51 protein-coding genes and 1 tRNA gene (3 of these 52 only partly in view) are annotated in these 57671 nt (G+C 70.9%); 31 read left to right on the top strand and 21 right to left on the bottom strand.

Going from position 1 to position 57671, the window contains the following annotated elements; genetic code table 11:
• Positions 1-5 carry the beginning of a Cgl0159 family (beta/alpha)8-fold protein gene (locus FLP10_RS08115; RefSeq protein WP_149160409.1) on the bottom strand. 919 nt of this gene lie to the left of the window's left edge, so 5 of the gene's 924 nt are visible here — the first part of the coding sequence; its start codon is at positions 3-5; the stop codon falls past the left edge of the window.
• Positions 1-999, bottom strand: partial view of a 5-dehydro-2-deoxygluconokinase gene (gene iolC / locus FLP10_RS08110; protein ID WP_149160408.1) — the 5' portion only. Its footprint begins 9 nt before the window's first position; the window shows 999 of its 1008 coding nt (coding positions 1-999); the start codon lies at positions 997-999; the stop codon falls past the left edge of the window. Before iolC ends, FLP10_RS08115 begins: the two co-directional genes overlap by 14 nt.
• Before the next feature lie 291 nt (positions 1000-1290).
• Entirely contained in the window at positions 1291-3438 is a 2148-nt protein-coding gene (locus FLP10_RS08105) for a S9 family peptidase (RefSeq protein WP_149160407.1), read from the bottom strand.
• Between the two features lie 215 nt (positions 3439-3653).
• On the opposite strand from FLP10_RS08105, the gene efeU reads away from it, so the two are divergent.
• The 3 genes from efeU (at position 3654) to efeB (ending at position 7190) form a co-directional block, all read left to right on the top strand.
• On the top strand, positions 3654-4568 hold the full coding sequence (efeU, locus tag FLP10_RS08100; RefSeq protein ID WP_149160406.1) for an iron uptake transporter permease EfeU: 915 nt from the start codon (positions 3654-3656) through the stop codon (positions 4566-4568).
• Positions 4565-5776, top strand: a complete 1212-nt coding sequence (gene efeO, locus FLP10_RS08095; RefSeq protein WP_149160405.1) for an iron uptake system protein EfeO — start codon at positions 4565-4567, stop codon at positions 5774-5776. Before efeU ends, efeO begins: the two co-directional genes overlap by 4 nt.
• Positions 5777-5912: 136 nt before the next feature.
• Complete coding sequence (efeB, locus tag FLP10_RS08090) at positions 5913-7190, top strand: iron uptake transporter deferrochelatase/peroxidase subunit (protein ID WP_246150302.1); 1278 nt, start codon at positions 5913-5915, stop codon at positions 7188-7190.
• A gap of 248 nt (positions 7191-7438) precedes the next feature.
• Here the strand turns inward: efeB and FLP10_RS08085 are convergent, their stop codons facing one another.
• From FLP10_RS08085 to FLP10_RS08065, 5 genes are all read right to left on the bottom strand, one after another.
• On the bottom strand, positions 7439-7831 hold the full coding sequence (locus FLP10_RS08085; RefSeq protein WP_149160403.1) for a hypothetical protein: 393 nt from the start codon (positions 7829-7831) through the stop codon (positions 7439-7441).
• Between the two features lie 19 nt (positions 7832-7850).
• Positions 7851-8243: a hypothetical protein gene (locus FLP10_RS08080; RefSeq protein ID WP_149160402.1), complete on the bottom strand. Its 393-nt coding sequence runs from the start codon at positions 8241-8243 to the stop codon at positions 7851-7853.
• Positions 8240-8728, bottom strand: coding sequence for a LysM peptidoglycan-binding domain-containing protein (locus tag FLP10_RS08075; protein WP_149160401.1), 489 nt, complete (start codon positions 8726-8728; stop codon positions 8240-8242). Before FLP10_RS08075 ends, FLP10_RS08080 begins: the two co-directional genes overlap by 4 nt.
• A gap of 29 nt (positions 8729-8757) precedes the next feature.
• Positions 8758-10266 carry a MocR-like pyridoxine biosynthesis transcription factor PdxR gene (pdxR, locus tag FLP10_RS08070; RefSeq protein ID WP_149160400.1) on the bottom strand — a complete coding sequence of 503 codons (1509 nt, stop codon included), beginning with the start codon at positions 10264-10266 and terminating at the stop codon, positions 8758-8760.
• A gap of 73 nt (positions 10267-10339) precedes the next feature.
• Positions 10340-11659, bottom strand: a complete 1320-nt coding sequence (locus tag FLP10_RS08065; RefSeq protein WP_149160399.1) for an MFS transporter — start codon at positions 11657-11659, stop codon at positions 10340-10342.
• A gap of 182 nt (positions 11660-11841) precedes the next feature.
• Here FLP10_RS08065 and FLP10_RS08060 point away from each other — a divergent pair, with 182 nt between their 5' ends.
• From FLP10_RS08060 to FLP10_RS08040, 6 genes are all read left to right on the top strand, one after another.
• Entirely contained in the window at positions 11842-12513 is a 672-nt protein-coding gene (locus tag FLP10_RS08060) for a pyridoxamine 5'-phosphate oxidase family protein (protein ID WP_149160398.1), read from the top strand.
• 282 nt (positions 12514-12795) lie between these two features.
• Entirely contained in the window at positions 12796-12957 is a 162-nt protein-coding gene (locus tag FLP10_RS17390) for a hypothetical protein (protein WP_168209136.1), read from the top strand.
• A gap of 232 nt (positions 12958-13189) precedes the next feature.
• Complete coding sequence (locus FLP10_RS08055; RefSeq protein ID WP_168209135.1) at positions 13190-16219, top strand: helix-turn-helix transcriptional regulator; 3030 nt, start codon at positions 13190-13192, stop codon at positions 16217-16219.
• Positions 16220-16266: 47 nt separating this feature from the next.
• Positions 16267-16719 carry a glutathione peroxidase gene (locus FLP10_RS08050; protein ID WP_149162155.1) on the top strand — a complete coding sequence of 151 codons (453 nt, stop codon included), beginning with the start codon at positions 16267-16269 and terminating at the stop codon, positions 16717-16719.
• Positions 16720-17315: 596 nt separating this feature from the next.
• Positions 17316-17945, top strand: a complete 630-nt coding sequence (locus FLP10_RS08045; RefSeq protein WP_149160396.1) for a TetR/AcrR family transcriptional regulator — start codon at positions 17316-17318, stop codon at positions 17943-17945.
• 130 nt (positions 17946-18075) lie between these two features.
• The gene (locus FLP10_RS08040) at positions 18076-18615 is read left to right on the top strand and encodes a GNAT family N-acetyltransferase (protein WP_149160395.1); all 540 of its coding nucleotides are present in this window, start codon (positions 18076-18078) and stop codon (positions 18613-18615) included.
• Positions 18616-18712: 97 nt separating this feature from the next.
• Here the strand turns inward: FLP10_RS08040 and pepT are convergent, their stop codons facing one another.
• From pepT to FLP10_RS08025, 3 genes are all read right to left on the bottom strand, one after another.
• Positions 18713-20020, bottom strand: coding sequence for a peptidase T (gene pepT / locus FLP10_RS08035; protein WP_149160394.1), 1308 nt, complete (start codon positions 20018-20020; stop codon positions 18713-18715).
• Between the two features lie 81 nt (positions 20021-20101).
• Positions 20102-20917 (bottom strand): hypothetical protein, encoded by an 816-nt coding sequence (locus FLP10_RS08030; RefSeq protein ID WP_149160393.1) that lies wholly within the window; start codon positions 20915-20917, stop codon positions 20102-20104.
• A gap of 296 nt (positions 20918-21213) precedes the next feature.
• A complete protein-coding gene (locus FLP10_RS08025) occupies positions 21214-24030 on the bottom strand; it encodes an immune inhibitor A domain-containing protein (RefSeq protein ID WP_246150299.1) in 2817 nt (938 codons plus the stop codon).
• A 301-nt stretch (positions 24031-24331) separates the two neighbouring features.
• Here FLP10_RS08025 and FLP10_RS08020 point away from each other — a divergent pair, with 301 nt between their 5' ends.
• Entirely contained in the window at positions 24332-25201 is an 870-nt protein-coding gene (locus FLP10_RS08020) for an alpha/beta hydrolase (RefSeq protein WP_149160391.1), read from the top strand.
• Positions 25202-25266: 65 nt separating this feature from the next.
• Entirely contained in the window at positions 25267-25668 is a 402-nt protein-coding gene (locus FLP10_RS08015; protein WP_149160390.1) for a hypothetical protein, read from the top strand.
• A 77-nt stretch (positions 25669-25745) separates the two neighbouring features.
• Here the strand turns inward: FLP10_RS08015 and FLP10_RS08010 are convergent, their stop codons facing one another.
• Both FLP10_RS08010 and nucS read right to left on the bottom strand, forming a co-directional pair.
• Positions 25746-26438: an HAD hydrolase-like protein gene (locus tag FLP10_RS08010; protein WP_246150297.1), complete on the bottom strand. Its 693-nt coding sequence runs from the start codon at positions 26436-26438 to the stop codon at positions 25746-25748.
• Between the two features lie 46 nt (positions 26439-26484).
• Positions 26485-27180, bottom strand: a complete 696-nt coding sequence (nucS, locus tag FLP10_RS08005) for an endonuclease NucS (RefSeq protein WP_149160388.1) — start codon at positions 27178-27180, stop codon at positions 26485-26487.
• Positions 27181-27220: 40 nt separating this feature from the next.
• Here nucS and FLP10_RS08000 point away from each other — a divergent pair, with 40 nt between their 5' ends.
• Positions 27221-27772 carry a dihydrofolate reductase family protein gene (locus FLP10_RS08000; RefSeq protein WP_149160387.1) on the top strand — a complete coding sequence of 184 codons (552 nt, stop codon included), beginning with the start codon at positions 27221-27223 and terminating at the stop codon, positions 27770-27772.
• Positions 27773-27787: 15 nt separating this feature from the next.
• Here the strand turns inward: FLP10_RS08000 and FLP10_RS07995 are convergent, their stop codons facing one another.
• The gene (locus tag FLP10_RS07995; RefSeq protein WP_149160386.1) at positions 27788-28957 is read right to left on the bottom strand and encodes an ROK family protein; all 1170 of its coding nucleotides are present in this window, start codon (positions 28955-28957) and stop codon (positions 27788-27790) included.
• Between the two features lie 250 nt (positions 28958-29207).
• Here FLP10_RS07995 and FLP10_RS07990 point away from each other — a divergent pair, with 250 nt between their 5' ends.
• The 5 genes from FLP10_RS07990 to FLP10_RS07970 all read left to right on the top strand — a co-directional run bounded on the left by FLP10_RS07990 (position 29208) and on the right by FLP10_RS07970 (position 34797).
• Positions 29208-30092, top strand: a complete 885-nt coding sequence (locus FLP10_RS07990) for a carbohydrate ABC transporter permease (RefSeq protein WP_149162154.1) — start codon at positions 29208-29210, stop codon at positions 30090-30092.
• Between the two features lie 9 nt (positions 30093-30101).
• Entirely contained in the window at positions 30102-31067 is a 966-nt protein-coding gene (locus tag FLP10_RS07985) for a carbohydrate ABC transporter permease (protein ID WP_246150295.1), read from the top strand.
• 67 nt (positions 31068-31134) lie between these two features.
• The gene (locus tag FLP10_RS07980; protein ID WP_149160385.1) at positions 31135-32484 is read left to right on the top strand and encodes an ABC transporter substrate-binding protein; all 1350 of its coding nucleotides are present in this window, start codon (positions 31135-31137) and stop codon (positions 32482-32484) included.
• A gap of 13 nt (positions 32485-32497) precedes the next feature.
• On the top strand, positions 32498-34024 hold the full coding sequence (locus FLP10_RS07975; protein ID WP_149160384.1) for a glycoside hydrolase family 36 protein: 1527 nt from the start codon (positions 32498-32500) through the stop codon (positions 34022-34024).
• 14 nt (positions 34025-34038) lie between these two features.
• Positions 34039-34797, top strand: a complete 759-nt coding sequence (locus FLP10_RS07970; RefSeq protein ID WP_149160383.1) for an acyltransferase domain-containing protein — start codon at positions 34039-34041, stop codon at positions 34795-34797.
• Between the two features lie 50 nt (positions 34798-34847).
• Here the strand turns inward: FLP10_RS07970 and FLP10_RS07965 are convergent, their stop codons facing one another.
• Entirely contained in the window at positions 34848-36104 is a 1257-nt protein-coding gene (locus FLP10_RS07965; protein WP_246150293.1) for an MFS transporter, read from the bottom strand.
• 324 nt (positions 36105-36428) lie between these two features.
• Here FLP10_RS07965 and FLP10_RS07960 point away from each other — a divergent pair, with 324 nt between their 5' ends.
• The 7 genes from FLP10_RS07960 (at position 36429) to FLP10_RS07930 (ending at position 44439) form a co-directional block, all read left to right on the top strand.
• Positions 36429-37700, top strand: coding sequence for an ABC transporter substrate-binding protein (locus FLP10_RS07960; protein WP_149160381.1), 1272 nt, complete (start codon positions 36429-36431; stop codon positions 37698-37700).
• 6 nt (positions 37701-37706) lie between these two features.
• Positions 37707-38705 carry a carbohydrate ABC transporter permease gene (locus FLP10_RS07955; RefSeq protein ID WP_149160380.1) on the top strand — a complete coding sequence of 333 codons (999 nt, stop codon included), beginning with the start codon at positions 37707-37709 and terminating at the stop codon, positions 38703-38705.
• Positions 38698-39621: a carbohydrate ABC transporter permease gene (locus FLP10_RS07950; protein WP_149160379.1), complete on the top strand. Its 924-nt coding sequence runs from the start codon at positions 38698-38700 to the stop codon at positions 39619-39621. The genes FLP10_RS07955 and FLP10_RS07950 overlap by 8 nt, the downstream gene beginning before the upstream one ends.
• Before the next feature lie 3 nt (positions 39622-39624).
• Entirely contained in the window at positions 39625-40716 is a 1092-nt protein-coding gene (locus FLP10_RS07945; protein WP_246150291.1) for a LacI family DNA-binding transcriptional regulator, read from the top strand.
• A 115-nt stretch (positions 40717-40831) separates the two neighbouring features.
• On the top strand, positions 40832-42016 hold the full coding sequence (locus FLP10_RS07940) for a Gfo/Idh/MocA family protein (protein ID WP_149160378.1): 1185 nt from the start codon (positions 40832-40834) through the stop codon (positions 42014-42016).
• A 186-nt stretch (positions 42017-42202) separates the two neighbouring features.
• Complete coding sequence (gene tdh, locus FLP10_RS07935; protein WP_149160377.1) at positions 42203-43246, top strand: L-threonine 3-dehydrogenase; 1044 nt, start codon at positions 42203-42205, stop codon at positions 43244-43246.
• Positions 43247-43248: 2 nt separating this feature from the next.
• Positions 43249-44439, top strand: coding sequence for a glycine C-acetyltransferase (locus tag FLP10_RS07930; RefSeq protein ID WP_149160376.1), 1191 nt, complete (start codon positions 43249-43251; stop codon positions 44437-44439).
• 118 nt (positions 44440-44557) lie between these two features.
• On the opposite strand, the gene FLP10_RS07925 is transcribed toward FLP10_RS07930, so the two are convergent.
• The gene (locus tag FLP10_RS07925; RefSeq protein ID WP_149160375.1) at positions 44558-45319 is read right to left on the bottom strand and encodes an SDR family NAD(P)-dependent oxidoreductase; all 762 of its coding nucleotides are present in this window, start codon (positions 45317-45319) and stop codon (positions 44558-44560) included.
• Positions 45320-45538: 219 nt separating this feature from the next.
• On the opposite strand from FLP10_RS07925, the gene FLP10_RS07920 reads away from it, so the two are divergent.
• Together FLP10_RS07920 and FLP10_RS07915 are read left to right on the top strand one after the other, a co-directional pair.
• Positions 45539-46606, top strand: coding sequence for a LacI family DNA-binding transcriptional regulator (locus tag FLP10_RS07920; RefSeq protein ID WP_149160374.1), 1068 nt, complete (start codon positions 45539-45541; stop codon positions 46604-46606).
• A gap of 67 nt (positions 46607-46673) precedes the next feature.
• Positions 46674-46746: transfer RNA gene (locus FLP10_RS07915), tRNA-Gly, on the top strand.
• Positions 46747-46762: 16 nt separating this feature from the next.
• Here the strand turns inward: FLP10_RS07915 and FLP10_RS07910 are convergent.
• Positions 46763-48097, bottom strand: a complete 1335-nt coding sequence (locus FLP10_RS07910) for an MATE family efflux transporter (RefSeq protein WP_246150289.1) — start codon at positions 48095-48097, stop codon at positions 46763-46765.
• 115 nt (positions 48098-48212) lie between these two features.
• On the bottom strand, positions 48213-48584 hold the full coding sequence (locus FLP10_RS07905; protein ID WP_149160372.1) for a YccF domain-containing protein: 372 nt from the start codon (positions 48582-48584) through the stop codon (positions 48213-48215).
• 81 nt (positions 48585-48665) lie between these two features.
• Between FLP10_RS07905 and FLP10_RS07900 the strand changes: the two genes are divergently transcribed.
• From FLP10_RS07900 to FLP10_RS07890, 3 genes are all read left to right on the top strand, one after another.
• Entirely contained in the window at positions 48666-50756 is a 2091-nt protein-coding gene (locus FLP10_RS07900; protein ID WP_149160371.1) for a M13 family metallopeptidase, read from the top strand.
• 95 nt (positions 50757-50851) lie between these two features.
• A complete protein-coding gene (locus FLP10_RS07895) occupies positions 50852-51760 on the top strand; it encodes a serine hydrolase (protein ID WP_149160370.1) in 909 nt (302 codons plus the stop codon).
• 133 nt (positions 51761-51893) lie between these two features.
• Complete coding sequence (locus tag FLP10_RS07890) at positions 51894-52802, top strand: hypothetical protein (RefSeq protein ID WP_149160369.1); 909 nt, start codon at positions 51894-51896, stop codon at positions 52800-52802.
• Between the two features lie 55 nt (positions 52803-52857).
• Here the strand turns inward: FLP10_RS07890 and FLP10_RS07885 are convergent, their stop codons facing one another.
• The gene (locus tag FLP10_RS07885; protein ID WP_149160368.1) at positions 52858-53580 is read right to left on the bottom strand and encodes an esterase/lipase family protein; all 723 of its coding nucleotides are present in this window, start codon (positions 53578-53580) and stop codon (positions 52858-52860) included.
• Between the two features lie 68 nt (positions 53581-53648).
• Here FLP10_RS07885 and FLP10_RS07880 point away from each other — a divergent pair, with 68 nt between their 5' ends.
• On the top strand, positions 53649-54974 hold the full coding sequence (locus FLP10_RS07880; RefSeq protein ID WP_149160367.1) for an alpha-hydroxy-acid oxidizing protein: 1326 nt from the start codon (positions 53649-53651) through the stop codon (positions 54972-54974).
• A gap of 52 nt (positions 54975-55026) precedes the next feature.
• Here the strand turns inward: FLP10_RS07880 and FLP10_RS07875 are convergent, their stop codons facing one another.
• Both FLP10_RS07875 and FLP10_RS07870 read right to left on the bottom strand, forming a co-directional pair.
• Positions 55027-55431, bottom strand: coding sequence for an NUDIX hydrolase (locus tag FLP10_RS07875; protein ID WP_149160366.1), 405 nt, complete (start codon positions 55429-55431; stop codon positions 55027-55029).
• Positions 55432-55453: 22 nt separating this feature from the next.
• Positions 55454-56785, bottom strand: coding sequence for an alpha/beta hydrolase-fold protein (locus FLP10_RS07870; protein WP_149160365.1), 1332 nt, complete (start codon positions 56783-56785; stop codon positions 55454-55456).
• A 384-nt stretch (positions 56786-57169) separates the two neighbouring features.
• On the opposite strand from FLP10_RS07870, the gene FLP10_RS07865 reads away from it, so the two are divergent.
• Positions 57170-57671, top strand: the beginning of a protein-coding gene (locus FLP10_RS07865) for a glycine--tRNA ligase (RefSeq protein WP_149160364.1). It continues 884 nt past the right edge of the window; only the first 502 of its 1386 coding nucleotides appear in the window; the start codon lies at positions 57170-57172; the stop codon falls past the right edge of the window.

Raw genomic sequence — 57671 nt, 5'->3', positions numbered from 1 at the left:
GGCATCGGTCCCCCTGGAGGTGGTCATGGCAGGCGCGGCGGATGCGGCGGCCCGATCGGCGAGGAATGCGTCGACCTCGTCGGTCGACGGCATCTCCGTCGAGCACTCGAGGCGGGTGGCGACGATCGCCCCCGCGGCGTTCGCGAACCGGATGATGCGCTCGAGCGGCCACCCCGCGAGGAGCCCGTGGCAGAGCGCGCCGCCGAAGCCGTCGCCCGCGCCGAGCCCGTTCACCACGTCGACCGGCATCGCGGGGGAGTGCACGGTCTCGTCGCGCGTCGCGGCGAGCACGCCGTCGGGGCCGAGCTTCACGACCGCGAGCTCGATGCCGCGGTCGAGGAGCGCTCGTGCGGCGCGCTCGGGGTCGCGTTCGCCGGTCGCGACCTCGCACTCCTCGAGGTTGCCGACCGTGACGGTGACCTCGTCGAGGGCTCGGTCGACCTCGCGACGGGCCGAGTCGGGCGACGACCAGAACATCGGCCGGTAGTCGAGATCGAGCACGGTGAACCGACGGCGCTCGCGGATCTCCCACGCCCGGTGGTGCGCAGCACGGCTGGGCTCCTCGCTGAGCCCGGTGACCGTCGACCAGTGGATGCGCGCGCCGCGTACGGCCTCGACCGGAACCTCATCGGGTTCGATCTCCAGGTCGGGCGCCTTCGGGCGCCGGTAGAACGTGAGCGGGAAGCGGTCGGGCGGGAACACCTCGCAGAAGGTGAGCGGGGTCTGCTGGTCGACGGATGTCCCGACGAACGCCGCGCTCACGCCGAGCCGCTCGAGCTCGCGCCGCAGGAATCGACCGAACGCATCGTCGCCGGTTCGGGTGAAGATCGCCGAGCGCAGCCCGTGGCGGGCGGCGGCGACCGCGACGTTCGCGGCGCTGCCGCCGAGCGACCGCGTGAACGTCTCCACCTCGTCGAGCGGGCGCTCGAGCTGGAGCGGATAGAGGTCGATGCCGATCCGGCCCATCGTGAGCACGTCCAGCGCAGCTGAGGTGGTCATACGTCGACGTGCACTCCCTCGTCTCGTCGCGTGGGTGCCAGTTTACACAGAATGTCCTTACAAACTATCCCGGGTCTTCCGCACATTCTCACCCACCCACAGCCCCGGGGACGCTCGTTGCCGCTCGCTCTCGCTCCGGGCGACCACACGCGACCCCGCCGACGGGGGCGGGGGACAGGGGACGGGGGACGGGGGACGCGGGCCGGGGGACGAAGGCGGGGAGACGGGGACAGGGGACGGGGGACAGGGGACAGGGGACGAGGGCCGGGGGTCGTCGGCGCGGCGCCCCGCCTACTCCCCGCTCGGGTGCGCCCCCGCACGGTCGATCACCCACGCCAGCGCGAACGCACGTTCGCGCCACGCGGCGTATCGCCCCGAGACACCGCCGTGCCCCGCGGCCATCTCGATCTTGAGCAGCGCGTCGGCGCCACCCTCGCGCAGCCGCGCGACCCACTTCGCCGGCTCGACGTAGAGCACGCGGGTGTCGTTCAGCGACGTGATGGCGAGGATGGGCGGGTAGTGGCTGCCGGCATCGGCGGTGTGCACGTTCTCGTACGGCGAGTAGCTCTTCATGTACGAGTAGACCTCGGCATCGTCGAGCGGGTTTCCCCACTCGTCCCACTCGATGACGGTGAGCGGCAGATCGGGGTCGAGGATCGAGGTGAGCGGGTCGACGAACGGCACCTCGGCGAGGACTCCTGAGAAGAGCCGAGGCGCGAGGTTCGCGACCGCGCCCATGAGCAGCCCCCCGGCCGAGCCGCCCTGGGCGACCAGTCGGTCGGGTGCCGACACGTCGAGTTCGATGAGCCGCTCGGCGCACGCGATGAAGTCGGTGAACGTGTGCTTCTTGCGCAGCTTCTTGCCGTCTTCGTACCAGTGCCGGCCGAGTTCGCCGCCGCCCCGCACGTGCGCGACGGCGTAGACCACGCCGCGGTCGAGCAGCGAGAGCCGCGGGATCGAGAACGACGGGTCGATCGAGTACTCGTACGACCCGTACCCGTACAGCAGGGTCGGCGCGGGCGTGCCCGGCACGACGAGGTCGGTGCGGTACACGAGCGAGATCGGCACGCGCGTGCCGTCGGGCGCGACCGCCCACTCGCGCCGCTGCGTGTACCTGCTCGGGTCGTAGTTGCCGAGCACCGGCTGCTGCTTGCGCACGATGCGCTCACCGGTCGCCACGACGATGTCGATCACGGTCGACGGGGTGGCGAAGCTCGTGTACCCGATTCGCAGGGTCGGCTGCTGCCAATCGGGGTTGGCGCCCACGCCGACGGCGAAGAGTTCCTCGTCGAACGCCAGTTCGTGCAGGGTGTCGTCGGGCGTGGCATCCGCTGGAAGCCCCTGCGGGGGCACCTTGGCGAGCGCGACCCGCGGCAGCCCGTCGCGCCGATACTCGAGGGCGACGAAGTCGCGGAACGCGTCGACGCCCTCGATCCTGACCGCGGGATCGTGGGGGAGGAGCATCCGTCTGGGCCCCTGCGGGTCGTCGGCCGCGACCGACACCAGCTCGAAGTTCACGGCGCCGTCGTTGTGGGTGATCAGCAGGCGGTCGCGCCCACCCGCGACGACATGCTCGACGTCGTACTCGACGCCCTCCTTGCGCGGCCAGACGACCGAGAACGCACCGGTCGGATCGGATGCCTCGAGCAGCCGCGTCTCGCTCGTGATGTTCGAGCCGGCCTCGATGACGAGGTACTTGCGCGACCGGGTGAGTCCGACGCCGAGCCAGAATCGCTCGTCGGGCTCGTGGAAGACCACGACATCGGCGGATGTCTCGGTGCCGACCTCGTGACGATGGATCGTGTCGGGCCGCCACGACTCGTCGACGGTCGCGTAGAAGACGTACCGCCCGCTCGGGTCGAAGATCGCGCCGCCCGCGGTGCCGGGGATCTCGTCGACGTACTCCCGCCCCGACCCGTCGATCGAGCGCAGCCGGATCGTGTACCGCTCGTCGCCCTCGACGTCGATGCCGTACAGCAGCGTCGACCCGTCGGCCGACACGTCGAAACTGCCGAGGGCGTAGAAGTCGTGCCCCTCGGCCTCGACGTTGTCGTCGAGCAGCACCTGCTCGCCGGGCAGCGGCGCGCCCGAGACATCCGTGTCCGGCGGCTCCCAGTCACCGGTCCCGCTCACCGGCACCCGGCAGTGGATGCCGTACTGCTGCCCCTCGACCGTGCGCGTGTAGTACCACCAGTCGCCCTCGCGGGTCGGCACCGAGAGGTCGGTCTCCTTCGTGCGCCGCTTGATCTCGTCGAACACCTGCTCGCGCAGCACCCCGAGGTGCTCGGTGCGCGCCATCGTGTACGCGTTCTCGGCGTGCAGGTGGGCCTGCACCTCGGGGTCGTCCTTCTCGCGCAGCCACTCGTACTCGTCGACGACGGTGTCGCCGTGGTGCTCGCGGGTGACTGGGACCTTCTTCGGCACGGGCGCGGTGTGCATTCCCCCACGCTACGCGCTCCCCACCTCTGTTGCTTTTCTCAGGCGAATCGGGCCCGAAACGCCGATCTGGCGGCGTGTGCCCCTGAGAACGGTGCGATTCGGGGCCGCGCATCCTGAAAAAAGTGAGCGAGCAGGAGGGGGCGTGTTTGCGCGAGCAATGGGCAGGAGTAAGGTAAGCCTTCGCTAAGCCCCAACCACTTTCTCCTGGGACATCCGTGCTCGCCACCTACCTGATCGGCCTCCGCGAAGGCCTCGAAGCCGGCCTCATCGTCGGCATCCTCGTCGCCTACCTCGGCAAACTCGGCCGGCGCGACCTGCTCGGCCGACTGTGGGTGGGCGTCGGCTTGGCGATCGCCGTCTCGCTCGGTGTCGGCGCACTCCTGACGTGGGGCCCGTACGCGCTCACGTTCCAGGCGCAGGAGATCCTCGGCGGCGTGCTCTCGATCATCGCGGTCGCGATGGTCACCTGGATGATCTTCTGGATGGGCAACCACGGCTCGAGCCTGTCGCGTGAGCTGCGAGGCCAGGTGGATGCCGCGGTCGATCGTTCCCGGTTCGCGATCGTGCTGCTCGGGGCGCTGAGCGTCGGCCGCGAGGGCGTCGAGACGGCACTCTTCGTGTGGGCCAACGTCGCCGGAGGCAGCGAGCCGATGCTGGCCACGCTCGGTGCGGTGCTCGGCATCGCCACCGCGATCGGGATCTCGTGGGGCCTCTCGAAGGGACTCGTGAAGTTCAACCTGTCGGTGTTCTTCACGTGGACCGGAGTGTTCCTCATCGTCGTCGCCGCGGGCGTGCTCGCCTACGGCATCGGCGACCTGCAGGAGGCATCCGTCATCCCCGGCTGGGGCGCACCCGCCTGGAGCCTGACCGGCATCGTGCAGCCGGGAAGCGTGCTCGACACCGTGCTCGGCGGCATCTTCAACTTCACGCCCGAGCCCACCTGGGCCCAGGTCATCGGCTGGGTCGCGTACGTCGCGATCACGCTCTCGCTCTACCTCTGGATGCTGCAGCGCCGCAACCGTTCCGCCGTCGCGGCCGCCACTCGACCGGCCTCGGTCGCGCCGGCGGCCGCAGCCGCACCGGCCGCCGTCGTCGCACCCTCCACCACCGAGATCAGGAGCACTCAATGACCCCACGCCGCACCCTCGTGGCCTCCGGCGCGGCCGCGGCCGCACTCGCCCTCATGCTGACCGGCTGCGTCGCCAAGAGCGATCTCGCCGAGGCGATCACGGTCGACATCACCGACGACGGATGCGCCGTCGCCACGCCGACCGCGACGGCCGGTGCCGTCACGTTCTCGCTCGCGAACAAGGGCACCGACGTGAACGAGTTCGAGATCCTCGCCGACGACCAGCTCCGCATCGTCGGCGAGAAGGAGAACGTGACGCCCGGGCAGACCGTGGACTTCACGGCGCAGCTCGAGCCGGGTACGTACTACACGGCGTGCAAGTTCCAGCAGGTCGGGGCGCCGGTCGGCCTCGCCGAGTTCACCGTCACCGGCGAGGCATCCGCCGTGTCGGCCGACGAGCAGGAGCTCGCCGACCAGGCCGTGACCGAGTACCTCGCCTACGTGCGGTCGCAGGTGAGCGAGCTGTTGCCGCAGGTCGAAGAGTTCGCCGCGGCCTACGCGTCGGGCGATGACGAGACCGCGCGGTCGCTGTTCGCGACCACCCGGGTGTCGTACGAGCGCATCGAGCCGACCGCCGAGGCGTTCGGCGACCTCGACCCGAAGATCGACTACCGCGAGGTCGACGCCGTCGCCGAGGGTCTCGACTGGACCGGCTTCCACCGCATCGAGAAGGACCTCTGGGCGCCGCAGCCCGGCGACCTCAACTCCGATGGCCAGGACGCGCTCGCCGACTGGACGCCGTCGACCCCCGAGCAGCGACAGGCCTTCGCCGACGGTTTGGTGGCGGATGTCACGGAGCTGCACGATCTCGTCACCGACCCGTCGTTCACGGTCTCGCTCGCCGACATCTCGAACGGCGCGATCGGCCTGCTCGACGAGGTCGCGAGCGGCAAGATCACCGGCGAAGAGGACTGGTGGAGCGGCACCGACCTCACCGACTTCGCCGCGAATGTGCAGGGCGCGGGCGTCGCGTTCGGTGCGGTGCAGGCGCTCGCCGAGTCGAAGGGGGCAGACGGCGAGGCGCTCGTCGCCTCGATCGAGGACGAGTTCGCGGCGCTCGAGGCCGCGCTCGCCGAGTACGGCTCGATCGACGCCGGGTTCGTCGACTACGCGACCCTCACCGACGCCGACAAGAAGTCGCTCTCGAACGCGGTCAATGCGCTCGCCGAACCGCTCTCGCAGCTGACCGCGACCGTGCTCGGCGTCTGACATGCGTTCCTCTCGCCGAGTGTTTCCGTTTGCACAGGGCGTTTCCGATGGAACGGAAACGGCCGGCGCGAACGGAAACACTCGACGGGGTGGGGACGGGGGTGGGGATGGGGACGTGGGTGGGGATGGGGACGGGGTGGAGGGGGGCGGCGTCAGCCGCCGCCAGTTGCTCGGGCTCTTCGGTGCCGGCGCGGCGGGTGCCGCGGTCGGCGCCGCCGGCGGAGCATCCGTCGCGACCGCCCTCGCGAACGCGAGCGCGGCCGGCGCGCCCGACCCGTCGCGCGCGTACGCCTTCCACGGCGCGCACCAGGCGGGCATCACCACGCCCGCGCAGGACCGCCTGCATTTCGCCGCATTCGACACGGATGCCTCGCTCGACCGCGACGGGCTCATCGGCCTGTTGACCGACTGGACGAACGCGGCCGCACGCCTCACGCAGGGCCTCGAGGTCGAGGAGGGCGGCGCGGTCGGCGGCAGCGACTACGCGCCGCCCGCCGACACCGGCGAGGCGCAGGGTTTGCCCGCGAGCGGGCTCACGATCACGTTCGGGTTCGGGTCGGGGCTGTTCGGCGCCGGCGACGGGGCATCCGACCGGTTCGGGCTCGCCGCCCGACGCCCGCCGCTGCTGGAGCCGCTGCCGCGCTTCCAGGGCGATGCGCTCGTGCCCGAACTGACCGGCGGCGACCTCTGCATCCAGGCCTGCGCCGACGACCCGCAGGTCGCGGTGCACGCGATCCGCAACCTGAGCCGCATCGCGTTCGGGCGCGCGACGCTGCGCTGGTCGCAGCTCGGATTCGGACGCACCTCGTCGACGTCGACCGCGCAGGCGACGCCGCGCAACCTGTTCGGCTTCAAGGACGGCACTGCGAACGTGAAGTCCGAAGAGCAGGCCGCCGTCGACGAGCACGTCTGGGTCGCGGCATCCGATGAACCGGCCTGGCTGGCCGGGGGCTCCTACCTGGTGGCGCGGCGCATCCGCATGATCATCGAGAACTGGGATCGCGTGCAGCTCGGCGAGCAGGAGCAACTCGTCGGCCGGTCGAAGGGTGCGGGCGCACCGCTGTCGGGCGGCACCGAGTTCACCGAGCCCGACTTCTCGGCCGAAGGCCCGACGGGTGCACCGCTCATCGCGCCGACCGCGCACGTCGCGCTCGCGCACCCGAGCGCGAACGGCGGCACGCGCATGCTGCGCCGCGGGTACAACTTCGTCGACGGCAACGATGCGCTGGGCCGCCTCGACGCCGGCTTGTTCTTCCTCTCGTACCAGCGCTCGCCGCAGCAGTTCATCGACGTGCAGCGCTCGCTCGCCGCCGACGGGCTGAACGAGTACCTCAGGCACGTCGGGTCGGCGATCTTCGCCGTTCCCGGGGGCATCGCCGAGGGCGAGTTCGTCGGCCAGGCGCTGTTCACCTGACCCCGCGCCGTTCACCTGACCCCGCGCCGTTCGCCTGACCCCGCGCCGTTCGCCTGACCCCGCGCCGTGTGCCCCCCTTGGGTGCGTTTCTCAGGAGATTCGGGCGGCAGGTCGCGTCGCCCACGGCGTGTCTTCCTGACAAACGCGCGATTCGGGGGTGCGGCTCCTGAAAAAAGCAAGGTGCGGGCGGTGCGGGCGGTGCGGGCGGTGCGGCTGCGGCGGCTCTGGACGGGATCGGGCCGGCGCGTTCAGCCGCGGCGCGTCTCGCGCACGATCCACTGGTCGCCGCCCTGGTGCAGCAGCACGCCGCGGACCCGCTCGCCATCGCGCTCGGCCTGCCAGGCGATCGGCGGCAGCTCGCCGTCGACGACGTCGGTGCCGGCGCTGAACGTCGGCCCCTCGTACCCGAGCTCGACGAGCGCGTCCTGGCGCTCACCCGTGTCCCACATGCTCGCCAGCGACCACCAGATCGCGACGCCGCCGAATGCCGCGACGATGAACGTCACGTAGCCCGCCTCGCGCATCGGCTTCATGCGCAGCCGCGTGCCGACGATCGACACCGCGATCGCGCCCACGAGCAGCACGATGGGGATCGCCAGCGGCCACGGGCTCCACGGTGCGAGCGTCACGATCTCGTCCATGCCCCTCGCCTCCGGCCTGCTACTGCGACTCGACCACGGCCCATCGATCGCCGCCGAGCCACTCGAGCGTGCCGGTCACCGATTCGCCGTCGAGCGTCGCGGTGAACTCGACGTCGCCGGGCGTCGTGCTGCCGACGATACCGGTACTGCCGGCGAACGTCGGGTCCTCGTACCCGAGCTCGACGAGGGCGTCGCGGCGCTGCGCCTGATCCCACGTGCCGCTGAGGAACGCCAGCAGCCCGATCAGCGCCAGCCCGCCGCCCACGAGCGCCACGATGCCGATGTCGCGAGCCCACCGCACCTCGCGCAGCACGCCGACGAAGACGAGCACGGCCCCGAGCACCATCGCGATCGCCGGGTACACGAGCGGCCACGGGTCCCACGGTTCGAGCGTGACGACGACGTCGTTCACCCGAGCCCGACCCGCTGCCAATCGAGGTTGATCTTGTCGCCGATGTACACGGTCTCGCCGAAGTCGTGGATCTGCGGGTTCATGCGCAGCAGTTGCTGCTGCGGCAGGTCGAACCGTTGTGCGATGTCGAAGAAGCTGTCGGCCTCGACCACGGTGTACAACACCGGCATGCCGGTGCCGTCGGTCTCGATCGGGCCGTTCGCACCGGGTACGGGCCCGTTGTCGTAGGCCGGGCCGGGCTCGTAGACCGGTGCGGGGTCGTTCGGCACGGGAGCCGGCGCGGGTTCGGGTGCGGGTTCTGCGACGGGAGGCGGCGTGGTCTCGACTGGCGCGGGCGTCGGCGTCGGCGTCGGCGTTGCCGTCACCGTCACCATCACGGTCTGCGCAGGCGGCTGGGCGGGCGCGGCGCAGCCGGCGAGCAGGGGCAGGACGACCACGGATGCCACGAGCGGCCAAGCCGATCGTGCAATGCCTCGTCGTGACATCCGACCTCCTTCTTCGAACCTCGTCCGCGTCAGCCTAGGGGCCCGACGGCCCCCAGGTCGAGGGTCGCGCGCACGACGTCGCGCACGCGCCCGAGCGCCGCGACGAGCTGGGCGTCGCCCACCGCGGCGTAGCCGATCACGAGCCCGCGGCGGGTGTCGGGCAGGTCGGGGTCGAGCGCGTAGTCCGACAGTCGCGCGACGGCGATGCCGCCGGTCTCGAGGGCCTGCACGGCCTGCGTCTCGGCGCCGGGGTCCGCTGGCGCGGACTCGGACGCGGACTCGGACTCGAACTCGAGCACGGCGTGCAGTCCGCCGGCGAGTGCGATGAGGCGCGTGCCGGGCAGCGCCTCGAGCGCGTCGATGACGAGCCGGCGCCGATGGGCGTAGTCGCGACGTGCAGCGGCGATGTGGCGGCGCAGCGCACCGGATTCGATGAGGGCGGCCATCGCGACCTGCACCGGCCCCGCGACCGGGGTGGCGATGTCGACGCGCGCCGACTCGACGGCGGCGCGCAGCGCCGCATCGGCGGGCAGCACGAGGTGCCCCAGCCGCAGCCGCGGCGTCAGCACCTTCGAGAAGCTGCCGACCAGCACGACCCGATCGGTGTCGAGCGACGCGAGCGCGGGCAGTGGCGCGCCGGTGTGCCGGAACTCGCTGTCGTAGTCGTCTTCGATCACGATCGCATCGTGTTCGCGCGCCCAGTCGAGCAGTGCGATCCGGTCGGCGATCGGCAGCCGCCCGCCGATCGGATACTGGTGGCTCGGCGTGACCATGACCGCGTCGAGCCGGCCGACGGCGCGCAGCGCCGCGACGTCGAGTCCGTCGACGCCGACGCGCAGCGGGAGGAGGGTTGCGCCGTGACGCTGAAGCGCCCTGCGCCCGCCGGGGTAGCCCGGGTCTTCGACGGCGATCCGCGGCGCGCGGCCGAGGCGGTCGCGCAGCGCGAGCGCGAGCAGCCCGAGTCCCTCGCTCGTGCCTCCGGTGATCACGACGTCGCGACCGGCGCAGGTGATGCCGCGCGCTTGGCGCAGGTGGTCGGCGAGCTGGTCGCGCAGGGCGGGCAGACCGAAGGGCGGCGGCGGGTCGGATGGCACGACGGATGCCGCGGCGGCACGCCAGGCGGCCCGCCACGCCCGCTGGTCGAGCCGGGCCGTCGAGGGGCGCCCCGGTGTGAGGTCGATGGCGGCGGCGCCATCCGCTGGTCGAGTCGGGAGCGCGGCGACCGTATCGTGACTCGGCGACCCGTCGACCAGGGCCGAGACTTCGTCGGCCGCTCGCCTCCCCGCCGAGGGCACCGCCGCGACCCGCGTCGCCGCGCCCTGCCGTTGCTCGAGGTATCCCTCGCCGGCGAGCTGGTCGTAGGCGGCGACGACCGAGCTCCGCGAGACGCCGAGTTCGGTCGCGAGCGACCGGGTCGAGGGCACGGGGTCGTCTGCGCGCAGGGCACCGGTGAGGATGCCGCGCCGCAGCGCCGCGACGAGCTGCGCGACGATCGGGCGCCCGCGGTCGAGGTCGATCGAGAGAAGTGGTCCGTCCATGTGCGTGAGGCGCACCATACCAGTGGGAGCCGGCGCCCAGGACGGGCACCGGCTCCCAGGAGGGGCGAACGGCTCAGTCGTTCAGGTCGACGTCCTTCGGCTCCTTCACGAGCGAGACGCCGATGAGCGAGATCACCGCGGCGACGGCGATGTAGACGCCGATGGTCCATGAGGCGTGGAACGAGTTCATGAGCGCCTCGGCGATCATCGGGGCGAACGCGCCGCCGAGGATGGCGCCGAGCGCGTACCCGATCGAGACGCCCGAGTACCGCACCTTCGCCGGGAACATCTCGGCGTACAGCGCCGCCTGCGGGCCGTACGAGAGCCCGAGCCCGAAGGTCATCACGAACAGCGCGACGAAGTACCAGACGATGTCCGCGGTGTCGATGAGGAACCACATCGGGATCGCCCACAGCGCGAGGAAGACGTATCCGATCTGGAACGTGCGCACCCGGCCGAGCCGGTCGGAGATCGCGCCGCCCCACAGCGTGAAGACGAGCCATCCGAACGATGCGAGCGTCGTGGCCAGCAGCACCGTCGGGCGGTCCATGCCGAGCGCCATGACCGCGTAGGTCGCGAAGTACGCGATGAGGAGGTATCCGGCCGCGTTGTTGGCGATGAAGATGACCGCGGTGAGTACGACCTGCTTGGTGTTGTGCTTGAACAGCTGGCCGAGCGGAGCCGACGACTCCTTCTTGCGCCGCTGCAGCTCTTGGAAGACGGGGCTCTCCTCGACCGAACGGCGAATCAGGTAGCCGACGAGGATGAGCACGATCGACAGCAGGAACGGCACGCGCCAGCCCCACGCGAGGAACGCCTCGGGGCTCATCGACGAGGTGAGCACCCACAGCGTGAAGGTGGCGAGGATCATGCCGACCGGCACGCCGATCTGCGGGTAGGCGCCGAAGAAGCCGCGCCGGCCCTTCGGTGCGTGCTCGACGGCCATGAGGGCCGCGCCGCCCCACTCGCCGCCCGCCGAGAAGCCCTGCAGGATGCGCAGGAAGACGAGCAGCAGCGGTGCCGCGATGCCGATCTGCGCATAGGTCGGCAGCAGGCCGATGAGCGAGGTCGACAGCCCCATCAGCACGAGCGTGAAGACGAGCATGCGCTTGCGGCCGAACTTGTCGCCGAGGTGGCCCGCCACGACGGCGCCGAGCGGGCGGAACAGGAACGAGATGCCGATCGTGGCGAACGAGATGATCTGGGCGAGGCCGGCGTTCGTCTCAGCCAGCGGTGCGAGGAACAGGGGCGCCAGCACGACACCGGCAGCCTGGGCGTAGATGAAGAAGTCGTACCACTCGATGGAGGTGCCGACGAGGGTCGATGCGAGGACCTTGCGTTCTTCGCGTTTGATCTGGGCTGGAGACAGCTCGAGCTGTGTCGTCGTTGACATAGGGGAACTCCGTTGTTCAGGTCGTGACCGGGGGACTCGGGCAACTTTACTGACCGATTGTTCGGTCAGGTCGTCCACTGTACCGAACAAGCCTCGTCCGCAACAGAGGTGGATGACTGGACTGCACGTTTGCAGCCGAACTGGACTCTTGCCCGAACCAGTGAGCGTCGAGACTTGCAGGCATGACGTTCACGAACGATGCCCCCGACCGACGCATCCGTCGTCTCGCCGACCGCCAGGTGACCGACCGCGCCCCGCTGTACCGCCTGCTCGACGACCAGCTCGTCGGTCACCTCGCCGCCGTCGCCGACGGCGTGCCGATCGTGGTGCCCATGGCCTACGCGCGCGTCGGCGACGACCTGCTGCTGCACGGCTCGACCGGCGGTGGATTCGCGCTGCGCGCCGCGGAGACACGTGCCCCGGTCGCGTTCGCCATCACCTCGCTCGACGGTGTGGTCGTCGCTCGCTCGCTCTACGACAGCTCGATGAACTATCGCAGCGCCGTCGTCTACGGCGTGCTCGAGCCGGTCGACGATGCGGCCGCGGCGCTCGACGCGCTGGCCGATCGGCTCATCCCGGGTCGCGGTGCCGAGCTGCGGGCCAGCACCCGTCGCGAGGTCGCCGGGACGCGCGTGCTGCGCCTCGCACTCGACGACGTCGTGATGAAGGCCCGCGCGGGCGGGCCGAGTGAGGCGCCCGACGACGGCGAGGACCGCTCGGTCTGGGCGGGAGTCGTGCCGCTCGCGCCGGCCTGGGGTGAGCCCGTGGCATCCGAGCTGACCCCCGAGCAGACCCCGATACCGGAATCGGTGGTAGCGCTGATGAGGTCGCGCGCGCCGATGCCCACCCTGTGAGAGGCCCGAAAGGAGGAATCGACATGTTCGCACTCGTCTTCGCACTCGTCGTCGGCGCGTTCGCCACGTCGGCGGTCGTCGCCACCGCGGTGCAGCTTCGCCGCGACGGCTACCGCGCCGAGCCCGAGCGCTTCGCCTGAGGTGCCTTAGATCGGGCCGAGTCGCCAGCGGGTGGACTCGCCCGAAATACGGCGATCACCCAATGGGGGTGCGGGTGCCTTAGCGAGCACGCTGGAAGCATCCAGTCAGCCGGGAGGAACCATGTACCACGTCAGCGATCTCATGGCACTCAATCTTCATGAGGCACTCCTCGAGCGCAGCGAACGCGAGCTCGAGATCCGTCGGCGCGTCGCCGAGCGCGACGAGGAGGAGGGCGGCGCGGCGGGCCGTGGCGCCCTCCGTCACCGCCGAGCGCACCGCGTGGCGCGGCTTGCGCTGCGGTGAGCGCGCCCGGTCGCGGCGCGCCCGCCGCGCTCACCGAGTTCGTCGTGCGGGAGATCAGGATGCATCCACGCTCTGAGCGGCGGATGGGTCCCGATCTCCTGCACGGCGAACCGCGCGATGCGGGCGCGTGGCCGGGGGTGGGATGAAGCAGAGCCTGACGGATGCCTCGTCGGCGCGTTCGCTCGCGGCGGACCCCCGTTCCGATGTCGGCGGGGCGTGGCACGATGAAACGGTGACGACATCGGTGTCGAGCCCCGAGATGGTGGGCCGGCAGGCCGATCTCTCCTGGCTCGAGGGGTTGCTCGACGAGGCGCGGCAGAGCGCCCCGCGCACGGGCGTGCTCGGGGGCGAGGCCGGCATCGGCAAGACCCGATTGATCGCCGAGTTCACGCGGCGACTCGACGACGACGTGCGCGTGCTCGCGGGGCAATGCGTCGACCTCGGCGAGGTCGCCGCACCGTACGCGCCCGTGAAGGCGGCGCTGCGCTCACTGGTGGCCGAACTCGGCCCCGACGCCGTGCTCGACGCGGTGGGGCCGGGTCGGGCCGGGCTCGTCGCGCTGCTTCCCGAACTCGCCGGCCCCGAGGCATCCGCCGGCACCCCGATGGGCGGCCCCGAGGCGACGGGCCGATTGCACGAGGCGATCGCCGTGCTGCTCGAGACGATCTCGCGCGAGCGCACGACGGTGCTCGTGATCGAAGACCTGCACTGGGTCGACGCGGCGACGCTCGCCCTGTTGCGGTTCCTGATGCGCGCGCTCACGTCGAGCCGGGTGCTCATCGTGCTCACCTACCGCACCGAAGACATCGGGCGAGGGCACCCGGTGCGCGGGTTCCTCACCGAGATCGAGCGCGACCGATGGGTCGACCGCCGCGAACTCTCGCGGCTCACCCGCGCGCAGGTGCGCAAGCTCGCGCGGGTGCTCATGACCGACGACCCCACGGCCGCCCAGGTCGACAGTGTCTACGGGCGCAGCGAGGGCGTGCCGTTCTTCGTCGAAGAGCTCATCGGCATCGGCGCCTGCCGGGTCGGCACGTCGACCCTGCCCGACACCCTCCGCGACCTGCTGCTCGCCCGCTACGAACCGCTCAGCGAGGCGACCCAGTCGTTGCTGCGGCTGATCTCCACGGGCGGCGTCCGGGTGCCGCATGCGCTGCTCGAAGACGTCTTCCCCGGCACCCCCGACGAACTCGACCGCGCTGCGCGCGATGCCGTGCTCGCGGGCGTGCTCATCGTCGACGGCGAGCAGTACGCGTTCCGGCACGCGCTCGTACGCGAGGCGATCCTCGCCGACCTGCTGCCCGGTGAGCGTGCACGCTTCCACGCCGCCTACGCCGATGCGTACGAGCGGTTGTCGGCGGCGGGCGGCCGCCGGCTCGCGGCCGAGATCTCGTTCCACTGGCTCGGTGCGCACAATGCCACCAAGGCGTTCCCCGCCACCATCCAGGCGATGCGCGAGGCGCGCGCCTCGGCGGCGTATGCCACGGCCGCGCAGCTCGGCGAGCGGGCGATCTCGCTCTGGGACGTCGTGCCCGACCCCGTCGCCGCGGCCGGCATGGACAAGATCGAGCTCATGGGCCGCACCACGACCTACCTCCGCAACGCGGGCGAGAGCGAGCGTGCGCTCGCCCTCGTGAAGGCCGCGATCGCCGAGTGCCCCGACGACAACGCCCGCCTCGCCCGTCTCCTGCGAGACCAGGCGCTCGTGGTGGCGAGCCTCGGGCGAGACGGGTCGATCCCGATCCTGCGCGAGGCGCTCGCACGCGTGGCGGCGATCCCCTCGCCCGACTTCGAGACGTCGCGCCTGCGGGCCTCCGTCATGACCGCGCTCGCCGGCCGGCTCATGATCGACGGTCAGATCGACGAGGCGATCGACATCGCCGAAGAGGCGCACGCGCTCGCGATCGAGTTCGACACCGACCGCTCGGCATCGGTCGCCCGCAATGTCGCCTCGGTGAGCCGCATCTCGCGCGGCGAGGTCGCCGAGGGTCTCGCCGGCCTCGAAGAGGCGCGTCGACTCGCGCACGGCGACGGTGCGGCGCTGCTGCGGTACTGGGTCAACGCAAGCGACGCGCGTTACCTCGTCGGCGACCACGAGTCGGCGGTGCAGCACGCCGAGCAGGGTCTCGAACGTGCGCGGGCCCAGGGCCTCGAGCGCAGCTCGGGGGTCATCCTCGCGTCGAACGCCGTCGATCCGCTCCAGGCGCTCGGCGAGTGGCAGCGCGCCGACGAACTCATCGATCGGGCGCTCGCGCTCGACCCGCCCGGCCCGTTCCGGGTGTACCTGCTGCGGGCGCGCATCTGGGCTCGGCTCTGGCGCGGAGACCCCGAGGGCGCAGCCGCCGAGTTCCGCGGGGTACGGGCGATCGTGGCACCAGTCATGGCGGTCGAGGCCCAGACACGACTCGGCGTGGGGCGGCTGATGGCCGAACTCGCGCTCGAGTCGGGCGATCTCGCCGAGGCGCGCAGCGCCGTCGGCATCGGGGTCGACGAATCGGCGACGCACCACCTCGGGTACGTGCTGCCCTACCTGTGGACCTCGGCACGACTGATCGAGACCGCGCGGCGCGACACCGCGGCCGCCGAGGCGGCCGGCCTCGACGCCGGGGCGCTCACCGCCCTCGAGGAGCGGGTGCGCGAGCAGCTCGCCGACGTGACGACCTGGCCCACCTACGCCGTATGGGCGCCGTTCGTCGAGGCCGAGCTCACCGAACCCGGCGACGAGCAGGCGGTCGACGCGTGGCGGGCGGCCGTCGAAGCTGCGACGCATCCCGCTTCCCTGCAGTACCTCGACGCGTACGCACGCCTTCGGCTCGGTGAAGCGGTGCTCGCGACCGGCGAACGTCAGCTCGCCCGCGCCGAGCTGCGCGCCGCGCGCGACACGGCCGAGCGCGACGGCGTCGGCCTCGTCGTGCGGCACGTCGACCGGGTCGCCGAGGCCGCCGGGCTCTCGGTTTCGGCCGCAGGCGCCGGCGACGAGGCATCCGCTGCGTCTTCTCCGGCGGCAGCCGCCGTCCCTGCGACCGACGACACCGCGACCGACGGCGCCGGGCACCCGCCCGACGACCCCGGGCTCGACGAGCTCACCGCGCGCGAACGACAGGTGCTCGGGCTCATCGCCGAGGGGCTCAGCAACCGCCAGATCGGCGAGCGGCTGTACATCAGCGGCAAGACGGCGAGCGTGCACGTGTCGGCGATCCTGCGAAAGCTCGGTGCATCCACCCGCACCGAGGCCGCGGTGCGGGCGGGCGCGCTACGGTAACCCTCGTGACCACCCCGACCCTGCTCGACGAGATCCCCTTCCGCACCATGGACGGCGGCTCCGCCTCGCTCGCCGATTACGCCGGCCGGGCCGTGCTCATCGTCAACGTCGCGTCGCGCTGCGGGCTCGCTCCGCAGTACGAGAAGCTCGAAGCCCTGCAGCAGCAGTACGGCGAACGCGGGCTCACGGTCATCGGCTTCCCGTCGAACCAGTTCCTCCAAGAGCTCTCGTCGAATGAGGCGATCACGCAGTACTGCTCGACCACGTGGGGTATCACCTTTCCGGTCGTCGACCGGGTGCGGGTGAACGGACGCAAGGAGCATCCGCTCTACACCGAGCTGAAGAAGGCGCCCGACGCCGACGGCAAGGCCGGCCGCGTCACCTGGAACTTCGAGAAGTTCCTCGTCGCCCCCGATCGCACGGTGCAGCGGTTCCGCCCGCACACCGAGCCCGATGCGCCCGAGGTCATCGCCGCGATCGAGGCGGCGCTGCCCGCCTGATCCACGATCGCCGCGCCGCGCCCGCCGCGCGCCGCGCCCGCCGCGCGCCGCGCCGCCGCGCGCAGGCCCCGCCTCGCGCCAGGCCCCGCCTCGCGCCAGGCCCCGCCTCGCGCGATGCCTCGCCTCGCGCGATGCCTCGCCCCGCCTCGCCTCGCGCGAGGAGCGAATTCAGGTTGGGAGGTGTGTCGCGGCCGGTTTCGACCCGCTTCGAGCCCGAAACGCCGTGCGTCTTCCTGAATTGGCGACACGTATCGGTCGGGCTGGGCCGCTGTGGCAGACTGCCCGGTTCTGAGAAAACAGGATGAGCTGGGTTATGGGTCGCGTGCGGGCCGTATGCGTCGGCTCATCCTGTTTTCGGAAGGAGGCCGGGGTGCGGTGGGCCGGATTCGGTGGCCGGGTGCGGTAGGCCAGGTTCGGTAGGCCGGGTGCAGTTGGGGCTGGGCCGCTGTGGCAGATTGCCCGGTTCTGAGAAAACAGGATGAGCTGGGTTATGGGTCGCGTGCGGGCCGTATGCGTCGGCTCATCCTGTTTTCGCGAAGGGGCCGGGGTGCGGTGGGCCGGTAGCGTAGTCGCGACCCCGAGGAGCACCACCGCACATGAAACCCGGCCCCCGCCGCAGCGTCAGCCAGTCCGACCTCGTCGCTGCCGCGTTCGAGCTGCTCGAGCAGAAGGGCTTCGCGGCCGTCTCGGTGCGGGGCGTCGCCGCCGCGCTCGGGCTCACCCCGACCGCGATGTACACGTACTTCCCGTCCAAGCAGGCGCTCTTGGTCGCCATGGTCGAGGAGCTGCTGTCCGGCGTCGCCGGGCAGAGCAGTGGGGCGGATGCTTCGCCCGAAGCCGCCCGCGATTTCCTCGTCGTGACGGCGGTCGCCTTGCGGGCTCGCCTGCGCGAGCACCCGGGCGCGATCGCGCTCGTGACGAGCGGCCCGCTCGACGGCGCGCGGGCACTCGGCCTCGCCGAACGACTCGGCGAGGCGTTCCTCACGTCGGGCGCAGGTGATGTCGACACCGCCGCGCGCGCCGCGCACGCGCTGCTCGCGCTGGTGCTCGGCCAGGTCGCGCTCGAGACGGCGTGGGGCGAAGCATCCGAGATCGAGCCCGCTGCGCTGTGGTCGGATGCCCCGCCGCATCCGATCACCGACGCGGGTGCCGCGCTCGGCGTGCGCGAAGGCGCCGAGGGCGAGTTCCGCTTGGCGATCGAGCGCCTCGTGGACGCCTGGCGCTGACCGACGAGCGCCCGGCGGAGCCCGGTGCGTTTCGAGACCCGGCGAGGTGCGTGGATGCGTTGGTTTCGAGAGGCGTCGTCGCTTGCGCCGGCGGCGCTCGACCTGCGGGGGTGCGGCGTACCCTCGATTCATGATCGACTTCCGCGTGCGACCGGGCACGGTCGCCGACGCACCGGGCATCGCGCGGGTGCACTGGGACAGCCATCAGACGACCTACGTCGATCCGGGCCGTGTGCGCCGTGACCTCGTCGAGGGCTGGACGATGCGCGACCGGATCCTCGCGTGGACGACGAACCTCGCCATCGCCGAGGGCGTCTACCCGCCTCCCGATGGCTTCCACCGCATGACGATCGACGTCGCCGAGGTGGCTGACGCCGAAGCGCCCGGCGGTACCCGCATCGTCGGGTGGGCGAACACCGGCCGAGGCCGTGATGATGACGCGCCGCGTGACGTTGAGCTCGAGGGGCTGTACGTGCTCGACGAGTGCCACGGCACCGGCGTCGGTCAGGCGCTGCTCGACGCGGCCATCGGCGAACGCCCCGCCTACCTGTGGGCACTCGACGAGAACCCGCGCGCGCACGCCTTCTACCGGCGCAACGGGTTCGAGCCCGACGGCTCGACGAAGTTCGACGAGCGGTGGCAGATCACCGAGGTGCGATTCGTGCGCTGAGCAGGTTCACTTTTCAGGAGGATCGGTGCGCGCTACCGGCGTGTCGCCCCCGGTGACCGGCGAGTCACGCGATTCCTCCTGAAAAAGGTATGGGAGCTCAGGGGCGCGTCGCGTCGCGGAACCCGGCCGTCGTCCACACCTCGGCGAGTCGCACGACCGTCGCGGCGGCGGCCGCCATCTCGTGCAGCGACGCCCACTCGCGTACCGAGTGGAACTCGTGCCCGCCCGTGAAGAGGTTCGGCGTCGGCAGCCCCATCGCACTCAGCTGCGAGCCATCCGTGCCACCGCGGACCGAGGTGCGCAGCGGCTCGAGGCCCTCGGCGCGGATCGCGCGCTCGGCCGCGTCGGAGACGAGCGGGAAGGCGTCGACGTAGCTGCGCATGTTCGGGTACTGCGGCGTGATCTCGACGGTCGCGCGGGCGCGTGACTCGCGCGCGACGACCTCGTCGACGGTGCGGCGCAGCACCTCGCCGTGCTCGGCGAGCAGGGCGTCGTCGAAGTCGCGGAGGATGGCGCGGATCACGGTTCGCGCGGCCGAACCGCGCACGTCGAAGACGTGGATGAACCCGTCGCGCCCGTCGGTGCGCTCGGGGGTGCGGTCGGCCGGCAGCGCGGCGATCACCTCGGCGGCCAACCGTGTGGAGTTCACGAGCTTGCCGGTCGCGAACCCGGGGTGCACGTCGTGGCCCTCGATCGTGACGGTGGCCATGGCACCCGAGAACGTCTCGTCCTGCAGTTCGCCGAGCTCGGACCCGTCGACCGTGTACGCGCACAGCGCGCCGAAGCCGTCGACGTCGAACCGACGGGTGCCGTACCCGATCTCCTCATCGGGAGTGAACGCGATCCGCAGAGTAGGGCGCGGAAGTTCGGGGTGATCGAGCAGGTGCGCGATCGCGGTCATGATGGCCGCGACACCCGCCTTGTCGTCGGCGCCGAGCAGGGTATCGCCCGAGCTCGTCACGAGGTCGTGGCCGACGTGCGAGCTCAGGTCGGGCATGGTGGCGGGGTCGAGCCGGGCGCCGCCGCGCGGCAGCTCGAGCACGCCGCCGTCGTAGCCGCGGTGCACGATCGGCTCGACGCCGTCGCCCGGCGCGTCGGGGCTGGTGTCGACGTGCGCGATGAGGCCGATCACGGGCACGGGGCCGTCGGCCGCATCGAGCGTCGTCGGCAGCGTCGCGTACACGTAGCCGTGCTCGTCGAGGTGCGCGTCGTCGAGCCCGAGCGCGAGCAGGTCATCGACGAGCACCCGCTGCAGGTCGAGCTGGCGGGTCGAACTCGGCTGCGTATCGCTGTCGCGGTCGGACTGGGTGCCGACCCGAACGTACCGGTCGAAGCGGGTGAGCACGGCGGGCGCGAGCGCCTCGGCGAGGGGTGACGTGTACGGTGCGGGCGTCGGTGCGGCCATCGTTCCAGCCTGCCACAGGGGGCCGCGCCAGCGGGCGCCTTCGCCGGGCGCCCGAGCGGGAATGCCCGACGGGCCACTCGTTCAGCTCGGCAGCGCGAGCTCGCGCGCCGGCACGACCCTCGCGTCGAGGATCATCCGATCGCCCAGCGGGCGCTCGAGCTCGATCGTGAACGGCGTCGGCGGGTTGCTGGGGCAGGTGGCGCCGCCGGATCGCGGTCGCACCCCGACGACCACCTCGACGGTCGTCTCGGTCTCGACGACGTCGATGACCTCGATGCGGCCGGTCGCCGGCTGCCCTGAGTTGCAGGCCGACTCGGTCGCGAGCAGGGCGAGTTCGTCGGCCTGCGCCTCGGGTGGAGCATCGGGGTCGAGCGTCAGCGTCACGTCGTCGAGATCGCCGACGTCGCCGAGATCGCCGAGCGCGATGCGCGGCGAGCAGTCCGCGGCGGTATCGATGCCCCAGGGTGCGTCGAGTGGAATCGCCGGGTTCGGTGTCGTGGAGATAGCGACCAGACCGAACGACCGGATGTCTCCGCCGCCGAGGTCGACCGGCTCGTCGTGCTCGGTCATGATGACCAGCCGATCGTCGCGTTCCTCGACGACGAACCACGTGGTGAGCGGCGCGATGCCGAGCACCAGGGGGGATTCGAGCGCCGCGACCACGTCGGGCGGGAGCTCGGTGGCCGGGCGGCGTTCGTCGAGCGCCTCTGCGGCGATCTCGGTGCTGCCGCAGAACAGCGGCCCCTCGATGGCGGGGCGAGCCGGTTCGGCGGCGGCGCCCGCGCCCGCCGGCTCTCCGGCGGCGCATCCGGCAAGGGCGATCACCGCGACCGCGGCGGCGGCGACCGCCAGGCCGCCCAACCTCGCACGTGCGCGAGCACAGCGCCGCTGCTTCATAGCTCGATCCTCCAAGGCACCGCGGGCGAGCACAACCCAACGACCGGCGCCGTTCGTTCGTTCGCGCCAGTGCCAGCGCATCGAGTACGCCCGAGCCCGCGACCGCGCGCCCGACCCGCTCACTCTGCCGAGTGTTTCCGTTTCCGCACCCCGTTTCCCGAAGAACGGAAACCACGTGCGCGAACGGAAACACTCGGAGTACGGAGTACGGAGTACGGAGTACGGAGCACGCCGCGCACGCGACGAGGCGCCGACCCCGAAGGGCCGACGCCTCGCGCTGTGTCGGTCGGCTTCGATCAGCCCGCGCGCGGCGGGGTGATCGAGATCACGGCGGACGTGTTGTTCTTGCCCGCCTTCTTGACCTTCACGACGGTGCCGTAGCCGACGCCGTCATCGGCGGGGTTGCCGGTGCCGAGCGGCGTGGCGACCCCGATGTCGAGCCCGAAGAGCTCGGGGATGAGGTTGCCGTCCGCGTCGACGATGCGCGTCGAGTAGGGCGCGTTGCCCACCGACGGCACCACGACCGACCCGTCGACGTACCGGTAGTACAGGTCGCTCCCGGTGATCGGCAGCAGGTCGGGTCGGTACTCGAGGCCCGGGTACCAGCCCTGGTCGTCGGTGAAGGTGCTCACCGCCGGCAGCGCCGGAACCTTCGTGCAGTACTCGGCGTAGTTCGCGTCGGTGATGCACTCCTGGAAGGGGTACGTCTTCGACAGGCCGAATGCCACGTTCGACGACTGCGCGCGCGAGGGCATGTTGTTCAGCGCCGAGGTGTCCACGTCGGCCGAGGCGCCGGTGCGGCGCAGTGGGTCGAAGTGGCTGTCGACGAGCAGCAGGCCGCCCTTCGCGCCCTCACTCGGCAGGGTGGTCAGGTTGTTGCGCACCATGTTCGAGTTGCCGTACGTGGTGTCGCGGTACCAGACCAGTGCGCCGGGCGCGTTGTACTTGATCTTGTCGACCTTCCACGCACCCTCCTCGTCCTGGTAGACGGTGTCGTACGCGTACTGCAGGCCCTGATCGAACCCGTCGAAGTTGCGCCACTCGACCAGGTAGTACTGCGCCTTGATCGAGGTGCCGCTGTCCTTGCGCCAGCCCTGGCCGGTCGTGGTCGCCCACGAGGCGACCTCGTTCACCCAGCCGTTGTCGTCGGCGCCCTCGACGTCGTCGCTCCAGAGCACGGTGCCCTCGCCGTCGACGAGGCTGAAGTCGTCGGCGAACCAGTTGCGCTCCTGGTAGGCGGCGTCGGTCGCCATCCGGAGTCGGACGCTCACGTCCTGGCCGGCGAGATCTGCCAGATCGATGTACTGGTGCGCCCAGCCGTCCGACGAACCGGTGAGGCCGTACGAACGCTGGAACCACCCGCGCAGGTTGCCGTTCGGATCGGGGTACGAGTCGGGCGTTGTCGCGAGCGATCCATCCTCGTTGTAGACGGGAACGTCGGTCCAGTTCGCACCGCCGTCGGTCGACACCTCGACGAAGCCGAAGTCCCAGTCGGATTCGATGAAGTAGTCGTTCCACATCCAGAACTTCGACCCCTCGGGCACCGTTCCGAGCGACCGGCTCAGGCGGATGTCGCCGTAGTCCTGATCGGCGCCGGTGTACCACATGTTCTCACCCGAGTGCGGATCTGCGAGGTGCACCACCTTCTCGGGCAGGTTGATCTTCACGCCGTCCTCGGTGTTCTTCAGCGGTCGCGAGTTCTGCCCGACCGTGACGTCACGGGGCGCGTCGCCCGGGTTCAGCTCGAGCGGGTCGGCCCAGCCGAGCACGTACTTGTCCCACAGGCCCATGTGCGTCGGCATCGACTGGAAGATCGGACCCGAGTGCGAACCCGAGTTCATGAGGTCCCAGAAGTCGATGTCGCTGTTGCCCGCGTTCGACGTGTCGTACAGGTCGGGCAGGCCGAGGTCGTGGCCGTACTCGTGCGCGAACACGCCGACGCCCGAGTCCTCGGGCTGCACGATGTAGTTCGACAGCTTGAGGTTCGTGCCCGGGATGTCGGCGCCGCCGGGCACCGCCGACGAGTGCGCCCAGATCGCGTAGGTGCCCTCGTCGCCGCCGCCACCGGACTTGTCGGCACCGGCGTGCACGAGCACGACGTGGTCGATCACGCCGTCGGGCTCCCACAGGTTGCCGTCGCCGTCACGGTCGCCCTGGTCTTCCAGGTCGTAGTCGGCCCACGGGAAGTTCGGCTGCGCCTGCGCGAGCGCCGCGACCGCGTCGATCGCGAGCTGGCCGGGGCCGAGCGGGTTGTCGGGGTGACCCTGCATGTCCTGCATCGGGCCCGCCTCGTACTCGCCCTCCTCGTTCAGGTGGCAGACCGTCGCGCCGTAGTACGCCTCGGAGTGCGGCACCGTGATCCACGGGGTCGCCGCGCCGGTCACGGTGTAGGCGCCGTGCGACATCTCCTCGTACATGTTCTTCATCGTGAAGCCCGAGATGTCGATGCCCTTCTTGCCGTCGGGCCCCTTCAGGTCCTTGCGGACCCGCTCGGTGATGCCCTTCGACGAGTAGAGCAGCTTGTTGTAGTAGTCCGACGAGAAGTCGGGCACCCACATCGAGTTGTTGTCGGCACGCCCGAGCGTCGCCGGGTCGGGCAGGTTGTTGTGCAACGGGCCACTCTGCACGTTGCCCGGCATACAGGTCGTCGCACCGAACTCGGTGGGCACCTGCAGGCCGGTGAAGTCGTCCTGCGCGTTGGGGTCGAACTCGACGAGGATCGTCAGCAGCTTCGCCTGCTGAGTGACGTCGGCCTGCTTGTAGTCGGGCTTCTTCTGGAACAGCGCCTTCAGCTTGTCCCACACCGACTTCAGCTTCTTCAGGATGGCGTCGCGGATCTCCTTCGGGCTCTTGCCTGTTTCGAGCGCCTTCGCCTCGGCCTTGGCGAGCCCCTCGGCTGCGACGGGGTTGCCCTGGGAGAACTTCTTGTCGATCTCCTCGGCCGTCGTGATGGCGGTGGCCTGCTTCTGCGCGGCGTCGTCGCCGACGGCCACATCGTCGAGGAACGCCTGTTCGACGCGGGGCTCGACGTAGTTGATGTAGTACTCGTCATCTCCGATGACCGGTGCTGACGCGGGTGCCGCGCTCGCCGGTGCCACGCCCGCGGTTGCCAAGCCGGCCGCCACGAGCGCGATCACAGAAAGCGTCGCGACCACGCGCGTTCGCGCGCGGGTGCTTCTTCCAGACATGCATCTCCCTCCGGGTACGTTCCGGGGTGACCCGGTTCGTACGAACGACGTCCGCCTGTTGGACGGACGATGGAGGAATCCTGCACCCTGACCCCCGTTCGGGGGAAGCACTTTCTTCGAGATCGCTGCGAACCGGGCGTGTCGCGCGCGTTTCGTGCGCAGATCGAGTCTGGTGGTGCGGATGCCACCGGCCTACGCTGAGTCCCAGCGACGCGAGGGGGAGCGGATGGCGCACGAAGAGGATGTCCCGGTGCTGGCCGAGTGGGAACTGGCCGAGATCGATCGGGCGAACGAGTCGGGCCGCCAGCCCGTGGTGTTCGTGCACGGGCTCTGGCTGCTGTCCAGCAGCTGGCAGCCGTGGCGCGACTTCTTCGAGGAGCAGGGGTACATCACCCTTGCGCCTGGGTGGCCGGATGACCCCGCGACCGTCGAGGCGGCTCGTGCCGATCCCGACGCGTTCGCCCGCAAGATGGTGCAGGAGGTCACCGACCACTATCTCGCAGCCATCGCGCGGCTCGACCGTGCGCCCGCCGTCATCGGGCATTCGTTCGGCGGGCTGGTCGCCCAGAAGATCGCCGGCGAGGGGGCATCCGCCGTCACCGTGGCGATCGACAACGCGCCCTTCAAGGGAGTCCTGCCGGTGCCCGCCTCATCGTTGAAGTCGGCGTCGGCGGTGTTCGCGCATCCCGGCCGGGCCGACGAGGGCGTGTCGCTCACGTGGGAGCAGTTCCAGTACGGCTGGGTCAACGCGCTCGACGAGGATGAGGGGCGCCGACTCTACGAGGAGTTCCACGTGCCCGCATCGGCTGCCCCGCTGTTCCAGGCCGCGTTCGCGAACTTCAATCCGTTCGGCGGCGAGACCGCGGTCGATTCGAAGAATCCCGCCCGCGGGCCGTTGCTCATCATCGGCGGTGAGTCCGACCACACCGTGCCGCTCGCGATCACGCACGCGAGCTTCAAGATCCAGTCGAAGAACCCGGGCGTCACCGAGCAGATCGTGATTCCGAACCGCGGTCACTCGCTCACGATCGACAGCGGGTGGCGCGAGGTCGCCGACGAGGCGCTGGCGTTCGTGCGCCGGTTCGCGGACGCGTAGCGGCGGGCGGGCGCCGGCGGTAGCCTGTGGTGGCGTCGTCGGGGGGCGACGGATCGGGGGATCGGATGTTTCGACGTGCGCGTGCGGCCGCAGTCTTCGCCGCGGTCGGCCTGGGGGTCGGCCTCGCACTGACCGGGTGCTCGTCGGGCGGCGACGAGCCGTCGGACACGAGTGAGAACGTGCTGCCGCCCGTCATGGTGCAGCTCGACGAGGTGGACGGGACGACCGTCGAGGTTCCGCTCGACAATGTGATCGTCTTGCAGGGCGACGACGAGACGTTCACCGCGTGGGAAGCCGACATCGCCGACCCGTCGATCGCCGAGTTCACGCCCGGCAAGGACGACGGCTCGGCGACGTTCGACCCGGGCATCACGCCGCGGAAGGTCGGCTCGACCGAGGTCACCCTCGACAACAGCGAATCGGGCGACACCGTCTCGTTCACCGTCGAGGTGATCGAGGCGGGGTAGCCGCGACCGAGCGCACCTCACGGGGTCTCGATACGCGTGCTCCTTCGTCGCTCGCTACTCGACCAGCGAGGGGTGCGCTACCCGACGAGCAGGCCGCGCAGCTGGTCGGCCGAGTGCACGACGGCGAGGGCGTCGCCGGCCTCGTCGGGGGAGCCGTAGCCCCACTCGACGAGGATCGTCGGCACGCCGTTCGCGAGTGCGCCGAGCGTGTCGTAGCCGCGGTCGCCGACCATCACGGCGTGGGCGGTGTCGACGCCCTGCGCCTGCAGGCGCCGCAGCGCCTCGGCGACGACGTCGGCCTTGGTGCTGCGGCTCTCGTCTTCGCTCGCGCCGGCGATGACGTCGAAGTACTGCGCGAGGCCGGCGTGCTCGAGCACGGCGGTCGCCATCGACTCGGGCTTCGAGGTCGCGAGCGCGATCGGGATGCCCGCGCGGTGCACGAGCTCGATCACGCCGGCGACGCCCGGAAAGACGGGCGAGCGCAGCAGGTGCCGGTCGTAGTGGTCGCGGTAGACGTTCAGCGCTTCCCACGCCTCGGCGTCGGCGAAGCCGGCCGTCATGCGGAGGCTGTCGAGCAGGGGTGGGCCGACGTACGAGCGCAGCGTGTCGTCGTCGGGCACGGGAAGACCGAGCGACTCGAACATGTGCGCCAGCGACGCGGTGATGTCGGAGGCGGAGTCGACGATGGTGCCGTCGAGGTCGAAGAGAACGGCCGACCATGTGCGCGTCGGGGCAGCGCTGGCCGGCGGGGTGGTCAGGGTGCGGGTCACGCGTGCCATCCTATGGGCCGCGGCTGCGAGGGACTCTCAGGTCTGCTCAGAACAGGCTGGGATGCCCGCTGTCGACCCCGCGCATCGCGTCGTAGTCGAGCACGACGCATCGGATGCCCCGGTCCTCCGCGAGGGTGCGGGCCTGGGGTTTGATCTCCTGCGCGGCGAATACGCCGGTCACCGGCGCGAGGCGAGGGTCGCGGTTCATCAGTTCGAGGTACCGGGTGAGCTGTTCGACGCCGTCGATGTCGCCGCGACGCTTGAGCTCCACGGCGACCGAGCCGCCCGAGGCATCCGTGGCCAGGATGTCGACCGGGCCGATCGCCGTCATGTACTCGCGCCGCACCAGCCGGTAGCCCTCGCCGAGCAGTTCGATCTGCTCGGCGAGCAGCCGCTGCAGGTGCGCCTCGACGCCGTCTTTCACGAGGCCCGGGTCGACGCCGAGCTCGTGCGCCGAGTCGTGCAGCACCTCGTGGATCGACACGATGAGCCGGTCGGCGGTCTTCTTGTGCGTGACCGTCCACACCTCGACCACGCCGGTGCCGCGCTGGTCGTCGTCGGGTTCGGATGCTTCGAGCGAGCAGGGCGGGCTCATCCAGTTGAGCGGCTTGTAGCTGCCGCCGTCGCTGTGCACGAGCAGCGAGCCGTCGCCCTTCACCATGAGCAGGCGGGTCGCGAGCGGCAGGTGCGCCGAGAGCCTTCCGGCGTAGTCGACGGAGCAGCGGGCGATGACGAGACGCACCGTTCGAGTGTACGTTGGCCGAGAGCGCGGGGGAGGCGCCATGGGCAGACTGATCGTTTCGACCACCGTCTCGCTCGACGGCTATGTCAACGACGCCGGCGGGAGCCTCGATTGGGCGGCCCCCGACGAGCAGATGCACGCGTTCATCAACGCGCGCCTGAGCGGCATCGGCACGTTCCTGTTCGGTCGGCGCCTGTACGAGACGATGCGGGTCTGGGACGAGGTGGATGTCTCGGACTCTCCGGCGATGGCGGAGTTCGCCGAGCTGTGGGCCGCCGCCGACAAGATCGTCTATTCGTCGTCGCTCGACTCGGTCGACACGGCTCGCACGACCCTCGAGCGCACGTTCGACGCGGACGCCGTGCGGGCATTCGTCGAGGCATCCGATCGCGACGTCGAGGTCGGCGGGCCGACGCTCGCGGCGACCGCCTTCGGGGCCGGGATCGTCGACGAGCTCTCGGTGTACGTGGCGCCCGTCGTGCTGGGCGGCGGCACCCGCCTGCTGCCCGACGGGGTGCGGTTCGACCTCGAGCTCGTCGACGAGCATCGCTTCGCCGACGGCACGGTGTACCTGTCGTACCGCGTGCGCTGACGGCGGCTCGATCGACTATGCGGCGGTGCTGAGCAGCGACCGGGTCTCTTCGGGGCCGGGAAACGAGGGGAGGTCGCGCACCGCGCCGTCGAGGACGGCATCGAGATGTCGGGCGGCCAGGCTGATGCCGCCCATGGCCACGGCCTCGGAGCCGAGCGGGGAGACCGCGACCTCGGGCGGGATGGGGCAGATCTCGCCGAGGGTCCGCACGAAGCGCGTGAGGAACACGTCGGAACCGGGTGCGCTGCCGCCGCCGATCACCAGCAGTTCGGGGTCGATCGCGAGCGCCATCGCGGCAGCCCCCTGGGCGAGATCGTCGGCGAACTCGTCGACGGCCGCGAGCGCGGCCGGGTCGCCGGATCTGGCCAGCTCGAAGATCTGCTCGCGCGTCGGCCTCGGCGTGGCGAGCACCTCCTGGCCGTAGCGTTCGTTCAGGTCGGCCCACTTGAGCTCGGGGATCTCGCCGACGATGCCGGCCGCGCCGTGCACGCCGCGGTGCACCCGTCCGCCGACGATGGACGCTCCGCTCGTGCGCCGACCGCACAGCACGTACACGACGTCGTCGAGGCCCCGGGCCGCACCGTACGCGAGCTCGGCGTGAGCGCCGAGCGGGACGTCGCCCTCGACGAGCACCGCACTGCGGAACTCGGCCGCGAATCGCGCGCGCAGGTCGAGCCCGACCCAGCCGGGCATGCCGGTGCCGCCGAAGTGCAGGACGCGACCGTCGGCGCCGATCGCGCCGGGGGAGCCGATCGTGACGATCCACGGCGAGTCGCGGTCGAGGTCGGCCTCGCCGAGCAGCCGGTCGCTCAGGCCGAGCGCCGCGGCGATGCGCTCGTCGGCGTCGTCGGCCTCGGCGACCCGAGCGGTCGCCTCGCCGAGCACGGCGCCGGTGAGGTCGGTGAGCACGCCGAAGATGTGGTTCGCACCGATGTCGATCGAGAGGAAGGAGCCCAGTTCGCGCGGGACGCCGTAGGTCATCGCTGGTCGTCCGACACCGCGCACCGGCGCCTCGTCGGAGGCCGCGAGCCATCCCAACGCCGTGAGGTCGGAGGCGACGGCGTCGACCGCCGTGCGCGAGAGCCCTGACGCGCTCGCGAGTCCGCGCAACGTCTGCGGCTGTGCGATGACGGCGCGCAGGACGCCGAGGGAGTTCATGCGTCGCAGCAGCGACCGGCTTCCCATCGACCCTGTCGATGCTCCCAGCATCGCTTCTCGGGGCATCCGTCCTCCCGGTTGCAATTTATATCGCCATGTTGGATTATTAATCCGCTCCACCCCACACTAGCGGTTCCGGGCGGCTCACCCCGCGCCGATCCCGGCATCGCTCGAGCTCGATCCGCGCCACTCGGCGCGCCCGGCAATGACGCTGAGAGGGAACGACTTGACCGAACCACGACGGCTCACCGCCGCCCGCGGTCCACGCGCGGCGACGATGGCCCCACGACGGCCGCGACGCGGCGACGGGCGAGTGGCGCTCTTCTTCATCGCGCCGGTGCTCCTCGGCTTCGCCATCTTCTATCTCTACCCGACGGTGCGCGGGTTGTGGTGGTCGTTCACCGACTACAGCCTGCTCGCCGAACCCGAGTTCGTGGGTCTCGACAACTACGCCGACGTGCTCGCCGACTCGGAGTTCTGGAACTCGATGGGCGTCACGTTGCAGTACGTCGTGATCAACGTCGGCTCGCAGACGCTCATCGCGCTGCTGCTCGCCGCACTCATGCACCGCCTCACCCGGTCGGTCGCACTGCGCACCACGCTGCTGCTGCCCTGGCTGGTGCCGAACGTCACGGTCGGCCTGGTCTGGCTGTGGCTGCTCGACACCAACCTCGGGTTCGTCAACCGGATGTTCGACTCGATGGGCCTCGACAAGGTCGGCTTCTTCACCGACCCGAACCTCGTCATCCCCACGATCTCGCTCATCAACACGTGGGCGTTCGTCGGGTACACGGCGCTGCTGTTCTACGCCGGCATGCTGCAGGTGCCGCAGGAGATGTTCGAGGCCGCGGCGATCGACGGCGCAGGGGAGCTCCGCACATTCTTCCGGGTGACGCTGCCGCTGCTGCGCCCGATCCTGGCGCTGGTGCTCGTGGTCTCGCTGATCGGCTCGTTCCAGATCTTCGACACCGTGGCGGTGACGACGAAGGGCGGCCCTGTCAACGCATCCCGGGTCATCTACTACTACATCTACCAACAGGCGTTCACGTTCTTCCACATGGGGTACGCCGCCACGATGGCGATCCTGCTCGTGCTGATCCTCGGCGTCCTCACCTTCGTCCAACTCCGCCTGCTGCGCGCGTCCGAGTCCCAGCTCACCTAGGGGTACCTGATGACCATGACCACCATGCCCTCGCCCGTCCCGGTCGACGCCGACGAGTCCACGCCGCCCGCCCCGCCCGCGTCCGTCCGCACCGCGAGGCGGCGCCCGCCGATCGGCCGCATCATCGGGTGGGCCATCCTCGCGATCACCCTCGTCGCGACCCTCTTCCCGTTCTACTGGATGGTGAAATCGGCGCTCACCCCCGCCGCCGACGTCATCGCCGATGCCGGCAACCTCTGGCCGAGCCATCCGACCGTCGTCAACTTCGCACGCGTGCTCGGCCTGCTCTCGGCCGAGGAGACGCGAGCCGCCGGCGGCAGCGGCGCCTCCATCAACTTCGCGCTCTACCTGTGGAACTCGATCGTCTACTGCGTGCTGATCGGAACCTTCCAGACCCTGTTCTGCGCGATGGGCGGATACGCGTTCGCCCGGTTGCGGTTCCGCGGCCGCGAGGTGCTGTTCGGCATCCTGATCGCCGCGCTCATGGTGCCCGGCATCTTCACGCTGCTGCCCAACTTCGTGCTCGTGCGCGATCTCGGGCTGCTCAACACCGTGTGGGGCATGGTCGCGCCGAGTCTGCTCATGACCCCGTTCGCGCTGTTCTTCCTGCGGCAGTTCTTCCTCAACATCCCGAAGGACGTCGAGGAGGCGGCGATGATCGACGGCGCCGGCAAGATCCGCATCTTCTGGCGAGTCGTGCTGCCCATGGCGCAGGGCCCGCTCATCACCATCGCGCTCATCACCGTCGTGTGGGCGTGGAAGGACTACCTCTGGCCGCTGCTCATCGGCCGCGACGAAGCGGTGCGCACGGTGACGGTCGCGCTCGGCGTCTACCTGCAGCAATCGCCCAACACGCAGCCCGACTGGACGGGACTCATGGCGGCATCCACGCTGTCGGTCATCCCGGTCGCGCTGCTGCTCGTGTTCCTCGGCCGACGCATCGTCGAGTCGCTGAACTTCACCGGCATCAAGTGAAGACCCCCATCCCAACCCCCATCCACCCCAACCCAGCACCAGAAGACACGAAGGAGTGCGTGCACACATGAGAATGAAGACCGCCCTGCGCGCTGCAGGGATCGCGACGGCCGGGCTCGTCCTGGCCATGACCGCCGGCTGCTCGTCGGGATCCGGTGACGGCGGTGACGTCGCTCTGAAGTACTGGCTCTGGGACGACGCCCAACTGCCGGCCTACCAGCAGTGCGCCGACGACTTCGCCGCGGCGAACCCGGGCATCACCGTCGAGATCAGCCAGTACGGCTGGGGCGAGTACTGGACCAACCTCGCCACCCAGGTCGCCGCAGGCAGCGCCCCCGACGTCTGGGTCGACCAGGCCTCGTACTACCCGCAGTTCGTCGCCGACAAGCAGATCGAGGATCTGCAGCCCTACCTCGACGCCGACCCCGACGCCGTCGACTTCGACGCCTACGTGAGCGGCCTCGAGGACATCTGGGTCATCGACGGGGCGCGCTACGGCCTGCCCAAGGACTGGGACACCATCGGCCTGGTGATCGACAAGCAGGCCGCAGCCGACGCCGGCATCGACGAGGCGTCGCTGGCCGACCTCACCTGGAACCCCGACGACGGCGGCACGTTCGAGGAGGTCATCGCCAAGCTCACCGTCGACAAGGCCGGCCACCACGGCGACGACCCCGCGTTCGACAAGGGCAACGTCGCGGTCTACGGGTTCCTGCCCGAGTGGGCCGATGGTTCGCAGGGTCAGAACCTGTGGGGCAACCTCGCCCAGTCGAACGGGTTCACGTACTCCGACACCAACCCGTTCGGCACGTCGTTCCACTACGACTCGCCGAAGCTCGCCGAGACCATCGATTGGATCGCAGGGCTGAGCGACAAGGGCTACGCGCCCGCGTTCGACCAGCAGTCGACGCTGTCGCGGCACGAGGTGCTGCTGAGCGGCGCCGGAGCGATGACCAGTGTGGGCTCGTTCAACCAGCTCATGTTCCAGGACCGGGCGGCCGACTACCTCTTCGCGCCGCTGCCGACCGGGCCCGAGGGTCGCAAGTCGGCGATCAACGGCCTGAGCGACGCCATGTACGCGGGCAGCAAGCACAAGGACGAGGCCTGGAAGTGGATCACCTACCTCGCCTCGGCCGACTGCCAGGACGTGGTCGGTGCGACCGGCGTGATCTTCCCGGCGGTCACGTCGGCATCCGAGGCCTCCGTCGCGGCCCGAGCCGACCTCGGACTCGACGCCTCGGCGTTCACCTCGTACACGACCGAGCCCGACTCGACGTTCCTGATCCCGATCAACTACCACGGCACCGAGATGGCGCAGATCGTGCAGGACGCCATCCAGAGCGTGGCACTGGGCACGAACGACGCCACAACGGCGCTCCCCGATGCCAATGCCAAGGTCAACGCACTCTTCGAGTGACCGGAAGGGACCCATGCTGAACGATCTCGCCACGTTCGCCGGAGTGATCCGGCTCGGCGACCTCTCCCTGCCGGTGGGCGCCGTCGGCGAACCCCGGGCGATCGGCGAACGTGAGTTCCTGATCCCCGCGGGCCCCGTCACGGTCGTGCACTCGCTCGACGACCCGGAGTTCTTCCGGCACGGGTGGAACTCCTGGAGCCCGTCGGGATGGAGACGGATCACCGACGTGCCACTGCGCATCCACGACAGCCCGCAGCGGCTGCTCACCGCGGACGATGCGCGGAACGACACCCCGCTCGCCCACTCGGGCAGCGCGGTGGGCGCGATCGCCCTCGCCGACGGTGAGATCCTGCTCCTCGGGGCGCTCGGACTGGGCGCCCCGAGGGTGGGGGCGACGGCGACCACGCTGTGGGGCACGATGGAGGACCCGGTCGCCGAGTGGTATTTCGCCCGCGGCCCCGAGGTCGAGGTGTTCGCGCGCTACGCGGAACTGCTCGCCGAGCGGCTCGGCTCGCGCGACGCCTCGGCGGGCCGGGTGTGGTGCAGCTGGTACTCGTTCTACGAGGAGATCGACGAGAAGTCGGTGCGGTCGGCCGTTGCCGATCTGGTCGAAGCCCGCCTGCCCTTCGACGTCGTGCAGCTCGACGACGGGTGGGAGCCGTCGGTCGGCGACTGGGTCGCCAACGACAAGTTCCCCTCTGGCATGGCGGCGACGGCCCGCACCATCACCGACGCGGGGTTCCGCGCCGGGCTGTGGCTGGCGCCGTTCATCGCGCTGCCGCACTCGCGGTTCGCCATCGAGCGCCCCGACCTGCTGATCCAGGACGAGGCCGGTCGGCCGCTCGTGACCGGCTACAACTGGGGCGGTCCCTACTACGCGCTCGACACCACCCAGCCCGAGGTGCAGGAGCACCTGCGCGAGCTGTTCACGCGCGTGGTCGGCTGGGGCTTCACCTACCTGAAGCTCGACTTCATGTACGCGGCCGCCATCGAGGGCGTTCGGCACGCGCCCGTGCACCGCGAGCAGGCGTATCGCGACGCGATTTCGCTGATCCGCGAGGTCGTCGGCGATGACGTGTACCTGCTCGGCTGCGGGGTGCCCATGCTGCCCTCGATCGGCGTATTCGACGGTGTGCGGGTCGGGCCCGACGTGGCCGCCTTCTGGGAGAACTCGGAGCGGCCCGGCGACCCGACCGGGGTCGGCACGAAGAACGCGTTCCTCGCGTCGATCCACCGCAGCTGGCTGCGGCCGTGCTTCGAGACCGACCCCGACGTGGTGTACTTCCGCCGCCGCCGGAGCCTGCTCGACGACGACCAGCGCCAGCTGCTCGCGGATGTCGCGACCGTGCTCGGGTTCCGATCGACCTCGGACCCGGTCGGATGGCTGACACCCGACGAGGTCGACGAGCTGCGCGACTGGCTCCGCGAGCCGGCGAACGTCACCCGGCTCGGCCGGTACCTCTTCGAGGTCGACGACCGGCTCGTCGACTTCGGACGGTTCGTCGACTACGTCGCCCCGAACAGCACGAACGCGAACTGACGGGCGGCGAGCGCGTGAGCGAGGCGGCTGGGCCGCGCCCCGGGCAGGTCGCCCTCGGCGTCGCCGGGCGGCTCCCGGCGACCCGACCCGAGCTGATGGTCGTCCTCGGACACCTGATCCGCACGGATCAGCCGGCAGGCGGCGACGGCGACGTGCTCACGTCGTTGCGGGCGGAGACGGGCGACGCGCTCGTCTCCGCCCTCGCGGCGTGCGTGCCGCTCGCAATGGATCGCCAGCGTCGCGCGGGGATCCCCGAACAGATCACCCGCGCGACGCTGCGCGACGTCGGTCGCAAGCACGCCCGCTACGGAGCGGCGACGGTGCTCGACTGGCTGATCGAACTCATGCGTGGCGACGTCGTCGAGCTCGGTCGGCTCCAGGTCGCACGTCGCGCCGAGGCGCTCGGTCACGCCGTGCACATCCCCGAGACGGGTCCGCTGGACCCGGGGGCGGTGGATGCCTCGCTCGAACGGATCCGCGAATTCACCGGTGCCCGGCGACTGTCGTGCACGAGTTGGCTGCTCGACGCCGAGATCCGGCGCGAGCTGCCGCACAGCAACCTGGCGGCGTTCGCGCGACGGTTCGAGGTCGTCGCTGGCGAGGAGGGCAGCCGGCAGGGGAGCGAGGCGGTCGCGAAGTTCGTCTTCCGCCGGCCGCTCGAGGCCGTCCTGGACGGCCGAGTGCACCCGGAGTCCCGGCTCGAGCGGCTCATCATCGATCGGCTGCGCAGCGGTAGGCACTGGTCGGAGCCGACGGGCGTGCTCGACGGGTGAGGCAGACCGCGGCGCGCGGCCCGCTGCCCGCTGAGCCGGCGCGCTCCGGCTCAGCGCCGCGTGCGCTCGCGCACCGCGGGCGCGGCAAGGCCGGCCACCACGAGCAGCCCGAGCAGCACGAGCAGTGCGTTCAGGATGCCGAAGTGCTCGCCGAGGAACCCGAGCACCGGCGGCCCGACGAGGAACGCGCAGTAGCCGATCATCGCGACGGCCGACACGCGGGCGGCCGACTCGGCGCGGTCGGGCACGTCGGCGGCGGCGGACATGCCGACCGGGAACCCGAGCGAGCAGCCCGCGCCCCAGAGCACCGTGCCGACGACCAGCATCCAGGGCTCGGTGCCGAAGATGAACAGCGCGAGCCCGCCCGCGCCGACCGCCGCGAGCACGCGAATCACGGGCACGCGGCCGAACCGGTCGAGCACCGGCCCGCCGAGCACCCGCGAGGCGGTCATCGCGACGGTGAACACCGTGAAGATGGCCGCCGCCGCGGTGGCGTCGAAGTGGTGTCCGTCGACGACCGCGAGCGCGATCCAGTCGTTGGCGCTGCCCTCGGCGAACGACATGCCGAGCATGACGAGGCCGATGAGCCACAGTCGCAGGTCGCCCCATACCCGCAGGCTCGCCCGCAGGCGCTCGCCGAACGTGCGGCGCGGCGGCGCGGCATCCGTCTCCGAGCTGGACGCGCCCTCGGGCGCTTCGCCCAGCTCGGTGCGCATCGGTACGAAGCGCACCGCGACCACGGCGGCGATGGCGATGGCGATGGCGACGACGACCAGGTGCGGGAACACCGCGATCGACAGGGCGGATGCCCCGGCCGCGACGGCCGCGCCGGCCACCGTGCCGAAGCTGAAGAACGCGTGCATGAGCGGCATCACGGTGCGGCCGATCTCACGTTCGGCCTCGGCGCCCGAGACGTTCATGATCACATCGACGGCGCCATTGCCGAACCCGAACAGGGCGAGACCGAGCACGACGAGCGGGATCGACGGCACGATCGAACTGCCGATGCCGACCGACACCAGCCCGACCGACACGACCACGAGGGTCGAGGCCATGCCGATGCGCGGCCCGAAGCGCGCGAGCACGATGGGGGCGGCGACCAGGCCGCCGATCGACGCGATCGACCCCGCGAGGATGACGAGCCCGACGCCCTGCGTCGACAATTCGTTGAAGTCGCGCACGGCGGGGATGCGGGCGACCCAGCTCGCCATGCTGAGTCCGCTGAGGAAGAAGACCGCGAACACGGCGTTGCGCCACGCTCGCAGTTCGCGCGTGGGGCGTCTCGCGGCGCGATCGGCGTCGGTCACGGTCTCCACGGTAGCTGCGGATGCCTCGTGCACCATGGTTGCTCCTCGGTTGCGATGCCCGGGGTGGCGGGCGCCTCGTTCTCGAATCGATTCGACTCGAATCGATTCGAGAGTAGCGCCCGGAACCGCCCCGTGCAACCGGCGAGAGCCGGATTCCCGTCACCTGAGTGCTCGAACGCTCAGTCGGAGTGATTGCAGATGATCGAAATTACCTCTTGTGCTCATGCATGCTCGCCGGTAGGTTCCCTGCTAAACGATTAACAATCATCACCGCCGCACCTCGCACCGAGGCATCCGCTGCACCTCACCGTCCAAAGGAGGACCATGCGCCACGTTCCGAAATCACGCACCGTCACCGCCGTCGCGGTCTCGGCCGCAGCCGCCCTCGCGCTCGCCGGATGCGCGGGCGGCAGCGGAGGATCCGAGGAAGGCGGCGACGTCACCCTCACCTACGCCATCTGGGACCAGAACCAGCAGCCCGCGATGGAGGACATCGCCGACGCGTTCGAGGCCGAGCACGACGGCGTCTCGATCGAGATCCAGCTGACGCCGTACAAGGAGTACTTCACGAAGCTGCAGACCGCCGTCTCGGGCGGCTCGGCGGCCGACGTGTTCTGGATGAACGGCCCGAACTTCCAGCTCTACGCGTCGAACGGCGTGCTCGCGCCGCTCGACGACCAGGGCATCGAGGCATCCGACTACCCGCAGGGCCTCATCGACCTGTACACCTTCGACGGCTCGCTCTACGGCGCCCCGAAGGACTTCGACACCGTCGCCCTCTGGTACAACAAGGCCCTCTTCGACGCCGCCGGCGTCGCGTACCCCGCCGCCGGCTGGACCTGGGATGACCTGAAGTCCGCCGCCGCCGCGCTCACCGACCCGGCGGCGGGGCAGTACGGCATCGCCGCGAGCCAGTACGGCCAGGAGAACTTCTACAACTCGATCGCGCAGGCCGGCGGCGAGGTGATCTCGGCCGATGGCACCACGACCGGATACGACACCCCCGAAGCGCTCGCCGGCATCGAACTCTGGACCGACCTCATCGCCGACGGCTCCTCGCCGACCGCCCAGCAGATGACCGACACGAACCCCGAGGACTTCTTCCTCTCGGGCAAGGTCGCCATGTTCCAGAACGGCTCGTGGGCCGCCGTCGCCTACGCCGACAACCCCGACATCGCCGACTCGGTCGACGTCGCGCCGCTTCCGGCGGGCGCCGAGGGCAACCAGAGCGTGATCCACGGCCTCGCGAACGTCGCGAACGCCACGAGCGCGCACCTCGACCTCGCGAAGGAGTTCGCCGCGTTCGCGAGCGGCGAGCAGGCTGCGAAGATCCAGGCCGACACCGGCACCGTGATCCCCGCCTTCGACGGCACCCAGCAGGCCTGGGTCGACGCGCTGCCGCAGTACGACCTGCAGGTCTACATCGACGCGCTCGACACCGCCGTTCCGTACCCGGTCTCGAAGAACACCTCGGCGTGGACCTCGATCGAGAGCGAAGTGCTCTCGCAGGTGTGGGCCGGCGCGGTGAGCCCGAAGGACGGCCTCGCACAGCTCGCCGAGCAGATGCAGGCCGCACTGGACGCCGAGTCGGAGTAACGCACCATGACCGACCTGATCGGGCAGCGCACCGCGGCGCCGATCTCCGAGCTCGACCGGGAGAAGGCGACTGCTCCCGGTCGACCCGGCCGGCCCGGCCCCGGCGGCGTGGGGGGACGCCGGGGCCGCGGCCCCGGCCAGTCGCCGTGGTGGGCGCTGCTCTTCATCGGCCCGACCGCGCTCGGCCTGATCGCGTTCTACCTCTGGCCGACGGTGCGCACGTTCATCCTGTCGTTCACGAAGTCGGGCCCGTTCGGCGGCAGCGACTTCGTCGGGCTCGAGAACTACGCCCGGCTCTTCCAGGACCCCGAGCTCATCGGGGCGCTGCGCAACACCGCGCTGTACACGGTCGTCGCGCTCATCGGCATCCCGCTCGCCGTCGCGATCGCGGCGCTGCTCAACACCGCCGGCCTGCGCGGACGCGGTGTCTACCGCACCCTCTACTTCATCCCGGTCGTGACCATGCCGGCCGCCATTGCGCTGGTCTGGCGCATGATCTACAACGGCGACTACGGCGTGCTCAACGAGGTGCTCGGCGTCTTCGGCATCGAGGGCCGGTCGTGGCTGACCGACCCGAACACCGCGCTCATGGCGATCGCCGTCGTCGGCATCTGGGCGGGCCTCGGCACGAACATCGTCATCTTCCTGGCTGGCCTGCAGGGCATCCCCGACACGGTCATGGAGGCGGCCGACCTCGACGGCGCCGGCCCCGTGCGCAAGTTCTTCTCGATCACGATCCCGCTGCTCTCGCCGTCGATCTTCTTCGTCAGCGTGATCAGCGTGATCGGCGCACTGCAGGTGTTCGACCTCATCTACATGATGCTCGGCCGCTCGAACCCGGCGATGCCGAACACGCGCACCATCGTCTACCTCTTCTACGAGGCGGGCTTCCTCGACAACGAGCGGGGCTACGCGGCGGCGATCGCGTTCCTGCTGCTCGTCATCATCCTGGTGCTGACCGTCGTGCAGTTCCGGCTGCAGAAGAAGTGGGTGCACTATGAGTGATGTCGCGCTCGACACCCGCGCCGTGACCGCCTCAGACGGCGCAACCGGCCGCGACGGCGGCTCCGAGACATCCGCCGATCGCCGCCGGCCCGCCGGAAGCCGGCGCCGCGGCCACTGGCTCGTCCACCTGCTGCTCGCCGCCGGAGCGGTGATCATGGTGTTCCCGTTCATCTGGCAGACCCTCACCGCGTTCAAGACGTTCCAGGACTCGGTGCAGGTGCCGCCCGTCGTCATCCCAGACCCGTGGGTGTTCACGAACTTCGCCGAGGTGTTCGACTCGATGCCGTTCGGGCAGATGTTCCTGAACTCGGTGCTGCTGACCGTCGGTCGCACCGTTGGCCAGGTCGTGCTGTGCACGATGGCGGGCTACGCGTTCGCGCGCATCCCGTTCCGGGGGCGCAACGTCGTGTTCGTGCTGTTCCTGTCGGTGCTCATGGTGCCGTCGCAGCTCTACCTGCTGCCGCAGTACGAGATCATCCAGACGCTCGGCTGGCTGAACACGCTGCAGGCGCTCATCGTGCCCGGCATCTTCAGCGCGTTCGGCACGTTCCTCATGCGGCAGTTCTTCATGTCGATGCCGGTCGAGCTCGAAGAAGCCGCGCGCATCGACGGCGCGAACCCGTGGCAGACGTTCTGGCGCGTGATGCTGCCGCTCGCCAAGCCCGGCATCGTCGCGCTCACGGTGTTCACCGTGCTGTGGTCGTGGAACGACCTGCTGTGGCCGCTCGTGGTCACGACCGACCCGGCCAAGATGCCGCTCTCGGTCGGCCTGTCGCAGCTCGTCGGGCTGCACGGCACTGACTACCCTGTGCTCATGGCGGGCGCCCTGCTCGCGACGTTGCCGATGCTGGTGACGTTCATGTTCCTGCAGCGCCAGTTCATCCAGGGCATCGCGTTCTCTGGGACGAAGGGGTGACGGATGCCACGCTCCGATGACGTCGCGACGCGCGCGAACGGCGCACGGCGACGACCGACCGCCCGCATGGTCGCCGACCTGGCGGGCGTGTCGACCGCGACCGTCTCGTACGTGTTCTCGGGCCGCTCGGGATCCGATGGCCCGGGCGTCGCCGAAGAGACGGCGAAGCGCGTGCTCGACGCCGCCGAACGGCTCAACTACCGGCCCAACCGGTCGGCTCGCGCCATCCGCACCGGGCGCACCGGCATGGTGCAGCTCTCGCTGCACATGCTGAGCGACCCCTGGTCGCTCGCGGTCGCCGAGGCCGTCAACGCCGAGGCGAACCGGCACGGGCTCACCACGCTGATCCTCGCCGACGGCGACTGGCACACTGCGCTCGACCGGGTCGAGAGCGACGTCGCCTACCTCGACGCGGCCGGTGCCGACGGCGACGCGCGGGCGAAGCTGCACGACCTCGTCGAGCGCGGGCAGCGGCTCGTCGTCTTCTCGGAGTCGCTCGAGCCCGACGGGTTCGATGTGATCCGCTCGGACGCGATCCCGGGTTGCTTCCTCGCCATCGATCACCTGCTCGAGCAGCACACGGCGATCGGATGCCTCGCGGCCGAGGTGGCCGTGCGCGGTGCCGACCACGGGGTCACGAGGGTCACGCCCTACCTCGAGCGGCTGCGCGAGGGTCGCATCGACGCCGGCCGGGCGCTCACAGCGACCTTCGCCGACACCCAGGCCAGCGCGTTCTCGGCCGCCGTGGACCTGCTCTCGGGCGAGCGCGGCCCGCGCCCGACCGCGATCTACGCGACGACGGACTTCGCGGCGATCGCCGCGATCAACGCCGCGCACATGCTCGGCTTGCGGGTGCCGCACGACGTCGCCATCGTCGGCGTCGGCAACACCCCCGACGCCCGCGTCGTGGCCCCGACCCTCACGACCGTCGGCCCGACCGACTTCTACGAACGCCAGGCCGAGATCATCGTCGGGCGCGCGCTCGAACACGAACCGGCGCCCGCGCGACTGCACGAGTTCGCGTGGTCGCTGTTCCCGGGCGGGTCGACCGATCTCGCCGGTCCGGCAGTGGACCGCCCGGCCCGCGGCGCCTGACCGGCATGGCGCCCCGTGTGCATCGTCCGGTGCGCTTCGGCGCCGCACGCGTCGGCCCGAGGCATCCGTTCTCTTCTCTTCTCGTCCCACCCGCATTCTGTAAGGAGCACCACCCGTGGATCTGACCATCGGCATCGTCGGCTTCGGCGCCCGCGCCGGCATCTGGCGCGAGGCGCACCGACCGGGCGAGGGGTCGCGCATCACCGCGGTCTGCGACCTCGCCGAACGCGCCCGCGCCGATGCGCGCGACGCGCTGCCCGGCGTACTCGTCACCGACTCGCTCGACGAACTGCTCGCCTCGGGCGTCGACGCCGTCATGGTGCTGACGCCCGACGACACGCACGCGACCGTCGCCATCCGTGCGCTCGAGGCGGGGGTCGCCGTGTTCTGCGAGAAGCCGCTCGCGATCGACCTCGCCGACGCCGACGCCGTCCTCGAGACCGCGCGCCGCACCGGCTCGCGTCTCTACGTCGGCCACAACATGCGCCACATGCCGGTCGTCGCGCTCATGCGCCGGCTCATCCTCGAGGGGCGCATCGGCGAGGTCAAGGCGATCTGGTGCCGGCACTTCGTCGGCAACGGCGGCGACTACTACTTCAAGGACTGGCACGCCGACCGCCGGCGCACCACCGGCCTGCTGCTGCAGAAGGGCGCGCACGACCTCGACGTCATCCACTGGCTCGCGGGCGCCTACTCCGACCGGGTCGCCGCAATGGGCTCGCTCAGCGTCTACGGCGGCATCAACGATCGGCGCGACCGGTCGGACGAGCGCATGTTCGACTGGTTCAGCCTCGACAACTGGCCGCCGACCGCGCTCACCGGGCTGAACCCCGTCGTCGACGTCGAGGACGTGTCGATGGTGAACCTGCACCTGACGAACGGCGTGCTCGCGTCGTACCAGCAGTGCCACTTCACACCCGACTACTGGCGCAACTACACGATCATCGGCACCGAGGGTCGCATCGAGAACCTCGGCGACACGGCCGGCACGACCGTCGCGCTCTGGAACCGGCGGCACCAGGGCGCGGCCGAGCCCGACGAGACCTTCCTCGTTCCCGAGGTCGCCGACGCCGGCCACGAGGGCGCCGACGCGCTGCTGGTCGCCGAGTTCCTGCGGTTCGTGCGCGACGGCGGACTGACCGAGACCTCGCCCGTCGCCGCGCGTGAGGCCGTCGCGGCCGGAATCCTCGCCACCGAGTCGCTGCGCGGCGACGGATCGGCGCTCGCCGTGCCGCCGCTCGCCGACGACCTGGTCGAGTACTTCGCCCGCGGCCAGGTCGAGGCATCCGTCGCCCGCTGAGCGCGCGCTGCCGCTCGTTCCCGCCTCGCCGCTGACCCGCTCTTCGCCCGCTGCGCCGGGAGGCGGACCCGGGCAGGCACCGCCTCCACCCGCGCCGATACGATGGCTGAGTCATCCGGCGCACCCACCGGACCATCGCATGAGCCGCCGCACCCAGTGGCTCGTGCACCACCACACGAGGTATCGATGAAGGCCCTCTTCAAAGCCGCGCCCGGCGCGGGATTCGAGTTCGTCGACCGGCCCGAGCCGGTCACCGGCCCCGCCGACGTCAAGATCCGGGTGCTGCGCACCGGCATCTGCGGCACCGACCTGCACATCGACTCATGGGACGACTGGGCGTCGTCGACCATCGCCGCGCCCCTCATCCCGGGCCACGAGTTCTCGGGCGAGGTCGTCGAGGTCGGCCCGCTCGTCCACGACGTCGCCGTGGGCGACCTGGTGTCGGGCGAGGGCCACATCGTCTGCGGCATGTGCCGCAACTGCCGCGCCGGCCGGCGGCAGATGTGCATCCGCACGCTCGGCGTCGGCGTGCAGCGCGACGGGGCGTTCGCGGAGTACATCGTGATCCCGGGCGAGAACGTGTGGGTGCATCACTCGCCCGTCGCCCCCGAGGTCGGCGCGATCTTCGACCCGTTCGGCAACGCCGTGCACACCGCGCTCGCCTTCTCGGTCGTCGGCGAGGACGTCCTCGTCACCGGATGCGGCCCCATCGGGCTTATGTCGATCGCGGTCGCACGCCACGTGGGCGCGCGGTTCATCGTCGCGACGGATGTCTCGGAGGCGCGTCTGCGGCTCGCCCTCGAGATGGGCGCCGACGCGGTCGTGGATGTCTCGACCGAGCGCGTGCGCGAGGTGCAGCCCCGACTCGGCATGCGCGAGGGCTTCGACGTCGGGTTCGAGATGAGCGGGTCGGCCAAGGCGCTGCCCGAGATGATCGAGAACATGAACCACGGGGGGCGCATCGCGCTGCTCGGCCTGCCGAGCGAGGGGTTCGCGGTCGACTGGGGCAAGGTCGTGACCCACATGCTCACGATGAAGGGCATCTACGGGCGCGAGATGTTCGAGACCTGGAACTCGATGTCGGCGATGCTGCAGACCAGCGACGTGCTGCGCGAGCGCGTGGCATCCATCATCTCCGAGCGCTACCCGGCGCGTGAGTGGCGGGCCGCGTTCGACTCCGCGCACTCGGCCGGGGTCGGCAAGATCATCCTCGACTGGACGGAGGTCTAGGCATGTACGGAACCGTGCAGGCGCAACTGCGCGCCGAACTCGACGAGATCGACGCGGCCGGGCTCACCAAGCGCGAGCGGGGCATCGAGGGGCCGCAGTCGTCGGAGGTGTCGGTCGCCGGCGTCGAGGTGCTGAACTTCTGCGCGAACAACTACCTCGGCCTCGCCGACGACCCGCGCATCGTCGCCGCCGCGCACCGCGGTCTCGACGAGTGGGGGTACGGCATGGCGAGCGTGCGCTTCATCTGCGGAACGCAGACCCAGCACCTCGAGCTCGAGCGCCGGGTCGCCGACTTCCTCGGGTACGACGACGCGATCCTGTTCTCGTCGTGCTTCGATGCGAATGGCGGCGTGTTCGAGGTGCTGTTCGGCCCCGACGACGCGATAATCAGCGACGAGCTGAACCACGCGTCGATCATCGACGGCATCCGGCTGTCGAAGGCGCGCCGGTACCGGTACCGCAACCGGGACCTCGCCGACCTCGAGGCGCAACTCGTCTCGGCGGCCGACGCCCGGCGCCGCGTCATCGTGACCGACGGCGTCTTCTCGATGGACGGGTACTACGCTCCGCTCGCCGAGATCTGCGACCTCGCCGAGCGCTACGACGCGCTGGTGTTCGTCGATGACTCGCACGCCGTCGGCTTCGTGGGGCCGAACGGACGCGGCACGCCCGAACTGCTCGGCGTCGAGGGGCGCGTCGACATCACGACCGGAACCTTCGGCAAGGCGCTCGGCGGAGCATCCGGCGGGTATGTGGCCGCCCGACAGGAGATCGTCGACCTGCTGCGCCAGCGTGCCCGGCCGTACCTGTTCTCGAACACCCTCGCGCCCGCGATCGTCGCCGGCACGTTGCAGGCGCTCTCGCTCCTGGCCGAATCGGGGGAGCTGCGCGTGCGGCTCGAGGCGAACGCGGCGCTCTTCCGCTCGCTCATGACCGAGGCGGGCTTCGACCTGCTTCCCGGGTCGCACGCGATCGTGCCGGTCATGTTCGGCGACGCCGCGCTCACCGCCCGCATCGCCGACGCGTTGCAGGAGCGCGGGGTGTACGTGACGGCGTTCTCGTTCCCGGTGGTGCCGCGGGGTGCCGCGCGCATCCGCGTACAGCTCTCGGCCGCGCATTCCGAGGACGAGATCCGACGCTGCGTCGCCGCGTTCGTCGCGGCGCGCGATTCGGTGGCTTCGGCCGCCGACTGAGGCCGCGGCGAAATGTCGGATCGTCGAGCCGACACGCCGCGCCGGGGTGTGACTCGACGGAGCGTCGCGGCAGGCGTCCGACATTTCGGCGCGAGCGGGTCACGGGACGGGTCAGGCGTCAGCGTCCGCGCTCGCCGATTCGTGCCGCGAGCGACGGCGGCGCGAGCCGGGTGAGCCCGACGAGCACGCGGTACCGCAGCGAGGGCACCGACACGGCCTTGCCGCGCGCGACGTCGCGCAGGCCCTCGCGCACGACCTGCTTCGCGTCGAGCCACATCGGCCCGGGCACGCCCTCCTGGCCGGGCGGCAGACCCATCCGCTCATGGAAGTTCGTGTGCGTGAACCCCGGGCAGATCGCGGTCGTGGTCACGCCATCGGGCCCGTATCGCCCGTTCGCCCATCGGCTGAACGAGATCAACCACCCCTTGCAGGCGCCATACGTCGAGCGAGGCACGAACCCCGCGACGGACGCGATGTTCACGATCCGCCCGCGCCCGCGGGCGAGCATGGCGCCGAGCGCGGCGTGGCTGAGCCGCATCGGCACCTCGACGTGCAACTCGAGGTGGCGTACCTCGTCATCGACGTCGTTGCGGGCGAAGTCGAGGGGCAACCCGAACCCGGCGTTGTTCACGAGCAGGTCGATCGGGCGCTCGGCGTCGGCGACGCGCGCCACGACGCGCGCGAGGTCTCTCGGCTTCAGCAGGTCGGCGGCGAGCACCTCGACGCGGACACCGCTTGCGGCGCGCACGGCCTCGGCGACGCGATCGAGGGCGGCGCGGTCGCGCGCGACGAGGACGAGGTCGGCGCCCGAGGCGGCGAGCTGTCGGGCGAACTCGACGCCGAGTCCCGAGCTCGCGCCGGTGATGAGGGCGGTGGGCATGCCGCCCAGCCTAGGCGCGCTGCACGGATTCCCTCCCGCCCACCACCGTCGGGGACGCTTGTTGTCGGCCCCACCACCGTCGGGGACGCTTGTCGTCCGCCCACCACCGTCGGGGACGCTTGTCGTCGCTCGCCGCGGCGCCGAACGGCAACGAGCGTCCCCGACGAAAGGGGTTGGTCACTCGAATCGATTCGAGGCGGATGGCTTACACTACGGGGCATGGGCTCCGACACCGCTCCGAGACATCCGACCCTGGCCGATGTGGCCGCGCGCGCCGGAGTCTCGGCCTCGACGGCCTCGCTCGCGTTCAGCGGATCGGGTCCGGTGTCGGATGCCACGAAGGAGCGCGTGCTCGCCGCCGCTGCCGAACTCGACTACGCGGGGCCCGACCCGCGCGCCCGCTCGCTGCGACGCGGGCGCAGCGGCATCGTGGGCGTCGTGCTCGAAGAGCGCGTGCGCGCGGCGTTCCTCGACCCGGTGAAGATCCGCACCCTCGACGGCATCGCCGAGGGCATCGCACCGCTCGGCGCCGGCCTGCTGCTGTTCACCGACGCCGGCGACGGCGATGCCCCGGTCTCCATCGAGAACGCGCCCGTCGACGCGGTCGTGCTGATCGGCTGCAGCCCACGATTGGATGCCTCGGTCGAGGCGCTTCGGCGGCGGGGCATCCCGACCGTGGCCATCGAGGGCGCGCCCGGCAGCGAGATCCCCGAGATCACCATCGACAACGAGCAGGCGACCCGGCGCGGCGCCGACTACCTGCACCACCTCGGTCACCGCCGGGTCGGCATCGTCACGCTGCCGTTCGACGCCGATCGCACGCGCGGCGTCGTCACCGACGACCTGGTCGCCCGCGCGACGACCGCGGTGACGCTCGAGCGACTCGCGGGCGCGCGCAGCGTGTTCCCCGACGCGCCCGCGATCGCCGCCGCGGGCAGTTCGATCGAGGAGGGGAGGGAGGCGGCGAGGCCGCTGCTCGACCTGCCCGCCGTCGAGCGCCCGACCGCGATCATCGCGCAGAGCGACCTGCTCGCCGCCGGCGTCATCCGCGCCGCCGAGGAGCGGGGCCTCACCGTGCCCGGCGACCTGAGCGTGCTCGGCTTCGACGGCATCCGCGTCGACGGCCTGCAGCACGACCTCACCACGCTCGACCAGCCGTCGGCCGACAAGGGCCGGGCGGCCGGCGAGGCGGTGGTGCGCATGCTCGCGGGCGAGGCGCCCGAATCGGTCGCGTTCACGAGCACGCTGCACATCGGCGACACCACCGCCGCGCCGCGCACGGCCTGACCGGTTCGGCGGCGGTCGAGAGATCCGGTAGCATCGAACCTCGTCGCCGGGCTCAGCCGGGCGGTACGCGGATGTGGCGCAGTTGGTAGCGCATCACCTTGCCAAGGTGAGGGTCGCGAGTTCGAGTCTCGTCATCCGCTCTCTCGAGGGGCACCATCAGGCCCCGACCACCATCCACTTCCGGCCCCGAGCCCGCAGGCCGAGCGTCACGGCGCGGGCGGCGAGGTATCCGATCGCGAACGCGGCCATGAGCCAGGCGAGTGCGACCGCGCCCGGCAGCCCGGCGGAACCGGCCCACCACACCGCGCCGAGCGCGAGCGGCACGTAGGCCGCGAAGTTCACGAGGCCCGTCCACGCGAGGTAGCGCGCATCGCCCGCGCCGATGAGCACGCCGTCGAGCACGAACACGACACCGCCGAGCGGCGCCGAGATGCCGAGCACCACGAGCGCCGGCGGCAGCAGCGCGGCGACCGTCGCCGACGACGTGAACAGGCCGGGCAGCACCCACGCGGTCGCGATCACGACCAGGCCGATCGCCGCACCGGAGGCGAGGCCCCATTGCAGGCAGCGCCGCAGCACGGCTCGCACCTGCGCGACGTCTCCGGCCCCGAGTCCCTTGCCGATGAGCGCCTGCGCGGCGATCGCGAGCGCGTCGAGCGCGAACCCGAGCGTGAAGTAGATCGAGATCGCGACCTGGTAGGCGGCCAGTTCGTCGGGTCCGAGCGCGGTCGCCGACCAGGTTGACAGCAGCAGTGCGGCGCGCAGGCTCGCGGTGCGCAGGAACAGCCACCCGCCCGACACGGCGCCCCGCAGCAGCCCGGCGCGGTGCGGCCACGGGTTCGCGCCCGTGCGCACCGCGTGGCGCGCCGAGATCACGAGGTACACCGCGACCATGCCCCACTGCGCCACGACCGTGCCGATCGCCGACCCCGCGATGCCGAGGCCGAGCACGTAGATGAACACGTAGTTGAGGGCGATGTTCGCGGCGAACCCGATGCCGGCGACCCAGAGCGGCGTGCGGGTGTCCTGCAGTCCGCGCAGCAGGCCGGTCGCGGCGAACACGATGAGCATGGCGGGCAGGCCCGCCATCGAGATCGTCAGGTAGGTGATCGCCTGCTCGGCGACGGCGTCGGATGCCCCGAACAGCCCGACCAGCCACGGGCTCGCGAACCACCCGGCGACCGCGAGCACGGCGCCGAGCGCGGCTGCGAGCCACAGCCCGTCGAGCCCCGCGGCGACGGCGCCGCGCTCGTCGCCGAGGCCGAGTCGCCGCGCGACCGCCGGGGTCGTCGCGTACGCGAGGAAGACCATGAGCCCGATGATCGTCTGCAGCACCGCGCCGGCGAGCCCCAGCCCGGCCAGCGGCGCGACACCGAGATGCCCGACCATCGCGGTGTCGGCCAGCAGGAACAGCGGCTCGGCGATCAGCGAACCGAGCGCGGGCACCGCGAGGCGCAGGATGTCACGGTCGACGGTGGTGGAGATGGTCACGATCCTCCCACCGTACGGGCGGATGCCGCGCCGAGTGTTTCCCATTGCGCCCGGCGTTTCCATCCGAACGGAAACCTCCCGCGCGAACGGAAACACCGGGCGGGGCATCCGCGGCTCACGCCGCGACGATCTCCTTGCCGAGCGGTGCGAGCGAGACCGGCACCAGCTTGAAGTTCGCAATGCCGAGCGGGATGCCGATGATCGTGATGCACAGCAGCACGCCCGTCAGGATGTGCTCGAGCGCGAGCCACCAGCCCGCGAGGATCACCCAGATGACGTTGCCGATGAACGACCACGCGCCCGAGGTCGGCTTCTGCACGACCCGCCGCCCGAACGGCCAGATCGCGTACCCCGCGATGCGGAACGCCGCGATGCCCCACGGGATGGTCACGATCAGCACGCACATGACGATGCCGACCAGCACGTAGCTGATCCACAGCCAGATGCCGGCGAGCACGACCCAGATGATGTTCAGCACGGTGTTCATGTCGGTTCCCTCGTTCGAGACTCCATCCAACCAGTGCGAACGCACATCCGGATCGTCGGCCGCGATGCGTAGGCTGGGACGATGACCGACGTCTCGCTCACCTCCGGCATCTCCGGCATCACGCTCGACGAACTCGACGAGGACGTGCGCCCGCAGGACGACCTGTTCCGTCACGTCAACGGCAAGTGGATCGCGCGCACCGAGATCCCCGCCGACAAGGCCCGCTACGGGTCGTTCATCGTGCTGCACGAAGAGGCCGAGCAGGCGGTGCGCGACATCATCGTCGAGGCGCAGCAGGCCGAGCCCGGCACCGAGGCGCGCAAGGTCGGCGACCTCTACGCGAGCTTCATGGACGAGGCGCGGGTCGAGCAGCTCGGCGCCGAGCCCATCGCGCCGCTGCTGGCCGAGGCGGCGGCCGTCGCCGACGTGCCGGGTCTGCTCGCCGCCGTCGGGCGGTTCGAGCGGCAGGGCGTGAGCGGCTTCGTGCAGCTCTTCGTCGACAACGACCCGGGTGACCCCGAACGCTACCTGGTCTTCGTCGAGCAGGGCGGCATCGGCCTGCCCGACGAGAGCTACTTCCGCGAAGAGCGGTTCGCTCCGGTGCGCGAGGCGTACCTCGCGCACCTCGAGCGGATGCTCCGCCTCGCCGGTCTCGACGAGCCCGCCGCCCGGGCGCAGCGCGTGTTCGAACTCGAGACCGCGATCGCTGCGGCGCACTGGACGAACGTCGAGTCGCGCGACAGCGAGAAGACCTACAACCTCACGCCCTGGGCCGACGTCGTCGCCGCGGCATCCGGCTCGGCCGAGGCATCCGATGCGTCCGTTGCGCCCGACCTGGTGATCTGGCGCGACGCGATGGGCGTGCCCGAGGGCGCGTTCACCGAGCTCGTGGTGCGCCAGCCCTCGTTCGTCGAGGGGCTGGGGCGGCTCCTCACCGCCGACCGCATCGACGCGTGGCGCGACTGGCTGGCCTGGCAGGTGATCCGCTCGAACGCCGCCTACCTGTCGAGCGACTTCGTCGAGGCCAACTTCGACTTCTACGGCCGCACCCTCACCGGCACGCCGCAGCTGCGCGAGCGCTGGAAGCGGGGCGTCTCGCTCGTCGAGGGCGCGATGGGCGAGGCGGTCGGCCGCATCTACGTCGAGCGGCACTTCCCGCCGGCCGCGAAGGAGGCGATGGACGACCTGGTCGCCAACCTCGTCGAGGCGTACCGGCAGTCGATCGTCGACCTCGACTGGATGGGCGAGGAGACCAAGCGCCGCGCCCTCGACAAGCTCGCCAAGTTCACGCCGAAGATCGGCTACCCGGTGAAGTGGCGCGACTACTCGTCGCTCGCGGTCACGCCGGGCGACCTGGTCGGCAACGTGCGGGCGACCGCCGAGTTCGAGTTCAACCGCGGGCTCGGCAAGATCGGCAAGCCGATCGACCGCGACGAGTGGTTCATGACCCCGCAGACCATCAACGCGTACTACAACCCGGGGTTCAACGAGATCGTCTTCCCCGCGGCCATCCTGCAGTTCCCGTTCTTCACACCCGAGCGCGACGCGGCGGCGAACTACGGCGCGATCGGCGCGGTCATCGGGCACGAGATCGGCCACGGCTTCGACGACCAGGGCTCGAAGTACGACGGCGACGGGCGCCTCACCGACTGGTGGACGGCCGACGACCGCGCCGCCTTCGAGGCGCGCACCGAGGCGCTCATCGCGCAGTACGACGCGCTGGTTCCGGCGCAGCTGGCGGATGCTTCGGATGACTCGGATGCCTCGGATGCCCCGGATGCCCCGACCGACGCGGATGCTTCGGCCGAGGGTGCCGGCGAGGCATCCGCCCCGCACGTGAACGGTGCACTCACCATCGGCGAGAACATCGGCGATCTCGGTGGCCTCGCGATCGCGTGGAAGGCCTACCTGATCTCGCTCGACGGGCAGGAGCCGCCCGTGATCGACGGGTTCACCGGGGCGCAGCGGTTCTTCCTCTCGTGGGCGCAGGCGTGGCAGCTGAAGGTCCGCGACGAAGAGGTGGTGCGGCTGCTCGCGATCGACCCGCACTCGCCGAACGAGTTCCGGTGCAACCAGATCGTTCGCAACATCGACGAGTTCTACACTGGATTCGGCGTCACCCCCGACGATGCGCTCTGGCTCGACGAGAGCCGGCGAGTCTCGATCTGGTAGCCGCCGCAGTCTCACAGCAGAGTCCGACCGAACCATCACGAGCGTGCCGCGATGCGGCGGGGGAGCGCCGTCCGCCAGAGAGGGAACGTGCCACCGTGGTGACCTCGTCGCAGGGATCCGAGCGTCGGGCTCGGCACGCCTCGATACGGCGGGGCAAGTACGTCGCCGACGAGCCGGCCGAGAACTTCTCGCGCGGGTTCAATGCGCTCGGCGAACTCGCGATCGCCGGCGTGCAGGTCTCGGCGCGCGCGACCGACCTCGCCACCGGGCGCGTGCTGTTCTCGGTCGACGACCACGTGGTCATGCCGACCGCGTCGATCGGCAAGGTGCTGCTGCTCGTCGAGGTCGCCTCCCGCCTCACGGGGCCGAGCTCCGAGTCGTTCACCGTGCTCGACCGCGCACCGCGCGACGCCGTCGGCGACTCGGGCATCTGGCAGCACCTGCAGTCGCCGTCGCTGCCGATCGCCGACCTCGCCGCGCTCATCGGTGCGTCGAGCGACAACCTCGCGACGAACGTGCTGTTGCGGCATGTCGGCCTCGAGGCGGTGCGTGCCCGTACCGAGACGCTCGGCCTCACGCGCACCGCCCTGCTCGACCTGGTGCGCGACCACCGCGGTCCCGATGACGCGCCCCAGCTCTCGATCGGCTCGGCGAAAGAGCTGACCTGGCTGTTCGCGTCGCTCGCGCGCGGCGAGATCGTGAGCCCCGAGGTGTCGCAGCGGGTCGTCGGCTGGCTCTCGTTGAACACCGACCTCTCGATGGTGGCGTCCGCGTTCGGCCTCGACCCGCTCGCGCACCGCATGCCCGACCACAACGTGCTGCTCATGAACAAGACCGGAACCGACGGCGGCGTGCGCAGCGAGGTCGGCGTGCTGCGCGGGCCTCGCGCCGGCGTCGCGTACGCGGTGTCGACGTACTTCGCCGACACGGGCCTGTCGAGCCGACTCGCGGTGCTCGACGGCATGCGGCAGGTCGGCGCCGACCTCCTCGAGTACGTGCACTGACGCCACGCGCGAGTTCTCCACAGGGGAGACCTCCCCATGTGGGAGCGGGCGTCCGTTTCGCTAGGGTGGCTCGGCGGGGGTCCATCGGGCTTCCGTCGCATCCCTGTCCGATCCCTACACCGAAGGACCATCTGTGGCCACTTCCACCTTCCGCTTGCGCGTCGGCGCCCTCGCCGCCGCCGCAGGGCTCGTCCTGGCCGGCGTCGCCGCCGCGTCGCCCGCCGCCGCTGCCGACGACCCCGTCATCTCGCTCGACCGCACCACCTTCCCCGCCGGCGACTGGGAAGACGGGTTCCGCATCACGGGCTCCGGCTTCGACGGCACCGTGCCGACGGCCGAACTCTCGATCGGCTCGATGGGCGAGAACGGCGGCGGCCAGCTGTGGGGCACCACCGTCACCGTCGCCGCCGATGGCACGATCGACACCGTCGTGGTGCCGAGCGGCGCCACCCAGGTTGCCGGCGAGAACGGCTACCCGCGCTACGTCGTCAGCGTCGGCCAGCAGATCACCGAGGGCGAGCCCTGGCTGTGGTCGAACCGCATCGACCTCACGATCACCGAGGGTGCCTCGCTCTCCGTCGCGGCTGAACTCACGCCCGAGCAGGTCGCGGGCGGCGTGACGGCGACCTTCGCCGGCTTCACCGCGGGTGAGGCTGTGTACTACGGCATCGGCCTCTTCCGCGACGGCGAACTCGTCGACGCGATCGAAGACGCGGTCGACGCCGACGACTCGGGTGCCGGCACGTTCGGCGGCGCCCTCGAGGGTGCCCAGGTCGGCGACTACCTGCAGCTCTACGCAGACGGCGACACCAGTGGCCGCGTTGCCGAGGGCTGGGTGCAGATCGTCGAGGCGCCGGCCCCGGCGCCCGTCGACCCCGAGGCGCCCGCTGCGGGCACGCCCGCGGCTGCCGAGGCCTCCGGCAACCAGCTCGCCGAGACCGGCATCGACCTCGGCATCGGCACGGCTGCGCTCGCGCTGCTGGTGCTCGGTGCCGGCGCGCTGATCGTCGTGCGTCGCCGCTCGGCGCTCGCTCAGCGCTGACGCGCTCGAGCAGCTCGATACGAGGCGGGGCCGGCGGATGCCGGCCCCGCTGTCGTCATGCCGACGCCGATTCGCGCAGCAGCACGAGACCCTGCAGCACCGCGTCGGCGGTCTCACGTGCACCGAGCACGCGGAAGTGCCCCGACCGCGGCACGAGGATGTTCGTCGCCCCGGGCAGTTCGCTGCCGTCGGGGATGTGCGGGTCGTACGGGCCGAAGATCGACACGATGCGCCCGTTCACGGTCGACGCCTCACCGAGGGTCAGGATGATCGGGGCATCCGGAAGGAACTCGCGCACGCCGGGGTCGCCGCGCAGCAGCCGGGCGCGGCGGGTGCCGGCGAACGGTGCGGCGATGGCGACGACGCCGAGCAGTCCGAGGTCGCCCGCGTTCCCGTCGGCCTCGCGAATGAGCAGGTACTTGCCGATCAGCCCGCCCTTGCTATGCCCCACGACGATTCGGCCGGCAGCGGGGCGGGGCATCCGTGCGAGCGCCCGCGTGAGCTTCTCGCCGGTGTCGCCGATGGGTGCACGATTGATGCCGAGCCCGTGCAGCACGCGCACCCGATGACCGGCACGATGCATCCGTTCGCCGACGCCGCGCAGAAACGACCAGCGCTCGTAGACGCCGGGCACCACAATGACCTCTGGCAGCCCGTCGTCGCCGTGCAGCCAGCGTCGCGGCGGTCGCCCTGCGAACGGCGTCGCGAGCTGCGCGGCGCCGGCCCAGCAATAGTCGGCGATCCAGACGCCCGCTCGGAACCACCGGTTCTGCGCCATTCCCGCAGTCTAGGGCTGGCCGAGGGGCCGTTAGAGTGAGGCCGTCGGCACCCGGACGAGGAGGTCCCATGGCACGACTCGATACCTCGCGCGGGTACGCGCGCGGCGTGCAATCGGCGGTCTACCGCGCGGGCATCAGCGGTACCCGGCCCGCCGTGCCGTCGACCTTCGCCGGCCTCGAGCAGGGCGCGCGGCGGGCGCTGTCGGCCGACGCGTTCGCGTACCTCGCCGGCGGCGCGGGCGCCGAGCACACCATGGCCGCGAACGTCGAGGCATTCGGTCGGTGGCAGGTGATTCCGCGGGTGCTGCGGGATGTCGCGGAGCGCGACCTGTCGATCGACCTGCTCGGCCGCCGTCGTGCGACCCCCTTCGTGCTCGCGCCCCTCGGCGTGATGGAGCTCGCGCACCGCGACGCCGACGTCGCCGTCGGCCGGGCGGCGGCGGCGCTCGACGTGCCGTACATCCTGTCGAATCAGGCGTCGCGACCGATGGAGGAGGTCGTGGCGGCGATGGGCGGCGGCGCGCGGTGGTTCCAGCTGTACTGGAGTGCATCGGACGACCTGAATGCGTCGTTCCTGCGGCGGGCCGAGGCATCCGGGTGCGAAGCGATCGTGATCACCCTCGATACCCACCTGCTCGGCTGGCGCACCCGTGATCTCGACCTCGCGTTCCTGCCGTTCACCCGCGGCCAAGGCATCGCGCAGTACACGAGCGACCCGGTCTTCGCCGACCTGGTGCGCGAACGGGTGAAGCGGGGCGTGAGCGACGCCGCGGCGCCCGCGGTGAAGGTGAACGCCAAATCCGTGGCGGCCGCCGTCGGCATGGCGCGCGAAGCGAGGCGCGCCGGGCTCGTCGACGGCGGGCTCGCCGACGCGCTGCGATCCCCGCTGCCGCGTGCCGCGGTCGAGACGTTCCTCGACGTGTTCGCCGACCCGTCGCTCACGTGGGACGACATCGCCAAGGTGCGCGAGTGGACCGACCTGCCCGTGCTGCTGAAGGGCGTACTGCACCCCGAAGACGCCGAGCGCGCCGTCGACGCGGGCATGGACGGCATCGTCGTGTCGAACCACGGCGGCCGCCAGGTCGACCGGTCGGTGCCGACCATCTCGGCACTGCCCGCGATCGCCGAACGGGTCGCCGGACGCGTGCCGATCCTGCTCGACTCGGGGGTGCGGGGCGGTGCCGACGCGGTCATCGCGCTGTCGCTCGGGGCGACGGCGGTCGGGCTCGGGCGCCCCTACGCCTACGGCCTCGCGATCGCCGGGGCGACCGGCGTCAGCGAGGTCGTGCGCAACGCGATCGCCGAGTTCGACCTCACGCTGGGCCTCGCGGGATACACGAGCCCGGCCGACTTGGGCCCCGACGCGCTGCGCCCCCACCCGCTGGTCGAGTAGGGAGCGCAGCGACCGTATCGAGACCCCGTGACGGCGTCCTTCGTCGACCGCGTCAGTCGATGAGATCCGCCTGGGCCAGCAGGCGCAGCACCTCGCGGCCGGCGGGCGGGCAGCGGTCGGCATCGGCCGTCGTGACCCAGTGCAGGGCACCGACCTCGGCCGACGCCCGCGGCGAGGCATCCGTCACCGCCCGGAAGACCCGCATGCGCACGTGCCGGCCGTCGGGCTCGCCGTGCGCCAGCGTGCGCACTTCGAAGAGCTCGTGCAGCTGGTCGGGATCGAGCTCGAGCGCGACCTCCTCGAACGCCTCGCGCGAGGCGGCCTCTGCGGCGGTCTCGCCGGGGTCGATCTTGCCGCCGGGCATGTAGTGCACGTCGCGCCCGCGGGCGGTGACCATCAGCACGCGTCGGTCGCGCACGAGCGCGATCGCGGAGACGAGCAGGTCGGGGAGGGGCATCCTGCCAGCCTACGGCCCGCCCTCACTCGGCGGGCTCGACCTCGGGCTCGGGCGGCGGCGCGAGCTCGAGCCGCGGGTAGAGCACACCGAAGCCCTCGTGGAGCCCGCCGACGAGGGCGTCGACGAGGTGCCCGGCGCCGTCGACGATGAGCACGCTCACCTGCATGCCGGCCTGCTCGGCCGCGGCCGCGTTGCGCTCGACGCCCTCGGCGTAGCGGCCGTCCTCCGATCCGACCGTGAACACCGCCCACGAATCGGGGTAGGGCGCCTTCTCGGCCATGATGTTGGCCGGCTTCGCCGCGTCGTACGCGGCCTGGTTGCCGCCGAACACGTTCACGAGCGTCGACGACGTGTCATCGGCGCCGGGGAACTCCTCGCCCGAGATCGACAGGATGTTGCCGAACACCTCGGGGTACTTGGCCCCGAACGAGGTCGCGCACTGCCCGCCGTTCGAGTACCCGCCGACCGTCCAGAACCGCGGCTCGGCCTGCACGTTGAGGTTCGCCCTCGCCCACGGCACGACGTCCTGCATGACGTACGTCTCGACGTTGCCCATCTCGGTGTCGAGGCACAGCGGATCGAGCGACGGATCGGACAGCTGGTCGACGATGAGCGCGATCGGCGCGAGCCCGGCGTGGTCGGCCTGGTACTCCTCGAGCGTCTCGGCGATGAACGACCCGTCGGGGTCGCCGGGTTGGCCCATCATGAAGATGACGAGCGGCAGGCGGGGCGCGTTCTCGACGAGCGCGGCCGGCGGCAGGTAGAGCTGCGCGGGGCGGGCGGGGAACCCCGAGACGTCGTTCGGGATGCCGCCCTCGACCTCGCCGAGCACGCCGGTCGCCGGCAGGTCCTCTGGCGCCTGCCACCACGAGTAGAGCGGCCCCTCGGGTGCGGGCGTCGCCGGGTCGGTCGGCGGCGGCACCGGTGTGATCGGGTCGGCCGTGCTGATGTGCAGCAGCGCGCCGAGCGTGCGGTTGATGCCGTAGGCCGCGTTGATCGCGAACACCGCCGTCAGCGCGAAGACGCCGACCGCGAGCACGGCGATGATCTTGCGCCACCACCGCGACCCCCAGAGGTTGAAGATCGCGAGCCCGATCGCCGCGAACGCCGCCGGCGTCCACAGCCAGACCTCGTCGATCACGGGGCCCCCGAACGCGTTGAGCACGTTCACCGCGACCCACACCACGGCGCCGCCGATCAGGGCGCCGACGAACAGCACCAGGAACGCGACGAGAAACCAGCGGATGCTCCACTGCTTCGCCAGCAGGTACAGCACGAGGACCCCGCTCACGATGTACCACGTGAACAGGAACGCATCGTCGACGATGCGCATCTCGAGCAGCGAGTCCCACACGATCGGTTCCCCCGTTCCCGAACGTGGCCTCAGGGTAGCGCGCGCCGCGCGACAGGCCGGGGATCGACGCGGAAGCGCCCCCGAACTGGTCACGTCTGGCGGGGTGGTGCAGTCACCTAGGTCGACGCGCGCGGGTCATCGTGGCGGTCGACACCGCGTCGGCCGTTTCCCCCGATCGCCCCGTTCGATCGCCCCGTTCGATCGCGGCCGTTCGATAGCGGCCGCAGAGCAGATCCGTGCCGACGGCTCGTCGCTCTGGTCGAACGAGGTGCCCCCTCCCGGCGGTGAGCGGCGCGGCACGCCGCGCATAGGATGGTGGTCAGCGCACGTCGCGCCTCGCGCACGTCGCGCACCCATTCCGCCGCATGCCCCATTGGAGCCACCATGGCCGCACCCAGCCGTCTCGATTCCGTCATCACGCTCGCCCAGCACCGCGGGTTCGTGTTCCAGGCGGGTGAGATCTACGGCGGATCCCGGTCGGCGTGGGATTACGGCCCTCTCGGCGTCGCGCTGAAGGAGAACATCAAGAAGCAGTGGTGGCAGTCGATGGTGCAGGGCCGTGACGACGTCGTCGGCCTCGACTCCAGCGTCATCCTGCCCAAGGCGGTATGGGAGGCATCCGGCCATGTCGAGGTCTTCACCGACCCGCTCGTCGAGTGCCTGCACTGCCACAAGCGCTACCGCGAAGACCACCTCCTCGAGGAGTTCGAAGAGAAGAAGGGCCGCGAGCCCGTCGGCGGCCTCGCCGAGATCGTCTGCACCAACTGCGGCACCCGTGGCCAGTGGACCGAGCCGCGCGCGTTCTCGGGCCTCTTGAAGACCTACCTCGGCGTCGTCGACGACGAGTCGGGCCTGCACTACCTGCGCCCCGAGACGGCGCAGGGCA

Origin of the sequence: Agromyces intestinalis (assembly GCF_008365295.1) — a bacterium.
Lineage (GTDB): Bacteria > Actinomycetota > Actinomycetes > Actinomycetales > Microbacteriaceae > Agromyces > Agromyces intestinalis.
The sequence above is the reverse complement of the archived record's forward strand: the minus strand, read 5'-3'. Positions and strand labels throughout refer to the sequence as shown.

Excerpts from the sequence above, each read along its gene's own strand:
- FLP10_RS08040 (WP_149160395.1), top strand. The coding sequence starts at position 18,076 with ATGATCGACTTCCGCGTGCGACCGGGCACGGTCGCCGACGCACCGGGC.
- FLP10_RS08075 (WP_149160401.1), bottom strand. The coding sequence starts at position 8,728 with ATGTCACGACGAGGCATTGCACGATCGGCTTGGCCGCTCGTGGCATCC.
- FLP10_RS08030 (WP_149160393.1), bottom strand. The coding sequence starts at position 20,917 with ATGAAGCAGCGGCGCTGTGCTCGCGCACGTGCGAGGTTGGGCGGCCTG.
- FLP10_RS17390 (WP_168209136.1), top strand. The coding sequence starts at position 12,796 with ATGGCACTCAATCTTCATGAGGCACTCCTCGAGCGCAGCGAACGCGAG.
- FLP10_RS07980 (WP_149160385.1), top strand. The coding sequence starts at position 31,135 with ATGAGAATGAAGACCGCCCTGCGCGCTGCAGGGATCGCGACGGCCGGG.
- tdh (WP_149160377.1), top strand. The coding sequence starts at position 42,203 with ATGAAGGCCCTCTTCAAAGCCGCGCCCGGCGCGGGATTCGAGTTCGTC.
- FLP10_RS07955 (WP_149160380.1), top strand. The coding sequence starts at position 37,707 with ATGACCGACCTGATCGGGCAGCGCACCGCGGCGCCGATCTCCGAGCTC.
- FLP10_RS07945 (WP_246150291.1), top strand. The coding sequence starts at position 39,625 with ATGCCACGCTCCGATGACGTCGCGACGCGCGCGAACGGCGCACGGCGA.
- FLP10_RS07950 (WP_149160379.1), top strand. The coding sequence starts at position 38,698 with ATGAGTGATGTCGCGCTCGACACCCGCGCCGTGACCGCCTCAGACGGC.
- FLP10_RS08015 (WP_149160390.1), top strand. The coding sequence starts at position 25,267 with ATGTTTCGACGTGCGCGTGCGGCCGCAGTCTTCGCCGCGGTCGGCCTG.
- FLP10_RS07960 (WP_149160381.1), top strand. The coding sequence starts at position 36,429 with ATGCGCCACGTTCCGAAATCACGCACCGTCACCGCCGTCGCGGTCTCG.
- FLP10_RS08060 (WP_149160398.1), top strand. The coding sequence starts at position 11,842 with ATGACGTTCACGAACGATGCCCCCGACCGACGCATCCGTCGTCTCGCC.
- FLP10_RS07905 (WP_149160372.1), bottom strand. The coding sequence starts at position 48,584 with ATGAACACCGTGCTGAACATCATCTGGGTCGTGCTCGCCGGCATCTGG.
- FLP10_RS07900 (WP_149160371.1), top strand. The coding sequence starts at position 48,666 with ATGACCGACGTCTCGCTCACCTCCGGCATCTCCGGCATCACGCTCGAC.
- FLP10_RS07920 (WP_149160374.1), top strand. The coding sequence starts at position 45,539 with ATGGGCTCCGACACCGCTCCGAGACATCCGACCCTGGCCGATGTGGCC.
- FLP10_RS08065 (WP_149160399.1), bottom strand. The coding sequence starts at position 11,659 with ATGTCAACGACGACACAGCTCGAGCTGTCTCCAGCCCAGATCAAACGC.
- FLP10_RS07990 (WP_149162154.1), top strand. The coding sequence starts at position 29,208 with ATGGCCCCACGACGGCCGCGACGCGGCGACGGGCGAGTGGCGCTCTTC.
- FLP10_RS07995 (WP_149160386.1), bottom strand. The coding sequence starts at position 28,957 with ATGGGAAGCCGGTCGCTGCTGCGACGCATGAACTCCCTCGGCGTCCTG.
- FLP10_RS08000 (WP_149160387.1), top strand. The coding sequence starts at position 27,221 with ATGGGCAGACTGATCGTTTCGACCACCGTCTCGCTCGACGGCTATGTC.
- pepT (WP_149160394.1), bottom strand. The coding sequence starts at position 20,020 with ATGGCCGCACCGACGCCCGCACCGTACACGTCACCCCTCGCCGAGGCG.
- FLP10_RS08050 (WP_149162155.1), top strand. The coding sequence starts at position 16,267 with ATGGACGGCGGCTCCGCCTCGCTCGCCGATTACGCCGGCCGGGCCGTG.
- pdxR (WP_149160400.1), bottom strand. The coding sequence starts at position 10,266 with ATGGACGGACCACTTCTCTCGATCGACCTCGACCGCGGGCGCCCGATC.
- FLP10_RS07925 (WP_149160375.1), bottom strand. The coding sequence starts at position 45,319 with ATGCCCACCGCCCTCATCACCGGCGCGAGCTCGGGACTCGGCGTCGAG.
- FLP10_RS07875 (WP_149160366.1), bottom strand. The coding sequence starts at position 55,431 with ATGCCCCTCCCCGACCTGCTCGTCTCCGCGATCGCGCTCGTGCGCGAC.
- FLP10_RS07880 (WP_149160367.1), top strand. The coding sequence starts at position 53,649 with ATGGCACGACTCGATACCTCGCGCGGGTACGCGCGCGGCGTGCAATCG.
- FLP10_RS08020 (WP_149160391.1), top strand. The coding sequence starts at position 24,332 with ATGGCGCACGAAGAGGATGTCCCGGTGCTGGCCGAGTGGGAACTGGCC.
- FLP10_RS08045 (WP_149160396.1), top strand. The coding sequence starts at position 17,316 with ATGAAACCCGGCCCCCGCCGCAGCGTCAGCCAGTCCGACCTCGTCGCT.
- FLP10_RS07930 (WP_149160376.1), top strand. The coding sequence starts at position 43,249 with ATGTACGGAACCGTGCAGGCGCAACTGCGCGCCGAACTCGACGAGATC.
- efeO (WP_149160405.1), top strand. The coding sequence starts at position 4,565 with ATGACCCCACGCCGCACCCTCGTGGCCTCCGGCGCGGCCGCGGCCGCA.
- FLP10_RS07885 (WP_149160368.1), bottom strand. The coding sequence starts at position 53,580 with ATGGCGCAGAACCGGTGGTTCCGAGCGGGCGTCTGGATCGCCGACTAT.
- FLP10_RS07975 (WP_149160384.1), top strand. The coding sequence starts at position 32,498 with ATGCTGAACGATCTCGCCACGTTCGCCGGAGTGATCCGGCTCGGCGAC.
- FLP10_RS08085 (WP_149160403.1), bottom strand. The coding sequence starts at position 7,831 with ATGGACGAGATCGTGACGCTCGCACCGTGGAGCCCGTGGCCGCTGGCG.
- FLP10_RS07985 (WP_246150295.1), top strand. The coding sequence starts at position 30,102 with ATGACCATGACCACCATGCCCTCGCCCGTCCCGGTCGACGCCGACGAG.
- FLP10_RS08105 (WP_149160407.1), bottom strand. The coding sequence starts at position 3,438 with ATGCACACCGCGCCCGTGCCGAAGAAGGTCCCAGTCACCCGCGAGCAC.